General features: G+C 58.2%; 66 protein-coding genes (2 of these 66 only partly in view). 19 read left to right on the top strand and 47 right to left on the bottom strand.

The features are described from left to right. The 4 genes in view from phnC to GPM19_RS12115 are tightly spaced (at most 30 nt apart) and all read left to right on the top strand, a layout consistent with a single transcriptional unit that may run on beyond the window. A protein-coding gene (phnC, locus tag GPM19_RS12130) for a phosphonate ABC transporter ATP-binding protein (protein WP_160419286.1) crosses the window boundary here: on the top strand, positions 1-828 show its 3' portion. The gene continues 30 nt to the left of window position 1, outside the view; the window shows 828 of its 858 coding nt (coding positions 31-858); its start codon lies off the left edge, out of view; its stop codon occupies positions 826-828. Then, positions 825-1664: a phosphonate ABC transporter, permease protein PhnE gene (phnE, locus tag GPM19_RS12125; RefSeq protein ID WP_160419285.1), complete on the top strand. Its 840-nt coding sequence runs from the start codon at positions 825-827 to the stop codon at positions 1662-1664. The genes phnC and phnE (GPM19_RS12125) overlap by 4 nt, the downstream gene beginning before the upstream one ends. A gap of 30 nt (positions 1665-1694) precedes the next feature. Next, a complete protein-coding gene (gene phnE, locus GPM19_RS12120) occupies positions 1695-2510 on the top strand; it encodes a phosphonate ABC transporter, permease protein PhnE (protein ID WP_160419284.1) in 816 nt (271 codons plus the stop codon). Between the two features lie 25 nt (positions 2511-2535). Beyond that, positions 2536-3318, top strand: a complete 783-nt coding sequence (locus tag GPM19_RS12115) for an HAD family hydrolase (RefSeq protein WP_160419283.1) — start codon at positions 2536-2538, stop codon at positions 3316-3318. On the opposite strand, the gene GPM19_RS12110 is transcribed toward GPM19_RS12115, so the two are convergent. The 3 genes from GPM19_RS12110 to GPM19_RS12100 all read right to left on the bottom strand — a co-directional run bounded on the left by GPM19_RS12110 (position 3244) and on the right by GPM19_RS12100 (position 6966). Then, positions 3244-3903, bottom strand: coding sequence for a transglycosylase SLT domain-containing protein (locus tag GPM19_RS12110; RefSeq protein ID WP_160419282.1), 660 nt, complete (start codon positions 3901-3903; stop codon positions 3244-3246). The genes GPM19_RS12115 and GPM19_RS12110 overlap by 75 nt on opposite strands. A gap of 90 nt (positions 3904-3993) precedes the next feature. After that, positions 3994-5364: an RNA-guided endonuclease IscB gene (gene iscB / locus GPM19_RS12105; RefSeq protein WP_160419281.1), complete on the bottom strand. Its 1371-nt coding sequence runs from the start codon at positions 5362-5364 to the stop codon at positions 3994-3996. 342 nt (positions 5365-5706) lie between these two features. Further along, on the bottom strand, positions 5707-6966 hold the full coding sequence (locus GPM19_RS12100; protein ID WP_160419280.1) for a DUF3422 domain-containing protein: 1260 nt from the start codon (positions 6964-6966) through the stop codon (positions 5707-5709). A gap of 231 nt (positions 6967-7197) precedes the next feature. On the opposite strand from GPM19_RS12100, the gene GPM19_RS12095 reads away from it, so the two are divergent. Next, positions 7198-9678 carry an NAD-dependent epimerase/dehydratase family protein gene (locus GPM19_RS12095; protein WP_160419279.1) on the top strand — a complete coding sequence of 827 codons (2481 nt, stop codon included), beginning with the start codon at positions 7198-7200 and terminating at the stop codon, positions 9676-9678. 8 nt (positions 9679-9686) lie between these two features. Here GPM19_RS12095 and GPM19_RS12090 read toward each other — a convergent pair whose 3' ends face one another. Then, positions 9687-11105: an amidase gene (locus GPM19_RS12090; protein ID WP_160419278.1), complete on the bottom strand. Its 1419-nt coding sequence runs from the start codon at positions 11103-11105 to the stop codon at positions 9687-9689. Positions 11106-11323: 218 nt separating this feature from the next. Continuing rightward, the gene (locus tag GPM19_RS12085) at positions 11324-11467 is read right to left on the bottom strand and encodes a hypothetical protein (protein ID WP_160419277.1); all 144 of its coding nucleotides are present in this window, start codon (positions 11465-11467) and stop codon (positions 11324-11326) included. Between the two features lie 161 nt (positions 11468-11628). On the opposite strand from GPM19_RS12085, the gene GPM19_RS12080 reads away from it, so the two are divergent. The 4 genes from GPM19_RS12080 (at position 11629) to GPM19_RS12065 (ending at position 16477) form a co-directional block, all read left to right on the top strand. After that, complete coding sequence (locus GPM19_RS12080) at positions 11629-12294, top strand: ABC transporter ATP-binding protein (RefSeq protein WP_160419276.1); 666 nt, start codon at positions 11629-11631, stop codon at positions 12292-12294. Then, the gene (locus tag GPM19_RS12075) at positions 12291-14813 is read left to right on the top strand and encodes an ABC transporter permease (protein WP_160419275.1); all 2523 of its coding nucleotides are present in this window, start codon (positions 12291-12293) and stop codon (positions 14811-14813) included. The genes GPM19_RS12080 and GPM19_RS12075 overlap by 4 nt, the downstream gene beginning before the upstream one ends. 23 nt (positions 14814-14836) lie before the next feature. Then, entirely contained in the window at positions 14837-16027 is a 1191-nt protein-coding gene (locus tag GPM19_RS12070) for a lipocalin-like domain-containing protein (RefSeq protein ID WP_160419274.1), read from the top strand. Positions 16028-16165: 138 nt separating this feature from the next. After that, positions 16166-16477: a hypothetical protein gene (locus GPM19_RS12065; RefSeq protein ID WP_114485745.1), complete on the top strand. Its 312-nt coding sequence runs from the start codon at positions 16166-16168 to the stop codon at positions 16475-16477. 161 nt (positions 16478-16638) lie between these two features. Here GPM19_RS12065 and argE read toward each other — a convergent pair whose 3' ends face one another. Further along, complete coding sequence (argE, locus tag GPM19_RS12060; RefSeq protein WP_160419273.1) at positions 16639-17811, bottom strand: acetylornithine deacetylase; 1173 nt, start codon at positions 17809-17811, stop codon at positions 16639-16641. Between the two features lie 182 nt (positions 17812-17993). Between argE and GPM19_RS12055 the strand changes: the two genes are divergently transcribed. The 3 genes from GPM19_RS12055 (at position 17994) to GPM19_RS12045 (ending at position 19744) form a co-directional block, all read left to right on the top strand. Beyond that, positions 17994-18524, top strand: a complete 531-nt coding sequence (locus tag GPM19_RS12055) for an alpha/beta hydrolase (RefSeq protein WP_160419272.1) — start codon at positions 17994-17996, stop codon at positions 18522-18524. 85 nt (positions 18525-18609) lie between these two features. Further along, positions 18610-18780 carry a DUF6435 family protein gene (locus tag GPM19_RS12050; RefSeq protein ID WP_160419271.1) on the top strand — a complete coding sequence of 57 codons (171 nt, stop codon included), beginning with the start codon at positions 18610-18612 and terminating at the stop codon, positions 18778-18780. Between the two features lie 13 nt (positions 18781-18793). After that, complete coding sequence (locus GPM19_RS12045) at positions 18794-19744, top strand: ChaN family lipoprotein (protein WP_227842394.1); 951 nt, start codon at positions 18794-18796, stop codon at positions 19742-19744. Between the two features lie 51 nt (positions 19745-19795). Here GPM19_RS12045 and ntrC read toward each other — a convergent pair whose 3' ends face one another. The 3 genes from ntrC to glnA form a co-directional block, all read right to left on the bottom strand. Continuing rightward, positions 19796-21220 (bottom strand): nitrogen regulation protein NR(I), encoded by a 1425-nt coding sequence (gene ntrC, locus GPM19_RS12040; RefSeq protein WP_160419270.1) that lies wholly within the window; start codon positions 21218-21220, stop codon positions 19796-19798. Further along, positions 21213-22259, bottom strand: a complete 1047-nt coding sequence (glnL, locus tag GPM19_RS12035; protein ID WP_160419396.1) for a nitrogen regulation protein NR(II) — start codon at positions 22257-22259, stop codon at positions 21213-21215. Before glnL ends, ntrC begins: the two co-directional genes overlap by 8 nt. A gap of 367 nt (positions 22260-22626) precedes the next feature. After that, positions 22627-24033 carry a glutamate--ammonia ligase gene (gene glnA / locus GPM19_RS12030; RefSeq protein ID WP_160419269.1) on the bottom strand — a complete coding sequence of 469 codons (1407 nt, stop codon included), beginning with the start codon at positions 24031-24033 and terminating at the stop codon, positions 22627-22629. A gap of 496 nt (positions 24034-24529) precedes the next feature. Between glnA and GPM19_RS12025 the strand changes: the two genes are divergently transcribed. The 6 genes from GPM19_RS12025 to GPM19_RS12005 all read left to right on the top strand — a co-directional run bounded on the left by GPM19_RS12025 (position 24530) and on the right by GPM19_RS12005 (position 28939). Beyond that, positions 24530-25141, top strand: a complete 612-nt coding sequence (locus tag GPM19_RS12025) for a hypothetical protein (protein ID WP_160419268.1) — start codon at positions 24530-24532, stop codon at positions 25139-25141. Positions 25142-25344: 203 nt separating this feature from the next. After that, on the top strand, positions 25345-25494 hold the full coding sequence (locus GPM19_RS15290; RefSeq protein ID WP_181870691.1) for a hypothetical protein: 150 nt from the start codon (positions 25345-25347) through the stop codon (positions 25492-25494). After that, positions 25494-26240 (top strand): metal ABC transporter ATP-binding protein, encoded by a 747-nt coding sequence (locus GPM19_RS12020; protein ID WP_227842392.1) that lies wholly within the window; start codon positions 25494-25496, stop codon positions 26238-26240. The genes GPM19_RS15290 and GPM19_RS12020 overlap by 1 nt, the downstream gene beginning before the upstream one ends. Then, positions 26224-27114 carry a metal ABC transporter permease gene (locus GPM19_RS12015; RefSeq protein ID WP_160419266.1) on the top strand — a complete coding sequence of 297 codons (891 nt, stop codon included), beginning with the start codon at positions 26224-26226 and terminating at the stop codon, positions 27112-27114. Before GPM19_RS12020 ends, GPM19_RS12015 begins: the two co-directional genes overlap by 17 nt. A 24-nt stretch (positions 27115-27138) precedes the next feature. Then, positions 27139-28128 (top strand): metal ABC transporter solute-binding protein, Zn/Mn family, encoded by a 990-nt coding sequence (locus GPM19_RS12010; RefSeq protein WP_160419265.1) that lies wholly within the window; start codon positions 27139-27141, stop codon positions 28126-28128. A gap of 142 nt (positions 28129-28270) precedes the next feature. Further along, the gene (locus GPM19_RS12005) at positions 28271-28939 is read left to right on the top strand and encodes a cupin domain-containing protein (RefSeq protein WP_160419264.1); all 669 of its coding nucleotides are present in this window, start codon (positions 28271-28273) and stop codon (positions 28937-28939) included. Between the two features lie 18 nt (positions 28940-28957). On the opposite strand, the gene GPM19_RS12000 is transcribed toward GPM19_RS12005, so the two are convergent. Both GPM19_RS12000 and gloA read right to left on the bottom strand, forming a co-directional pair. Next, entirely contained in the window at positions 28958-29326 is a 369-nt protein-coding gene (locus tag GPM19_RS12000) for a DUF6164 family protein (RefSeq protein ID WP_160419263.1), read from the bottom strand. Positions 29327-29350: 24 nt separating this feature from the next. Then, complete coding sequence (gloA, locus tag GPM19_RS11995; RefSeq protein ID WP_160419262.1) at positions 29351-29884, bottom strand: lactoylglutathione lyase; 534 nt, start codon at positions 29882-29884, stop codon at positions 29351-29353. A gap of 105 nt (positions 29885-29989) precedes the next feature. Here gloA and thiE point away from each other — a divergent pair, with 105 nt between their 5' ends. Continuing rightward, positions 29990-30619, top strand: a complete 630-nt coding sequence (thiE, locus tag GPM19_RS11990) for a thiamine phosphate synthase (RefSeq protein ID WP_160419261.1) — start codon at positions 29990-29992, stop codon at positions 30617-30619. Here thiE and GPM19_RS11985 read toward each other — a convergent pair. From GPM19_RS11985 to rpoC, 36 genes are all read right to left on the bottom strand, one after another. Further along, complete coding sequence (locus GPM19_RS11985) at positions 30597-31475, bottom strand: DMT family transporter (protein WP_264766798.1); 879 nt, start codon at positions 31473-31475, stop codon at positions 30597-30599. The genes thiE and GPM19_RS11985 overlap by 23 nt on opposite strands. An 80-nt stretch (positions 31476-31555) precedes the next feature. Next, complete coding sequence (locus tag GPM19_RS11980; RefSeq protein WP_160419259.1) at positions 31556-32920, bottom strand: serine hydrolase; 1365 nt, start codon at positions 32918-32920, stop codon at positions 31556-31558. A 312-nt stretch (positions 32921-33232) separates the two neighbouring features. Continuing rightward, entirely contained in the window at positions 33233-33619 is a 387-nt protein-coding gene (gene rplQ / locus GPM19_RS11975) for a 50S ribosomal protein L17 (RefSeq protein WP_114485765.1), read from the bottom strand. A 39-nt stretch (positions 33620-33658) separates the two neighbouring features. Next, positions 33659-34654: a DNA-directed RNA polymerase subunit alpha gene (locus GPM19_RS11970; RefSeq protein WP_160419258.1), complete on the bottom strand. Its 996-nt coding sequence runs from the start codon at positions 34652-34654 to the stop codon at positions 33659-33661. 100 nt (positions 34655-34754) lie between these two features. Continuing rightward, complete coding sequence (gene rpsD, locus GPM19_RS11965; RefSeq protein WP_160419257.1) at positions 34755-35375, bottom strand: 30S ribosomal protein S4; 621 nt, start codon at positions 35373-35375, stop codon at positions 34755-34757. A gap of 12 nt (positions 35376-35387) precedes the next feature. Beyond that, positions 35388-35774, bottom strand: a complete 387-nt coding sequence (gene rpsK / locus GPM19_RS11960) for a 30S ribosomal protein S11 (protein ID WP_096276490.1) — start codon at positions 35772-35774, stop codon at positions 35388-35390. A gap of 39 nt (positions 35775-35813) precedes the next feature. Continuing rightward, a complete protein-coding gene (gene rpsM / locus GPM19_RS11955; RefSeq protein WP_160419256.1) occupies positions 35814-36170 on the bottom strand; it encodes a 30S ribosomal protein S13 in 357 nt (118 codons plus the stop codon). Between the two features lie 122 nt (positions 36171-36292). After that, positions 36293-36406 (bottom strand): 50S ribosomal protein L36, encoded by a 114-nt coding sequence (gene rpmJ / locus GPM19_RS11950; protein ID WP_009099023.1) that lies wholly within the window; start codon positions 36404-36406, stop codon positions 36293-36295. 28 nt (positions 36407-36434) lie between these two features. Further along, on the bottom strand, positions 36435-37766 hold the full coding sequence (secY, locus tag GPM19_RS11945) for a preprotein translocase subunit SecY (RefSeq protein ID WP_114485769.1): 1332 nt from the start codon (positions 37764-37766) through the stop codon (positions 36435-36437). Next, complete coding sequence (gene rplO, locus GPM19_RS11940; protein WP_114485770.1) at positions 37767-38201, bottom strand: 50S ribosomal protein L15; 435 nt, start codon at positions 38199-38201, stop codon at positions 37767-37769. A gap of 3 nt (positions 38202-38204) precedes the next feature. Then, positions 38205-38387, bottom strand: coding sequence for a 50S ribosomal protein L30 (gene rpmD / locus GPM19_RS11935; RefSeq protein ID WP_114485771.1), 183 nt, complete (start codon positions 38385-38387; stop codon positions 38205-38207). Between the two features lie 5 nt (positions 38388-38392). Then, positions 38393-38893 carry a 30S ribosomal protein S5 gene (gene rpsE, locus GPM19_RS11930; RefSeq protein ID WP_114485772.1) on the bottom strand — a complete coding sequence of 167 codons (501 nt, stop codon included), beginning with the start codon at positions 38891-38893 and terminating at the stop codon, positions 38393-38395. Positions 38894-38904: 11 nt separating this feature from the next. Then, positions 38905-39255: a 50S ribosomal protein L18 gene (gene rplR, locus GPM19_RS11925; RefSeq protein ID WP_160419255.1), complete on the bottom strand. Its 351-nt coding sequence runs from the start codon at positions 39253-39255 to the stop codon at positions 38905-38907. Positions 39256-39264: 9 nt separating this feature from the next. Then, complete coding sequence (rplF, locus tag GPM19_RS11920; RefSeq protein ID WP_160419254.1) at positions 39265-39795, bottom strand: 50S ribosomal protein L6; 531 nt, start codon at positions 39793-39795, stop codon at positions 39265-39267. 9 nt (positions 39796-39804) lie between these two features. After that, entirely contained in the window at positions 39805-40197 is a 393-nt protein-coding gene (gene rpsH, locus GPM19_RS11915) for a 30S ribosomal protein S8 (protein ID WP_160419253.1), read from the bottom strand. Positions 40198-40230: 33 nt separating this feature from the next. Beyond that, a complete protein-coding gene (rpsN, locus tag GPM19_RS11910; RefSeq protein WP_160419252.1) occupies positions 40231-40536 on the bottom strand; it encodes a 30S ribosomal protein S14 in 306 nt (101 codons plus the stop codon). Between the two features lie 10 nt (positions 40537-40546). Further along, positions 40547-41086, bottom strand: a complete 540-nt coding sequence (gene rplE / locus GPM19_RS11905) for a 50S ribosomal protein L5 (protein WP_160419251.1) — start codon at positions 41084-41086, stop codon at positions 40547-40549. 18 nt (positions 41087-41104) lie between these two features. After that, positions 41105-41419: a 50S ribosomal protein L24 gene (rplX, locus tag GPM19_RS11900; protein ID WP_160419250.1), complete on the bottom strand. Its 315-nt coding sequence runs from the start codon at positions 41417-41419 to the stop codon at positions 41105-41107. 14 nt (positions 41420-41433) lie between these two features. After that, positions 41434-41805 (bottom strand): 50S ribosomal protein L14, encoded by a 372-nt coding sequence (gene rplN / locus GPM19_RS11895; RefSeq protein ID WP_160419249.1) that lies wholly within the window; start codon positions 41803-41805, stop codon positions 41434-41436. Between the two features lie 50 nt (positions 41806-41855). Then, complete coding sequence (rpsQ, locus tag GPM19_RS11890) at positions 41856-42116, bottom strand: 30S ribosomal protein S17 (protein WP_114485779.1); 261 nt, start codon at positions 42114-42116, stop codon at positions 41856-41858. 1 nt (position 42117) lies between these two features. Continuing rightward, positions 42118-42309 (bottom strand): 50S ribosomal protein L29, encoded by a 192-nt coding sequence (gene rpmC, locus GPM19_RS11885; RefSeq protein ID WP_114485780.1) that lies wholly within the window; start codon positions 42307-42309, stop codon positions 42118-42120. After that, positions 42309-42722, bottom strand: coding sequence for a 50S ribosomal protein L16 (gene rplP / locus GPM19_RS11880; protein ID WP_114485781.1), 414 nt, complete (start codon positions 42720-42722; stop codon positions 42309-42311). The genes rpmC and rplP overlap by 1 nt, the downstream gene beginning before the upstream one ends. Positions 42723-42737: 15 nt before the next feature. Next, positions 42738-43436 carry a 30S ribosomal protein S3 gene (gene rpsC, locus GPM19_RS11875; protein ID WP_114485782.1) on the bottom strand — a complete coding sequence of 233 codons (699 nt, stop codon included), beginning with the start codon at positions 43434-43436 and terminating at the stop codon, positions 42738-42740. Positions 43437-43447: 11 nt separating this feature from the next. Then, positions 43448-43780 (bottom strand): 50S ribosomal protein L22, encoded by a 333-nt coding sequence (gene rplV, locus GPM19_RS11870; protein WP_160419248.1) that lies wholly within the window; start codon positions 43778-43780, stop codon positions 43448-43450. 18 nt (positions 43781-43798) lie between these two features. After that, positions 43799-44074: a 30S ribosomal protein S19 gene (rpsS, locus tag GPM19_RS11865; RefSeq protein ID WP_160419247.1), complete on the bottom strand. Its 276-nt coding sequence runs from the start codon at positions 44072-44074 to the stop codon at positions 43799-43801. 23 nt (positions 44075-44097) lie between these two features. After that, positions 44098-44925: a 50S ribosomal protein L2 gene (gene rplB, locus GPM19_RS11860; RefSeq protein WP_160419246.1), complete on the bottom strand. Its 828-nt coding sequence runs from the start codon at positions 44923-44925 to the stop codon at positions 44098-44100. A gap of 17 nt (positions 44926-44942) precedes the next feature. Continuing rightward, positions 44943-45239 carry a 50S ribosomal protein L23 gene (gene rplW / locus GPM19_RS11855; protein ID WP_160419245.1) on the bottom strand — a complete coding sequence of 99 codons (297 nt, stop codon included), beginning with the start codon at positions 45237-45239 and terminating at the stop codon, positions 44943-44945. Further along, entirely contained in the window at positions 45236-45841 is a 606-nt protein-coding gene (gene rplD / locus GPM19_RS11850) for a 50S ribosomal protein L4 (protein ID WP_160419244.1), read from the bottom strand. Before rplD ends, rplW begins: the two co-directional genes overlap by 4 nt. A 15-nt stretch (positions 45842-45856) precedes the next feature. After that, a complete protein-coding gene (gene rplC, locus GPM19_RS11845) occupies positions 45857-46495 on the bottom strand; it encodes a 50S ribosomal protein L3 (protein WP_160419243.1) in 639 nt (212 codons plus the stop codon). Positions 46496-46645: 150 nt separating this feature from the next. Beyond that, positions 46646-46957 (bottom strand): 30S ribosomal protein S10, encoded by a 312-nt coding sequence (gene rpsJ, locus GPM19_RS11840; protein ID WP_114485789.1) that lies wholly within the window; start codon positions 46955-46957, stop codon positions 46646-46648. A gap of 160 nt (positions 46958-47117) precedes the next feature. Continuing rightward, positions 47118-48311 (bottom strand): elongation factor Tu, encoded by a 1194-nt coding sequence (gene tuf / locus GPM19_RS11835; RefSeq protein WP_160419242.1) that lies wholly within the window; start codon positions 48309-48311, stop codon positions 47118-47120. Positions 48312-48340: 29 nt separating this feature from the next. Beyond that, positions 48341-50464: an elongation factor G gene (fusA, locus tag GPM19_RS11830; protein ID WP_160419241.1), complete on the bottom strand. Its 2124-nt coding sequence runs from the start codon at positions 50462-50464 to the stop codon at positions 48341-48343. Then, complete coding sequence (locus GPM19_RS11825) at positions 50442-50582, bottom strand: hypothetical protein (protein ID WP_160419240.1); 141 nt, start codon at positions 50580-50582, stop codon at positions 50442-50444. The genes fusA and GPM19_RS11825 overlap by 23 nt, the downstream gene beginning before the upstream one ends. 45 nt (positions 50583-50627) lie before the next feature. Continuing rightward, positions 50628-51098 carry a 30S ribosomal protein S7 gene (rpsG, locus tag GPM19_RS11820; RefSeq protein ID WP_114485792.1) on the bottom strand — a complete coding sequence of 157 codons (471 nt, stop codon included), beginning with the start codon at positions 51096-51098 and terminating at the stop codon, positions 50628-50630. Between the two features lie 157 nt (positions 51099-51255). Next, positions 51256-51630 carry a 30S ribosomal protein S12 gene (gene rpsL / locus GPM19_RS11815; RefSeq protein ID WP_114485793.1) on the bottom strand — a complete coding sequence of 125 codons (375 nt, stop codon included), beginning with the start codon at positions 51628-51630 and terminating at the stop codon, positions 51256-51258. A gap of 164 nt (positions 51631-51794) precedes the next feature. Further along, positions 51795-54070: the 3' portion of a DNA-directed RNA polymerase subunit beta' gene (rpoC, locus tag GPM19_RS11810; RefSeq protein WP_160419239.1), read on the bottom strand. 1942 nt of this gene lie beyond the right edge of the window; the window shows 2276 of its 4218 coding nt (coding positions 1943-4218); its start codon lies beyond the right edge, outside the window; the stop codon is at positions 51795-51797.

The raw sequence follows: 54070 nt of genomic DNA, 5'->3' as shown, positions 1-54070 counted from the left end.
TACCCCACGGGCGACCGGGCATTGAGCGACATTGAACTCAGTCTGCCGCGTGGCCAGATCACCGCCTTGATCGGGCCTTCCGGGGCTGGAAAAAGTACGCTGATTCGCTGCATCAACCGCCTGGTGGAGCCCACTTCCGGCAGCATTCGCCTGGACGATACCGAGCTGACACGGTTATCCGGTCGGGAACTGCGCCGGGCACGTCGCGCCATGGCCATGATCTTTCAGGAGTACGCTCTGGTGGACCGTCTGAGCGTCATGGAGAACGTGCTTTCCGGGCGGCTCGGGCATGTGGGTTTCTGGCGTAGCTTTCTGCGCCGCTACCCTGCCAAGGATGTGACCGAAGCCTTCCGATTGTTGGAGCGTGTGGGGCTTTCGCATGCCCTGGACAAGCGTGCCGACGCCCTTTCCGGTGGCCAGCGCCAGCGCGTGGGCATCGCCCGCGCCCTGGTGCAAAGCCCTCAATTGCTGCTGATCGATGAGCCCACGGCAAGCCTCGACCCCAAGACGTCCCGCCAGATCATGCGATTGATCCGCGAACTCTGCGCCGAACGCCGGCTTGCCGCCATCATCAACATCCATGACGTGGCCTTGGCCCGCCAGTTTGCCGACCGTGTCGTCGGGTTGCGCGCGGGTCGGATCGTTTTCGACGGCAAACCCGATGAGCTCAGCGCCGAGATACTCACTACCATCTACGGCGAAGAGGATTGGGATACCCAGGCTGATCATGAGCGCGATGCGCCTTCCAAAAGCAAGACAAAATCCCACCCTACCTTGATGTCTCCAATCTCGGCGCTTGCCGCCTTGAGCCCCGGGAGCACGAGATGAACCGCGAACAACTGGCCGACCAGGCGTTCACTCGCGAGGCGCTTGCCAGCACAGGGCGCTGGCGACGCCTGCCGTTTATCGCCGACCCCAAAGTGCGCTGGGCAATGGGCATCGGTGCTGTCGTTTACCTCGCATTGGCGCTGGCCTCCATCGAGGTGAATTGGGAGCGGGTCGCCGAAGGCATGAGCCGCGCGCTCAATTTTCTGGGCGCCTTCACCCAGCCGGATTTCCTCAGCCGCCGGGACGATATCATCGATGGCATTCTCGAAAGCCTGACCATGACGTTAACCTCCACGGTGATCGGCGTGGCGCTGGCGATTCCCGTCGGGCTGGGGGCCGCGCGCAACATCGCGCCACTGCCAATCTATCTGGTGTGTCGCAGCATCATCACGGTATCGCGCACCTTCCAGGAAATCATCATCGCCATTCTGTTCGTGGTGATGTTCGGTTTCGGCCCATTGGCGGGGGTGATCACTCTGGCCTTCGCCACCATCGGTTTCATGGCCAAGCTGCTGGCCGAGGATATCGAGGATCTGGACTGGCGCCAGGTGGAAGCGATTCGCGCTACCGGGGCGAGCTGGTGGCAGACCATGAACCACGCCGTTCAGCCGCAGGTCATGGCGCGCCTGATTGGGCTATCCATGTACCGCCTGGACATCAACTTCCGTGAGTCGGCAGTGATCGGCATTGTCGGGGCCGGCGGTATCGGCGCCACGCTCAATACCTCGATGAGCCGCTACGAATACGATACGTCGGCGGCGATCCTGTTGATCATCATCGCAGTCGTTTTGCTGTGCGAGTACGGTTCCAGCCATGTCCGCCGCTGGACCCAGTAACTAGCCTGGCTGGTTTAAAGGAATCCGTTTATGCCCGTTTCCATATCTCCGCAAGGTCAGCCACGCTGGCGCCTGCGTACCTCGCGTGCCCAGTGGCTCGGCTACCTAGCCTGGCTGATCGGTGCCTGCCTGTTCTTGTTGTGTTGGAAGATGATTTCCGACAACACCATGTGGGTCTTCGTGGCGGATGCCGGGCGCCAGGGGGACGATCTGATCAGTCGTATGCTGCCTCCCGACTGGCACTATGCCCACCGTCTGTGGAAACCCATGTGGGACACCCTCAACATCGCCACCCTGGGTACGTTGCTGGGCATCGTCATGGCGTTTCCGGTGGCCTTTCTTGCTGCTCGCAACACCACGCCCCATCCGCTGGTACGCAGCCTGGCCCTGATGCTCATCGTTTCATCACGCTCGATCAATTCCCTGATCTGGGCCATGCTGCTGGTGACCATTCTCGGCCCGGGTGTTTTGGCAGGCATCATCGCCATCGCCCTGCGCTCCATCGGTTTCATCGGCAAGCTGCTGTATGAAGCCATCGAGGAAATTCACCCCACTCCGGTGGAAGCCATCAGTGCCACCGGCGCCGGGCGCCTGCAGGTGATGAGCTACGGCGTGCTGCCCCAGGTATTGCCCGCTTTCGCTGGCATCAGTGTGTACCGCTGGGATATCAATATTCGCGAATCCACGGTGCTGGGGCTGGTAGGCGCCGGTGGCATCGGTTTGCAGCTCAACGCCGCCATCAACAGCCTGGCCTGGAGCCAGGTCAGCATCATTTTTCTGATGATCTTTGCCACCGTGCTGGCCTCGGAGTGGATTTCCGCCCGGGTGCGTCACGCGATTATCTAACGCCAGGCTCTGGAGTGTTACCCCCATGCATTTTGCACTGTTCGACCTCGATGACACCCTGCTGAATGGCGATTGCAGCGCGCTATGGAATACCTGGATGGTCAAGCAAGGCTGGGTTGAAGACGTGGGTTATTTCCTTTCTTCAACACGCGCCATGCAAGTCGCTTACCATGCCGGCCGACTGAAACTTGAAGAGTACCTCGCCTTGACGCTCTCCCCGCTCACCGGACGCAGCCTCGAAGAGGTGCAGGAGGAAGTGGACCGGTTCGTCATCAGTGACGTGGTGCCGCTGGTGTTTCGTCAGGCGAGGGAGCGCATCGAAAGCCACCGTCAAGAAGGCGACGAACTACTGTTGATTTCCGCTTCGGCGCGCCATCTGGTCGAGCCGGTGGCCAGGCACTTGGGCATCGCCCACGTCATCGCGGTAGAACTTGCGATCAGCGAAGGCCGCTATACCGGAGTGACCTCGGGCCAACTTTCCTATCGAGGGGGTAAAGTCTCCCGGCTCAAGGCGTGGCTCGCCGAGCGGCGATTACATCCCCGCTCTCTCACCTTTTATTCCGATTCACGCAATGACCTGCCGCTGCTCAACCATGTCGACCGACCTGTGGCGGTCAACCCGGACCCCGTGCTGGCCGAGGTAGCCCGTGTCGAAGGCTGGCCTCACCTGAACTGGCGCGCCCCGCCTGCACACGCCGATACGGAAGAGCTGAACGCTTATACCGAACAAGGGTTATCGACGTTTTCCTCGGCAGAAAGGCCATACCTGATAGAAGCGACGGCATTGAAACTCGGCTTCGCAGGCTGACAGCTGGGCCTGATAACGCCCTGCGCGGCTGCTTACTTGGCGTGCGGCACGCATCACCTGGGGTTTGCTTCGGTACGACCCCCGACGATAACCACCCTGGCCTTCATGGTAGGCCAAGTAGAGATGCTCGGGATTGTTCAGGGAAACGCCGGTTTGTTGCTGGGTGCGGCGGTTATACCAGCCGATGAAATCCGTGGCATGCTTCATGTGCGTTCGCCGGGCAAAAAGCCCTCCCGCATCCGCCTCGTATTCCCCCCAGACGGGGTCCTGGGCCTGGGCGTAACCGCGTGCGGAAGAAGGCCGCCGCCAGGGAATGAACCCCAGCAGGCGACTTCGGGGCGGGCGTACATGGCTGCGAAACGAAGACTCCTGCTGAATGAAGGCCATCTGGGTGGCTATCGGCGTGCCCCATGCCTTTTGGGAATCCCGTGCATAGTCATACCAGCTAGGCTGTTCGCGGAAGATTTCACAGACATTGCTCTGGTCATCGGGAGGCGCAGGCGCCAGCATCGCACAGCCGGTAGAGACGACGGCAAGGCTTGCGATAGCCAGACACCGCAGCGTAGTTTTGATTGTTTTATTCATCGTTTTGCGCGGGAAACCCGGTTGCTTTAGCGCCGGGAGGGATAGCGCGTCGTGCGCAGCACGACTCGGGGTTCCCTGTCCGCGCCTCCTTTAGTGTTGAGTCGTGGGTATCTGGTGGTAGCCGTAGCCATCACCGCGTTGCAACAGAGTGCAGTAGGGCCAGGAGATGCCCTGTACCGCGCCCTGTTCGGTTTGAATATTGAAACTGCCAGTCTTGCGGATTGCCACGCGACCCGTATGCGTGCCGGCCTTCTTGCCGGTCGGGACAATTGCCCTGACCCTATCGCCGGTCTGAAAACCTTGTACTTGCTTCTGGCGCATCAGGTAGCCACGCGGAAAGCCGTACTTGTCGAGCCGGGTGCGCTTGTAGCTGCCGCGCCCCATGGCCTTGATGACCTGGGTGGGTACCCGCCAGCCTTTCAGGGTATCGAACTTGCCGACACAGGCCGCATCCAGCGCATGGGTTTTGGGAATACCCAGGCGCTGACGGTTGTACTTGGTGCGACCGCCGCTGCCCACGGCGACGGGTAGACCAGTGGACTTCATTGCACCGAACAGTGCCCAGCGGGTGGCATTAACAGCGGTGGCATCCCGCAGCGGTAATTTGAGCTGGCGCTGCACCCGAGCCAAGCGCATTTCCGCCGACAGGCCATTGGCTTTCAGGCGGCGCTTCAACCCCTTGTCGGTGGCAAAGAAGTCGGCAAGCGACTGATTATCCTTAGCGATATTGCAGTCGTGACAGGCGACGGTCAGGTTGCTCACCCGGCTAGAGCCGTTCCGAGATTTCGCTACCACATGCTCGATCTCCAGGGGCGTATCACCGGTACCGCAGTAGGCGCACTCTCTACCCCATTTTTCGAGCAGGTATTCACGCACCTCATAGCCCAGGAGCGTGCCTTGCTGGTACTCGACCCCGGAAATCTCCGGGTTTTCCATCTTCTGTAGATCGAAGCGCACCAATTCCATGTTCAGATGAGTCACCGGCGCCCAACGGCACAGCTTGTCCACCCAAGCCATGGTTGTATCGACCCGGTGTTGCAAGCTGGGCGGCAGCCAGCCCTTCTTGCGCGTCCGGTTGTCGAAGCGTGGCTTGCGATGGCGCAGGTTCTTGCTGCGACGCCGACGCCGAAAACCGGCACGTTGCTCCAAGGCTTGGCGAATCTGGAAGCCCCGATGCACCAACTGAAACAGGCAAAGCACATGGCGGGTTGCCGGTGCCTTTTCTTCCGTTGCGTTGTTTCCCAGCCGCATCAGCGCCAGCCCGGTTTCCTTGCTGCCCGGATCGGCAGCCAGCAGGGTTGGCTGCAAGGTGCAGTCACTCAGGCAGCGATCCCGCAACCGGATCACGAAAGGCGTCAGGTTCACCACCGCTGCCCGTCCGCGCTCCAGCAGCAACCGTGCGCGTTTTTCCGAACACGGCATCAACGGCTGCTTGTTCTTTCCCAATACGAAAACCGCCATGCGATCTCCTCCTAAACATTGCCCTTACGGGCCTAGTGACGCAGGTCTTCCAACCTGTCTCCCCTCGGGAATGTCTGCAACCGGCTCCTACCTTGTGGTAGCGATCAGAACCTTCGGCGCTTTACCTTTCACCAGCGTGATCCTGACCTTCCAGAGCGCCGAACTGAGCGAAGCATTCGGCGGTGGGTCTTGACGACCTATTGCAAACGTAGCGGGTTGGCTACCGCTTTCCCTGGTCAACCGGGCTTGTTGTCACAAGCCTCGTCCTTTAGGGCGAGGTAGTTGACCACTTGCTTGTTCCATTCTTGGATTTTCAGCTCTTGGACGTAAAAGCCATTTTTCTCAGTGATTCTTGACGCGCCAGATTCGCCAGGCGAGAAAACCGATGATCAGCAATCCCAGCGGCCCCAACACCATGGCGGCCAGCATGGGCTGGATGACCACACCCAAGGCACCCAGACTTTTCAAGCCCAGCTGGAAAAGGCTGAAAATGTAGTAACTGATAACGATGATCGAGAGCCCCTCGACCGCCTTTTGAATCTTGAGCTGACTGCTGGTGCGTTCATTGAGACTTTGCAGAATCGCCGAATTCTGCTCTTCGATTTCCACCTGAGCACGGGTTCTCAGCAGGTCGTTGAGACGCGCGACGCTTTCCGCCAAGCTTTCCTGACGCCGATTGATCGCCGCGCAATAATGCACGGTGGGACGGAAACGGCGCAAAATAAAGGTACCCAACGCAGGATGGCCGTCAAGACGCTTCTCGCGCAGCTCTTCAATGCGCGTGTTCACGAGCAACGCATAGGCCTCTGTGGCACTGAAGCGTTGCCGCGAACGGGCACCGGAACGCTCGAGCCGGTCGGAAAGCCTGAAAATAGCCGCCAGTAGCGGTTTGGGGCTGGTGTTGCCAGCGTCGGTATTGCGATCCGACAGCTCCCCCAGTTCCAGTTCGTAATCATGCAGCTCGACGCTCAGTTCCTTGGCCAAGGGCAAGGCAAGCGAGGCCATCATGCGATAGGTCTCGATCTCCAGCAGCCTTCGGGTCATGCGTCCCAATCGAAAGTCGTTGAGCCCGCGGTTCACCAGCAGTAAATGATTGACCCCTTCCGCTGACAGCCGGAAATCACTCCATACGGTAGCGTCGCCACCTCCCACCAGGGAACCGGCAGGGTCACGAAAGCCATAGGCCTTTGGCTTGCCTTCCCATTGCTCTTCCGCTTCCACCAGAATCAGGCTGGCGTTTATCAATTCCGCCTGATGCATCTGGGCAATATCAGCCAGCAGCGGCGGCGGCGCAGGCCATTGCGGCGAACCGGTCCGGCGAGGCCATTGCGGCGAACCGGTCCGGCGAGGCACCAGCAACGTCAGGGTGAAGAACTCGGTATGCCGCTCCCATTTGAGCGTATTGCCTTCGAATTCGATGATTTCCTGGGCTGCCTCGACGTCCAGCGGAGTGCCGGTCAACTCCCCCAAATGGGCAAGAATAGCGTCACCCACCGCCTGGCTGTCGAGAAAAGCATAGTGATGCAAATGGGCCGGTGCTGAAAAGCGAACCGGGGGCCGGGCGTGCAGTTCGTTATGCAAACGTTCGCGTTGTGGGTGCATGCTGCGAGCTCGAAAAATTGTTTGGAATCCGAGCTTACGGCTTGCCGCCATGCCAGCCAAGAGGCTTGCAGAAAACATATCCGCTTCATTGCTGCGCCCTGCCGCAACATTCACGTGTGCAACGCTTGAATAGGTGTTTGCCGGATCGCTGTTTTCCCGACTAGATTGAAGGTCAGTTTGTCATGTGGTGTGGGACGTCTTCTCGCCTTACGACAGAAAGGATCTCTACTCATGCAGGACAAGAGAAAAGCGAATCAACACAGGCCCATCGTTATCATCACCGGTGCCGCCGGCGGTATCGGAACCGCCCTGACCCATAGCTTGAAGCGTGACTACTGGATCATCGGGTTGGACATGAAAGAGGCAAAAGACGCGGACGAAAGCCATGAATTCGACCTTACCTCGGTGGATTCCATCAAGGAAGCCATGGACAAGATAGCCGACCGTCATGGCAGGGACATTGCCGCGGTCGTGCATCTGGCGGCCTACTTCGACTTTACCGGTGAAGAATCGCCTCTCTACGACAAGGTCAATGTGCAGGGCACCAGCAACCTCTTGACGGCTCTGCAGGACATGAATGTGGAGCGGTTCATCTACTCCAGCACCATGCTGGTCCACAAGCCTCAGATACCCGGCAGAAAGATCACCGAGCACACCCCTATCGCGCCTACCTGGGCCTACCCGAAATCGAAAGCCAAAACCGAAGCAGTGATACGCGAACAGGCGGGCGACATGCCCTACACCCTGCTGCGACTGGCCGGGATGTACGATGAAAACAACTGCGTTCCCACTTTATCGCATCAGATTGCGCGCATTTATGAAGACTCCTTTAAAAGTCACCTCTACTCAGGCAATACCGGCGCCGGCCAGGCATGTATCCACAAGGAAGACATGATCGATGCCTTCCGCCGCACCATCGACAAGCGTCACGACCTGCCCCGGGAGAACGAGATTCTCGTCGGTGAGCCGCATTGCGTGAGTTACGAGGCGTTGCAGAACCGGATTGGCGAGTTGATTCACGGCAAGGAACACTGGAAGACCATTTCGATGCCCAAGCCGCTCGCCAAGACCGGCGCCTTGCTCGAGGAAAAAAGCGAGCCCTTGATACCCGATGATTTCGACAAGGGCGAGAAGCCGTTCATTCGGCCCTTCATGATCGATATGGCCGACGACCACTACGAGCTGAATATCAATCGGGCGCGCAAGCAGCTTGGCTGGGAGCCGCGCCATGAGTTATTCGACAAACTCGAGGATATCGTCGCCAACCTGTTGAAGGACCCGCGTGGCTGGTACAAGGCCAACGGCATCACGCCACCGGACTGGATGGAGGAAGCCAGCGAAAAGGGCCGCAACGCCGAAACCGTACTCGAACAGTATCAGCAACAGTACCAACGCGAGCATTTCCGCACGCTCTGGGCGCATTTTTTCAATGTGGGGCTGGGTGCCTGGCTGATTACCTCGCCTTCGATACTCGGCTACACCAGCAGCGCCATGAGCTTCAGCGACATGGCCGCAGGGCTTTTACTGGTGGTGTTCGGCTGCATTTCACTTTCATGGCGTAACAGCTGGGCTCGCTGGGTATGCGCGGCGGTGGGGATATGGCTGCTGTTCGCGCCGCTACTTTTCTGGACCGAAAGCGCGGCGGCTTATCTCAACGGCACCGTGACCGGGATGCTGGCGATCGGCTTTTCCGCCGTGGTGCGGCCCTCCCCTGGCATCTCACCGGCGGCGGCCACCACAGGGCCTACCATGCCACCCGGCTTCAACAACAACCCTTCCAGCTGGTTTCAGCGCATGCCGATCATCTTGCTGGCCTTGGTGGGGTTCTTCATCTCGCGTTACCTGGCGGCTTATCAGCTGGGGCATATCGACGCCGTCTGGGACCCGTTCTTTGCCGGCACCAGGGAAGGGCTCAACGGAACCGAAGACATCATTACCTCTTCGGCTTCAAAGGCCTGGCCGATTCCCGATGCTGGCCTGGGCGGCATCGTCTACATGCTGGAAATACTGATCGGGCTCATCGGTACCAGCCAGCGTTGGCGCACCATGCCCTGGGTCGTTGCCTCATTCGGTGTCTTGATCGTGCCCTTAGGTGTGGTCTCGGTGACCTTCATCATTATTCAGCCGATACTCATCGGTACCTGGTGCACCTTATGCCTGATTCAGGCGGGGGCGATGCTGTTGCAGATCGCCTATGCCTTCAATGAGTTCGTGGCTACCGGTGAATTTCTCAAGCGGCGTTATCGTGCCGGGGCGCCGATGCTCAAGATATTCTTTACCGGTGATACCGACGAAGGAGAGCGCGAACCCATGCAAGACGACTTTCACCGCAGCCCACAGGCTATCGCTCGGGATGCCCTGCAAACCGGGGTCACCCTGCCCTGGAACCTGGGGCTAGCCATTGCGATCGGTATCTGGCTGATGTTTACCCGGCTGACCTTCGGCAATGAAGGCAGCTTGGCCAACTGGGATCACTTGCTTGGGGCGCTGATCATTACCGTATCGATCATCGCCTTGGCGGAGTCGGCGCGCCCGGTACGTTGGGTGTTGATTGTGTTAGGTGCCATGCTGTGCCTGGTGCCCTTTCTGCATGACGCCGACACCGCGGCATTGATCAACAGCCTTGTCTGCGGGGTTGCGGTCATTGCGCTGAGCGTGCGTCGTGGGCCGATCCATGGCCGCTATGGCAGCTGGAGCAGGCTATTGGTATAGCCGTCCACTCAGCCTGACTGGTAGGGGTCGGGCACCGTGGGAAAACGTGCCGGATAGGCTTGCATGAACGCATGGCAGGCACGCAGGATGCGCACGTCGTCATGCTTGCCTCCGGCCAGCTGAAAGCCCACCGGAAGGCCGGTATCGGTGAAACCGCAAGGCACCGATGCCGCCGGTTGCTGGCTCAAATTGAAAGGATAGGAAAAAGGCGCCCACTCTTCCCAGCCCTGCATGCCACTGCCGGGCGGCACGTTATGATTGATCTCGAAAGGCTCGATCGCCACGGACGGCGTCATCAGAAGGTGATATTTCTGGTTGAAATGCTCGAGCTGCTCGGTCAACCGCGCCCGGGCGCGCAAGGCGCGAAACAGATCCACTGCGCCCCACTCCTGGGCTCGTTTTGCATCGGTGACCATGCCGGGGTCAAGCTGTTGGCGCGCCTTTTCGTCAAGCTCCTCCCATACGGCAAGTGAAGCGGTATACCAAAGCTTGCGGAAGGTCTCCAAGGGTGATGCCTCGAAATCGGGGTTGATCTCCACCACCTCGGCCCCGAGTGCCGCCAGTTTGTCGGCAGCCTCGCGGACGCGGGCGGCAACTTGCTTGTCCACCTGGGCGTAACCCAGGGTCGGCGAATAGGCGATACGCAGGCCACGCAGCCCCATGCCGACCTCTTCGCCCCAATCGTCGGGCTGCCCGCGTATCGCATAAGGGTCGCGGTAGTCGTAACGCCCGATCACATTGAGCATGCTTACCGCATCATCCACGGTGCGGGTCAAAGGGCCGATGTGCGAGAGGGTGGGCTCCTTGGCCGGCGGCCATTGCGGCGTCCAGCCATAGGTGGGCTTGAACCCGAATACCCCGGTAAAAGCGGCGGGAATTCGAATTGAGCCGCCCGAATCGCCCCCTTGATGCAGCACCCCCATATTGAGAGCCGCCGCCACGGCCGCCCCGCCGGAAGAGCCGCCTGCCGTCAACGCCGTATTCCAGGGATTGGCCGTGGCACCGAAGACCCGGTTGTCGGTCACCCCTTTCCAGCCGAATTCCGGGGTATTGGTCTTGCCCAGAATCACCGCCCCCGCTTCCCGCAACATCCTGGCGGGTGGTGCATCCCGTTCGCAGGGCGTGTCTGGCACGGTCAGTGACCCTTGGCGCGCCGGCATGCCGGCGACTTCGGTCAAATCCTTGAGCGATACCGGCACCCCATCGATAGGGCTCAGTGGCCGCCCTTGACCCCAGCGCCGGGCCGAGGCATGGGCGGCGGCCTCCGCGCCTTCATGGTCGACATGCACATAGGCATTGACCTTGGCGTTGTAGCGGTCGATACGCTCAAGTGCCGCCCGAGCGGCTTCGAGCGGAGAAGCCTCGCGGGCCTCAAAAAGCTCACGCAGGCGTGAAGCATTCATCATTCCCAGGTCGCTATCGCTCACATGACCTCCCTTCGTTCAATGAGACTGGCTGACACCTTGGTGAAACTTCAGGTTAGGCCAAACTCGCCCCGCTTCGCAAAAAGCGGAGGATGCCATGAGCGAGCAAGGTAATAGCGAGGTGGCACTGCACCAACATATCGTTGATTTCCCTGACAACTACCATCCAAAAAAACGGCCGGCAAAGTGCCGGCCGCTGATATTTCTCTTAATAAACCACTTTACTGGTTTTCGCACTTGCCTTGTCGGCCGTCGAAGTGGTGCTCTATGGCATCATGGGCTTCGCGCTGTATCCGTGCCTGGTTGGCCCAAACTTTCAATACATACGTATCGTGCGAATGGTATTGCAGTGGTGAATACGTCATGAAATGGCTCCTGATGAAACATACATAACCACCATAGGTGCATTATTGCTGCAAAGCAGCATAATTTTAATGAGGAAAAGCATATTTGCTAGCTTTCCCAACATAACTTATTGTTTTTAATTACAAACAAATAGCTGAAAATTATTTCCAAGGCGGGATCCATGTTGAAATTTCATCAAGTACATAAAGCCTATACCACGCCACAGGGGCCACTTAGGGTACTGGACGGCGTGGATATGGACTTGGAGAAGGGCCAAAGCCTGGCGCTGATGGGTGAGTCAGGCAGCGGCAAGTCGACATTGCTGCACCTCGCCGCCGGGCTGGACTTGCCGGATGCAGGAAAGATCACTTTCCAGGGAATATCCATCGCAACGCTGGATGAGCCGGGCCGCGCCCGCTTGCGCCGTCAGTCACTGGGCCTGGTATTCCAGCAGTTCCACCTGGTTCCGAGCTTGAATGCCTCGGACAATCTGCGTCTTCAGGCACGCCTGGCCGGTCGCGAGAACCCCTCCTGGACGCGCCATCTCGTCGAGCGACTGGGGCTGACCGGGCTTGAACGGCGTTATCCGGAACAGCTTTCCGGCGGCCAGCAGCAGCGTCTGGCGATCGGCCGCGCCCTGGCGCCACGCCCTGCGCTGTTGCTGGCCGACGAGCCCACCGGCAACCTGGATGAAACCAGCGCCAAAGACGTGCTGACGCTGATGCTCGAACTGGTGCAGGAAAGCGGCAGCGCCCTGCTTCTGGTCACTCATAGTCCCCAGGTCGCCGCCCCGCTGGATCGTTGCCTGAAGCTCACTCGAGGCCATCTGGCGGAGCCTACCGCATGATAGTCACTGCAATGAGAACGCTGCTTTCACATTATCGGCGACATCCCGGCCAGTTGCTGATGCTGTTGCTGGGGTTGTGGGTGGCAAGCGCGCTATGGAGCGGCGTTCAGGCGATCAATGCATCGGCCCGCGATAGTTATGCGCGTGCGGAATCGTTATTCACCCAAAACCTGGACAGCCTGACCCGCCGTGACGGCGCGCCGTTGAGCCGGGAGACTTACATCGAGCTGCGTCGCAGCGGACTAGAGGTCTCGCCGCTGCTGGAAGGCGAAGTCGAAAGTGCCGAGGGTGTGCGACTCAACATTCTGGGTATCGACCCCTTGACTCTGCCCGACGATAGCGGCTTTGCCAGCGCCGGAAGCGGGGAAGCGCTGGTCGCTTTCATGACGCCGCCCTATCAGACCCGACTGGCACCGGACACCTTGAAAGCGTTAGGACTGGCTCGGCAAGACGCAGCCAATGCGCGTCCGCAGCTGGAAAACGGCCGCCGATTGCCGCCGCTGGTCCTCACGCCCAACCTGCCACCCGACACCCTACTGATGGATATCGCCGCGGCGTCCAGGCTGCTTGAGACCCAGGGTACCTTTACTCGGCTAGTGGCTAGGCCGGGGGAGATCAGCGATGTGCCCGAAGCACTGCTATTGACCCCTGCCGCCACCCTGGTATCGCCGGGGCAACTCACCGAAAGCTTTCACCTCAACCTGACCGCCTTGGCGCTGCTGGCCCTGGTGGTGGGGCTGTTCATCGTTCAGGCCGCGCTGGGCCTGGCGCTGGAACAACGTCTGGGCATGCTGCGCACCTTGCGTGCCTTGGGGGTTCCGGGTCGCACGCTGGTGGGCCTTCTGGCGTTGGAGCTATTACTATTAGGCGGCGCCGGTGCCCTATTGGGCATCGTCAGCGGTGTGTGGCTGGCGCAGGCGCTGCTGCCCGATGTCGCGGCGACCCTGGGCAGTCTGTACGGGGCCGGGGTCGCTGCGGAACTGAGCCTGCCCTGGCACTACTGGCTGGGTGGGCTGGGCGTGACCTTGGGCGGGTTGTTTATCGCAGGAACAGGGGTGCTCTGGCGAGCAGGGCGGCTCAGTGTGCTCGGTTTGGGGCAGGCCCAGGCGTGGCGGGCGGGGTTTCATCGACAGCTGCGCACAATGAGTATCGCCGGCGCGCTGGGCGGTTTGATGGCACTGGGATTATGGCTGTGGCTCACTCGCCTGCCTGCCGGTGAAGGCTTGCTGGCAGGCTTCGGTCTGGTCACCATGCTGCTTCTCGCCAGCGCCCTATGCTTGCCGCCATTGCTGGCCTTGATGCTGGCAGGCCTCGCCCGGCTGGCTAAAAAGAGACCGCTTGCCCAATGGGCGTTGGCGGACCTGCAGCTGCAATTACCACGCCTGGCGCTGGCGATGATGGCATTGCTGATCGCGCTTTCCGCCAACCTGGGGGTCAGCAGCATGGTCGGGGGATTTCGTCTGACGTTTCTCGACTGGCTGGACCAACGCCTGGCGGCGGAACTGTACCTGCAACCGGCGCCTGAGTATTTCGAGGAAATCAACGATTGGCTGCTGGCGCGTCCCGAAGTCGCCGAGACGTTACCCACCAGCAGTGCCGAGGCCACTCTGCTCGAGGCCTTACCCGCCAACGGCTCGGCGCGGACTCTCACGCTTGCGGTGAGTGTTTTCGGCATTACGCCCGGCGAACGGCTAAGAGCGCATTGGCCGCTACTGAATACCCTGGTCGGACGTGACGCCGCCTGGGCCGCTATCACCGCCGGCCAAGCGTTGATCAACGAACAGCTGGCCATCGCCCAAGGCATCGCGCCGGGAGACCGGCTCAAGCTGAGTTCGCCGACCGGGCCTCAAACGCTTCAGGTGGTAGGCGTCTATCCGGATTACGGCAACCCCCGTGGCGAGGTAGCCTTGGCGACATCGCAGCTAACCAAGCGTTTTGCAGCTCCGCCAAGTTCCTTGGGTATTGTGCTGCACGCAGGCGCCAATACAATCAGCGTGCAAAATGCGCTTGTCGAGCACTTCGGGCGCCGGGAAGCAGCCACCGGCGTGGAAACCCTGACCGACCAACAAGAGGTCAAACGGATCGCCACGGACATCTTCGAGCGTACTTTCAGCATTACCCGGGCGCTGAATGCCCTCACCCTGGGCGTTGCCGCCTTGGCACTCTTGGCGACACTGCTGGCCCAGTCCCGGGAACGGCGCCGACAACTGGCCCCATTGTGGGCGCTGGGCGTGACGCGTTCGCGATTGGCAGGTCTCCAGTTATCCCAGCTGTGCGGGGCCGCCTTGGTAACGGCCTTGCTGGCCGTGCCGTTGGGTATCGCGCTGACCGCCTGTCTGGTCTCGGTGATCAATGTCGCGGCCTTCGGTTGGCGCCTGCCCTTGCATCTGTTTCCCGGGGAAATATTGCTGACGGTAGGCGTCGCGGTGGGCGTGGCGGCATTGGCAGCGCTGCTGCCTGTCTTGAGCCTATGGCGAACCCCACCCCGAGAACTGCTCAGCCAGTTCGAAGCCACCTGAGGTGATTCCATGAGGCGATACCCATGAACCCAGCCAACCGTCACCCTCGCCGCCTACTTCTCTGGTTAGGGCTGGGCAGCGTTGCGCTACTGCTGGGACTTACGCTATGGCTCTTCGAAGCCGAAAAGCCAACAGATTCACCCCCCAGCCAGGGGTTTGCCGGCCTGGGCGCAGACACCCAAGGTTATGAGCAAGCCAACCCCGGCGTAACGCTTTCCTTTCCCGAGGATCACGCGGCGCATCCCGACAGCCGCATCGAATGGTGGTACCTGACCGCCAATCTGCAAGACGCGAGCGGTACGCCGCTAGGCATTCAGTGGACACTTTTTCGCCAGGCACTGCTGCCCCCCGAAAAGCGCCCGGACGACCCCGGCCCCTGGGCCACCGATCAGCTGTGGATGGCCCATGCCGCCCTTTCTCAAGGCCAAGAGCATCGTGTCGCCGAGCGTTTCGCGCGGGGCAATAGCGCGGCACTTAAGCAAGGTCAGGCCGGTGCTCAAGCGATCCCCTTTCGCGTCTGGATGGATGATTGGCAGCTGGCAAGTTTGGTAGAAGCCTCCGAGGAGAATACCTTCGAGCGTCTGGAAGTCAGTGCCCAAGAAAGCACCCCCGAGGGCAGTTTCAGTTACCGGCTTCAGTTGACCGCTGAAGGCCCGCTGGTGCTTCACGGCGAGGAAGGCTTCAGTCGCAAGGCCGCCGATGGCCAAGGGTCTATGTACTACAGCCAGCCGTTCTGGCGTGTCGAAGGCGAAGTAACCTTGGACGGCACCACCCGAGCAGTGAGCGGGCAGGGCTGGCTCGACCGGGAATGGAGCAGCCAGTTACTCAGCCCCCAACAACGTGGCTGGGACTGGTTTTCCCTGCATCTGGAAGATGGCCACAAGCTGATGGCCTTTCAGCTACGCGGCGGCGGGGAAGACGGCGGGGATTATCGCGCCGGCACCTGGATCACCCCCGAAGGGACCTCCACGGCGCTCTCTTCCAGTGAACTTGTGATGGAGCCGCTGGTCAGCAGTAGAGTGGCTGGGCGTGATGTGCCCACCCAGTGGCGCCTTCAGGTGTCGGGGCGTGGGCTTGACCTGGCCATCAAAGCCCCCTTTACTGATCGCTGGATGGCCACCTCGGTGCCTTACTGGGAGGGCGAGGTAAATGTTACCGATTACGCAAGCGATGAGGTGTTGGGCGTAGGTTATCTGGAAATGACCGGGTATTGAGCAAGAAAGCGCGCCAAATGGACGCGAAAAGCCATCCCGGTTGTTGAAAGGTTGTTGTATAGTGGCAAAGCAGGACATTCAATTACGGAGCCAAAACCACGATCGATCATTCTTTCCAAGCAAGCACAGGAGGTTCTCATGAAGGTATATAAGCCTGAATGGCAGTGCACGTTTAGCGTAAACGAAGGCGCGGAAGAATCAGCCAGCTGGAAAGAGCGTATCGCCTGGCGCCTGCGGGAATTCGCAGACAAGCTGGACAGTGGCGGAAGAACGATCAAGATTGACTGTAATGTAAGCCCCTATGTGAGCCGCCAGGAAGTCGATACCTGCCTGGGTAAAGGGTTCGAAGTCACCCAGGGGCTGCTCACGCAACTTGCTCATCAAGCTGCCTGCGAAGATGTCATGCGTCATGCAAAAGCAGACCTTTTCGAGGAAGACTACCAGCATTGAGGAGTTGGGATTATCAGTGTTGGAGCCGTCAGTGGTGAAGCAGTAAGTAACACGTTCTTGGATAGACCGCCGTTCAATCGTCACTACACCCCATTCAGACTTTACTGAATGGGGTGTTTTCGTTCAGGCCGTTGCTTATTTTCAAGGACTTACTCAAGGGCTTACTCAAGAGGCTGTTCAAGATCCTTGCCCAAGCGCTGCAAGAACGCCACACAATGCTGCAACTGCTCGAGTTCGACATATTCATCCGGCTGATGCGCCTGAGCAATACTCCCCGGCCCCAGAATGATCGTCTGCATTCCGCCTGCCTGAAATTGCCCGGCTTCGGTGGCGTAGGCCACCGCATGGCGGCAGCCGGCTGAGTCTTCCGGCAGGTGCCGTCTGGCCAGCGCCATCACCCTGGCGTTATCCCGATCCACCAGCCCCGGCACGGTGGTATTGAGCAGTTCGGTGCTGATCTCGACCTGCTTGCCCTGGTCGCGCAAGCCGGCTTCGATGTCGCGGCAATAGGCTTGAAAGCGCTCGAAGACAGTTTCGAAGGTGTCGGTGGGCAGATGACGTATTTCCCACTCGAACTGACATTCCCGGGCCATGATATTGATCGCCGTACCCCCGGCAATCTTGCCCACATGCAAACTGGTATGCGGTACGTTGAACGCCGGGTCCACCCGCCCTTCTTCCACCAGCATGTGCATGATGTCTTCGATATAAGTGACCAGACGGGCAGCGACGTGAACCGCCGAGGTGCCCTGATTGATCTGGCTGCTGTGGGCTTCACGGCCCACTATCCGGGTACGCAGGTTAGTGGCGCCTTTCTGGGCCACCACCGGTTGCATATCGGTCGGTTCGCCGACGATCACCTGGGCACTGGTGGAGTAGTTCTGGCAGAAATGTCGAATCAAGTCCGGCGCGCCCAGGCAGCCGACTTCCTCGTCATAGGAAAACCCCAGATAAATCGGTTGCTTGAGCGCAGCTTGCGACCATGTCGGGACCATCGCCAGCACACAGGCAATGAAGCCTTTCATGTCGCAGGTACCCCGCCCGTACAGCCGCCCGTCATTGTCGTCATGCAGGCGAAAGGGGTCGGTCGACCAGGGCTGCCCTTTCACCGGCACCACATCCGTATGGCCGGAAAGCATCACGCCGCCCGGCGCCCGGGGGCCGATACGCGCCACCAGGTTGGCTTTGTTGCCGCAGGGGCTCATTACCCGGTCCGCCTGAATGCCATACTCAGCCAGATATTGCTCAACGAAATTCACCAGCGCCAGGTTGGATTCGCTGGAAGTAGTGTCGAATGCCACCAGCCGGTCAAGAAGGTCGAGGGTCTGTTTCATGAAAATTCCTTATGAAAGCGAACGTCCGCTTTCGGCACCCTACCACTGAAACCACGCCCAGCCCACGGCTATGGGCTCAAGGCTGTCATTGGTTCAAGACTGTTGCCAGCGCGAAAAAGTAGCTAGGATCGAATATTCTCGAAACAACGAATACGCTCGCAACAACCAACCTGGAGCGCGACATGACCACGGTATATCTCTCGCACGGCCTGGAAAGCGGCCCGGGCGCCATGAAAATGCAAGCCATGAAGGAAGTGGTGGAAGCCCTGGACGGTTGCGAGGCGGTAGTGATGGACTATCGCGGCATGTCCTCTCCAAGCGAACGGCTGCAACATCTGCTGGCTACCCTGGAGCAGCGTCACGCCGACCCCATGCAATGCATCATGGCCGGCTCCAGCCTGGGCGGTTGGGTGAGTGCCGCGGCTAGCGCCAGGCATCCACTGTTGGGTTGCTTTCTGCTGGCCCCGGCATTGGGGCTGGATCGCTACCCGGAATCCTCGCCGGTCATCCAGGCGCAGCATACCCGGATCATTCATGGCTGGAATGACGACATCGTGCCTCCCGGGCCGATCATTGACTATGCTCAGGCCTATTGCTTTCCCTTGCGCCTGCTAAATGATGATCATCGCCTGCATGCCAGTCTGGACACGATACTCGATGATTTCCGGCGCTTTTTGGAAACCTGCCTGGAACCGGCCGCAAGCGAAAAATAAAAAATATGAACCACCATTAGACAGCGGTCCCAAAATCCTCTACAAGGGGTGTACGTTTCACGATCTCCATTGAGAGGAATAGTTTATGTTGAGTATCTTCAAACGTGACCCGAAGAAAAAGCTTCAGCAAGCCTACGAACGCAAACTGCAGGCCGCCATGGAAGCCTCGCGCAACGGCGACATGCGTGCCAATGCGACCCTCACTGAAGAGGCCAACGCTCTGTTGAGCGAGATTCAGTCGTTGGAGAAATCCTGAGTCAGGAGCCTTCATGCCCCATCGCTTACGCATACCGGGGCGAGCCACCGCGGTATTGATGCTCGCCATACTCGCGGCATTACCCGGCACTGCCATGGCAGAGGATGACGCCTGCCTGGCACCGGGCCAGTGGTTCATGGAGGGTGCCCTGACGACACCCGAAACATTGCTGGCCACTGCCGCTCGGCAAGAAGTGGTGATGCTCGGGGAACGCCACGATGAGAAAGCCCATCACCGCTGGCAGCTGCATACCCTGGCCGGGCTATATGCGCACCGTTCCGATATGGTGATCGGTCTGGAAATGCTTCCCCGCGACGTACAACCGGTATTGGATGCCTGGGTAGCGGGCGAGCTTAGCGAAGAAGCATTTATTCGCGAAAGCAACTGGAAAGAGGTGTGGGGAATCGATGCTGAGCTTTATCTGCCTATCTTGCATTTCGCCCGTATGCAGCAAGTCCCGCTGGTCGCGCTGAATATCCAACCGGCGCTGCGCCAACGCCTGGCCCGGGAAGGATGGCAGGCCGTGCCGTCATCCGAGCGCCACGCAATAACGGCGCCTGAGGCCGCAACCCCTGCCTACCGCGAACGACTGACGCAAATCTTTCAACACCATCCTGCTGCGGAAAACCCTGCTGCGGAAAACGAAGAAGAAAAACAGGAAGGGCAAGCGCAAGACAAGAACGAGGGTGCCGCCCTGGAGAGCTTCATCCAGGCTCAGCTGGCCTGGGACAGGGCCATGGCCGATGGCTTGGCAACGGCGGCACAGAATGGTTCTCTGGCGGTAGGCCTGATGGGTTACGGTCATGTCATCCACGGCGACGGCGTTCCCCATCAACTGCAAGACTTGGGCATCAGCCGGCAAATGGCGCTTTTACCCTTGGCCATCAACGACTGTCAGCCGCCCGATGCAAGCCTCGCCGATGGCGTTTACGTCCTGGACGAGGCAGTCGAGAGTAGCGACTAGATATAGGGTTCCGGACGATCAAGTGTCCTTCACTCATTGAGCCATTCACTCTCATTCATCCGCCAAGGCGGGCAATAATGTCTTGAGCTTACGGGTCAGCGTATTGCGCCCCCAGCCCAGAAGCTCAGCCGCCTCCCCTTTGCGCCCCCCGGTATGCTTGAGCGCGGTTTCGATCAGAATGCGCTCGAAATCCGGCACCGCTTCTTCCAATAGGTGCGTATGGCCTTCGGCCAGGGCATGGTCGGCCCATTCTCGAAAAGCGTTGCGCCAGTCACCTTGCTCCCCTTCGCTATGGTTTGAGGCGCGCAGCTCCGGTGGCAGGTCTTCCACCAGCACTTCGCGCCCGGAGGCCATTACCGTGAGCCAACGGCAGGTGTTTTCCAGCTGGCGTACGTTCCCCGGCCAGGGCAGGTGGGTGAGATGCGCCTCGGCGTCCGCGGTCAGCACCTTGACCTCGGTGGAAAGTTCGGTGGCGGCTTCGGCCAGAAAATGCCGCATGAGACGCGGAATGTCCTCGCGGCGCTCCGCCAGCTTGGGCAGATGGATACGGATCACGTTAAGCCGATGGAACAGGTCTTCACGAAAGCGGCCTTCATTGACCAGGGTTTCCAGGTTCTGGTGAGTGGCGGCAATGATGCGCACGTCCACCTTGACCGAGAGATGCCCGCCCACCCGATAGAACTCGCCGTCAGCCAGCACACGCAGCAAGCGGGTCTGCGTCTCTGCCGGCATGTCCCCGATCTCATCCAGAAACAAGGTGCCGCCATTGGCCTGCTCGAAGCGCCCCTGGCGCTGGGCGGTGGCACCGGTGAAGGCCCCCTTTTCGTGCCCGAACAGCTCGGATTCGATCAGGTCACGCGGAATCGCCGCCATGTTCAGGGCAATGAACGGCTTGCCGGCACGCGGGCTATGCTGGTGCAGCGCCTGAGCCACGCGCTCCTTGCCGGTCCCCGATTCACCGTTGATCAGTACGGTAATATGCGAATGCGACAGCCGCCCGATGGCACGAAAGACTTCCTGCATGGCCGGTGCTTCGCCAATGATTTCGGTGTTCAAGCCTTCCGGCACCGTAATCGGACGCCGGCGTTCGCGGGCATGAGCCACCGCCCGGCGTACCAGCGCCAAGGCTTCGTCGACATCGAACGGCTTGGGCAGGTACTCAAAGGCGCCGCCCTGATAGGAGGCCACGGCGCTGTCCAGGTCCGAGTGAGCCGTCATCACGATGACCGGCAGATCCGGATGCGCCTGGTGCAGGCGGGCCAGCAAGTCCAGGCCGTCGATGCCCGGCATGCGAATGTCAGTGACCAACACATCCGGTGGATCCTCGATCAACCGCGTCAGGGAGGTGTCCGCCCGTGCAATGCATTCCACCTCAAGGTCCGGTTGCGCCAAGGCGCGCTCCAGCACCCAGCGAATAGCACGATCATCGTCCACGATCACTACCCGGGCCACATCAGTGCCTGCCACCTCAGTCATGGTGCTTCTCCAACGGAATCAATAAACGAAATTCGGTATGCCCGGGACTAGACTCGCATTCGATCAACCCTTGGTGTTGATGCAGAATCGATTGAGCGATGGAAAGTCCCAGCCCGCTGCCTTCGGCACGCCCTGAGACCATGGGATAGAAAAGCGTCTCACGCAGGCTTTCCGGCACCCCGGGGCCGTTATCGACCACCCCCACTTCACAGACTAGCCGATGGCGTTCGGCCCCCAGGGTGAACTGGCGTCGAGCACGGGTACGCAGCGTCAGTTCGGGGGCGGTCATTTCGGCATCGGTCATCGCTTGAACGGCGTTACGTGCCACATTCAGCAAGGCCTGGATCATCTGCGATTCATCGCCGGAAAGGTCCGGCAAGCTGGGGTCATAGTCGCGGCGGATCTCCACGTCCGGGTACTCGGCGTGCAATAACGACCGCACCCGCTCAAGTACCTTATGAATATTGAGAGGGCTGTGCTTGATGACGTGAGTAGGCCCGAGCATTGAATCCACCAGATCACGCAGCCGGTCGACTTCCTCCACGATGATATGGGTGAATTCACGCAATCCCGGCTCGTGCAGGTCGCGCTCGAGCAGTTGCGCAGCCCCTCGAATTCCCCCCAGGGGGTTCTTGACCTCGTGCGCCAGGCCTCGCGCCAGCACCTTGATCGTTTCCTGGCGGGTCATCAGCGCTTCTTCACGGGAAATCTGCATCAAGCGATCGCGTGGCTCGAGTTCAAGCAGTAATTCATCTTCCGATAAGGGCGTCACCGTGTAATCGACGGTCAATGGCTCGCCATTGAGCGGCCGCAGGCGTGCTTCACGCTGGGTGAAGGGGTGGAAGGCGTCGCGTGCCTTAGCCAGTATCGCATCGATGCTGTCGTCATTGCCCAGCAACGTATCCAGGCTGAACCCCGAGATACGGCTCAAGCTCACCGCCAGCAAGGCTTCAGCTGCCGGGTTCATCCAGCGCACCCGGAGTTCGCTGTCGAGCAGCAACACCGCCGTGGTCAGATGATCCAGCAAGCGTTTGTACATATCACTCGCGCCAAGCAGTGTCGGCTGAGACGTGCCGGGGGAAGCGTCCCCATGGTGAGTCATGGCAATACCGTTCGGTTAACGAGAAATAAGCCGATGCCAAACCGGCAGCGGATGTCCTGATAATAGAGATCCTGACAATAAGAATGCAAAAAATACGCCAGCTATGTCGTAGGCCACGGGCTAAGCACTATTTTGTTTAAACAACAGACCCGTTTGTTTAAACGACCGACCTATTTATTTAAACGACGGGGCCATATTAGTCACTGACGCAATCCTGTCGCCTAAGCCTTCGCACCATAACAGTGCATCCTAACGCAAAGACCCTGCCGAAGCAGGGTCTCGTAACAGCAACGATGAAGATGAATCAGCAGCTGTAGTACATGTCGAACTCGAGCGGGTGTGTCGCCATGCGCAGACGTTCCACATCTTCGCTCAGAAGCTCGATGTAGGCATCGATCATGTCATCGGTGAACACACCGCCTTCGGTCAAGAAGGCACGGTCGGCGTCCAGCGCTTCCAGCGCCTGATCGAGGCTCGAGGCCACGGTCGGCACCTTCTTGCCTTCTTCCGGGGGCAGGTCATAAAGATTCTTGTCCATGGCATCGCCAGGATGAATCTTGTTCTTGATGCCGTCGATACCCGCCATCAGCAGGGCCGCAAACGCCAGGTAAGGGTTGGCGGTCGGGTCAGGGAAGCGCGTTTCGACGCGCTTGCCCTTGGGGCTTGCCGTGTACGGAATACGAATTGACGCAGAGCGATTACGCGCGCTGTAGGCCAGCATGACCGGTGCTTCAAAACCCGCTACCAGGCGCTTGTAGGAGTTGGTGGAGGCGTTGGTGAAGGCATTCAAGGCACGGGCGTGCTTGATGACACCCCCAATATAGTACAGCGCCATTTCGGAGAGTCCCGCGTACTCCTCACCGGCGAACTGGTTGACACCCTCTTTCCAGAACGACTGGTGGATGTGCATACCGGAACCATTGTCACCCACCAGCGGCTTGGGCATGAAGGTTGCGGTCTTGCCGTAGGCGTGTGCCACGTTGTGGATCACATACTTCATTTCCTGAACTTCGTCGGCCTTCTTCACCAAGGTGTTGAACCTGACGCCGATTTCATTCTGGCCGGCGTTGGACACCTCGTGGTGATGCACTTCCACCGTCTGACCAATGGCTTCCAGGGTGTTACACATGGCGCCGCGCAGGTCATGGAAGCTATCTACCGGCGGAACCGGGAAGTAACCACCTTTAAGGCGCGGACGGTGGCCGAGGTTGCCGCCTTCGATAGTGCGATCCGTCGACCAGGCCCCTTCTTCGGAGGTGATCTTGTACATGGAGCCTTCGATATCGGACTTCCAATGCACCTCGTCGAAGATGAAGAACTCAGGTTCCGGACCGAAAAAGGCCGTGTCGCCCATGCCGGTAGACTGCAGGTAGGCTTCAGCACGCTTGGCGATGGAACGCGGGTCGCGCTCGTAGCCCTGCATGGTGGTCGGCTCGATGATGTCGCAGCGCAGCACCAGGGTCGCATCTTCGGTGAAGGGGTCGAGGAAGGCGGTGCCATCTTCCGGACGCAGAATCATGTCCGACTCATTGATACCCTTCCAGCCGGAGATGGAAGACCCGTCGAACATCTGGCCGTTCTCGAAAAACTCTTCATCCACATCGCGAGCGGGGATCGTAACGTGCTGTTCTTTACCGCGCGTGTCGGTAAAGCGCAGATCCACCCACCTGATCTCATTTTCTTCAATTAGCGCGAGGGTCTTGGCTGACATAGTGTTCTCCGGTATGAGCGTGGCTTTCAGCAAATCAACTCGTTGATATCGTTCAATCTCACCGCAGCTTCTGCGTAATGGTGCCAGGAAGCCATCGGGCAGTTAGAAATCGGCTCTTGTTTTAGCACGCCATACGTCATGTGACTATGCGTGCTGAGCGCCTGCCTTTATTAATGCACGGTTCGTGCCAAAAATGCACCAATAGCGACTAAAAAATAATAAATAACTGATTTTAAGATATTTAAAGAAATAAACTCATCCATTTCAGTGCTTTTCTCGCTCTCTTTTAGCGCATTTAAACCCTCATCCTTTCCTATCAATGCACCAAAAAAACTCAGCAACAACTCATACTGCACCAAAATAGTGCAAAATTAAAAATTTCCATGGCGACAATTTCGGGAAAACTTTAACTTGATACTCAAATAAACCAAATACTACAATCGATTACGCTAGAGCGTATTTACGCCCAAGCTTTCCCCCTACGGAGTCAGCCACAATGGGTTCTCTATGTTTTATCGCAGATGCCCTAGTGACTGGCGCCATGCTTCCTCGTCATCTGGGGGCATTGCACTCAGTAGCGCTGGAGAGTTCTCACGTGCAGCTTTTGATGACGACCTCCCAGCCCGACCCGCGTCTTTCGCAACTGGAAAGCCGCTACCAGGCGCGATGCCTGCTGACGCCCGAACTCACCCTGGGCGAACGCCTGAACCATGCCGCCCTGAGCAGCCAGGCTGACTGGTTTGTATTTGCCTGCCAGCCAAGCTGCCCCACCTCGGCTGCCTGGCCGAAAATCATTTCCCGGTTGAACGCTCATAAGCTGGATGTGTTGATGATCGGCATGTCTCGCCCGGGCCTGTTCGAACGATTACTGCAACGTTTTTTCAACAAGCCCCCTTTGCTACCCCCCTACTTTGCCGTCACGCGTAGCTGGCTGGAGAAGATCGGCGGCTTTGATCCGGAACTGGACCGCGACACTCTCCACGATTTACTTCAACGTCTACAAACCTGCCCCACCCGCATTCAGTGCATTAAAGTCCCGCTCAAAGCACCCTTGCACTTTCATCCCCCCACCGATGACCCCACGCCTTCTTTGCGACGACCGCCCTGACCGGCGGTCTTTTTTTGTGCTGTTTAGGGTGGTGGCGAACACGAATCATCCCCACGGCTGTGGGGATGAACAGTTTGCTACTGACGCACATCAACCAATCCCTTGCACTCTATGCCCTTTCAGCGTGGCGCGATAAAATAGCGGAGCTTGGCTCGCACTAAATGTTATGTTATAACTTAATCCCTTTAGCGAGGATGCTTCTCATGGCGCACCGTGCCCACCGACACCGGGAGGAAGGCCCTTGCCATTTTTCCTTGATGTCGTTGTCTGCCACGCGCCGCCTGATGTTAGCGCTGATCCCTCTGGCCATGCTGTGGTTGCTGGTGGGCTGGGCTAACGGATGGTGGCCGTGATGCACGCAAACAACTCACGTCTACGGCTGCACGACCTTCAGCTGGCGCAGAGCGGGCGGATGGTGGTGGAACATCTCGACGGTCGCTTTCTGGATGGCGCCATCACCGCCTTGATCGGCGCCAACGGGGCGGGCAAGAGCACCTTGATTCAAGCCATCATGGGGGAGCTTCGCCCGATGGGGGGCAAGATCATATGCGACGTTCCCAAGGAACGGCGCGCCTGGCTGCCGCAGCAACTGGCGCTGGACCTGACCTTCCCCATGAGCGTGGAAGAGCTGATCATGACCGGCACCTGGCCCAGCCACGGCGCCTTGAAGGGTTACTGCGCGGCGCATTACCGCCAGGGTCGCAAGATCATGGCGCGGCTGGGCATTTCCCACCTGGCTCACCGGCCGTTGGGCGAGCTTTCCGGCGGCCAGCGCCAGCGGGCGCTGATCGGCCGTACCTTGATGCAAGGCGCCGAGCTTCTGTTGCTGGATGAGCCCTTCGCCAACGTGGATATCGAAACCGTGGATGTGTTGATCGATGTCTTCCACGACATGGCCAAGGACGGTGCCACCCTGGTGGTGGTGTTGCACGACATGGAGCAGCTTTCGCGCCTGGCCGATGAAGTGCTGATGCTGGCGGGCGGGCACGGTCGCTGGGCGTCACCCAAGGAAATTCTTGGCCGCTATGCCGGCCAACCCGCCAAGGCACCGCGCCTGCCTCTCACCTTTCCGGATAGCATTCATGTTGGCTCTGCTTGATAGCTGGTTTATCAGCCCTTTCGAATACGGTTTCATGCGCCGGGCATTGGTGGCCAGCCTTGCGCTTTCCCTGGCGGCTCCGCCGTTGGGTGTCTTTCTGGTATTGCGCGGCATGAGCCTGATCGGCGATGCCATGGCTCACGCGATATTGCCCGGCATCGCGCTGGGTTTCTTGCTGGCGGGGTTTTCGCTGCCGGTAATGAGCCTGGGTGGGGTCATGTTCGGCCTGTTGGTGGCGCTGCTGGCCGGCAGTGTGTCGCAGATGACCGGCCATCGCGAAGATTCCGCGATGGCCAGTTTTTTCATCATGTCGTTGGCGGCCGGGGTGATGCTGATCTCGCTCGGCGGCAGCAGTGTGGATCTGACGCATGTGCTGTTTGGTTCGATCCTGGCGGTCAATACCACCGCGCTGATTCTGATCGTGGGCATCAGTAGCTTGATCGTGGTGCTGATAGCCACCTTGTTTCGCGCCATGGTGGTGGAGTGCCTCGACCCCTTGTTTCTGCGCGGCCAGGGGATACGCGGCGGCGTGATCCAGGGGGTATTTCTTGGTTTGGTGGTACTCAACCTGACCGCCGGCTTCCAGACGCTGGGCACCTTGATGGCGGTAGGCCTCATGATGCTGCCCGCCACCACCGCCCGCTTCTGGAGCAAGCGCCTGGAAGGGCTGATCGGCATTGCCGTGGTCTGGGCGATGCTCGCCAGCACCGGCGGGCTGTTGGTGTCGTATCACTTCAACCTGCCGTCCGGGCCGAGCATTATTCTGCTGGCGGGGGTCGGCTATCTCGTTTCGGCCTTGGTGGGGCGTCATCACAGCTTGGCCGCCAAGTTTCGTCGTCGTGTCATTCCGCTTGGTGCGGAAGACCCTCATTAAGCTCATCCCTTTCAGGAGAAACACATGCGTTCCTTTTGCTCTTCACGTTGGTTGGTCGGTGTTTCCGCCATGCTTGCCCTGCCGGCGGCCATCGCCGCTGAACGCGTTCAGGTAACCACCAGCTTCAGCATTCTTGCCGACATGGTGGAGAACGTAGGCGGCGAGCATGTCGAGGTGACATCGCTGGTCGGCCCGGATAGCGATACCCATGCGTACTCGCCCAGCCCCGGCGATGCCCGTGCGCTCTCGGAAGCGGACTTGGTGGTCTTCAACGGCCTGCAATTCGAAGGTTGGATGGAGCGGTTGATCGAAGCCAGCGATTACAGCGGCCCAGTGGTGACCGCGACGGCAGGTATCGATACAGCGGATGCGGATGCGGATGCTCACGATGACCATGCTCATGGTGACGACGACCCTCACGCCTGGCAGGATCTGACCTTGGGCAAGGTCTACGTCAATAATATTCGTGACGGACTGATCGAAGCCAACCCTGAAAATGCCGCTACTTATCACGAGAATGCCGAGCGTTACATCAATGAGCTGGAAGCCACCGATGAGGAAATTCACCAGTTGATCGGTGAGATACCCGACTCGACCAGTGTGATTACCGGGCACGACTCCTTCAGCTACTTTTCCTCTGCCTACGGCGTACGTTTTTTGTCACCGGCCGGCCTTTCCAGTGCCTCGGAGGCCAGCGCCACCAACATGGCGCAACTGATCGATGTGATTCGTGAGCAGAATGTTCAGGCATTGTTTCATGAAAACATGACCAATCCTGCCGTGCTCAATCAGCTGGCCGAGGAAACCGGCCTGCCGGTTGCCGGTACGCTCTACACCGATGCCTTGGCCAGTGAAGGAGAAGCCAGCACTTATCTGGGCATGATGCGCCATAATGCCCAAACACTTAATACAGCGCTGGCTAACCCGAATCACGACGATCACGACGATCACGACGATCACGACGATCACGACGATCACGACGATCACGACGATCAGCATGGTCACAGCCACTGAGCCAGTGACAAGCGTTAACGCCGCCTTCGGGCGGCATTTTTGTCGGCAAGGTATCGATGTCGCGCTATATCAGGGGGTTGCATCGAGGATGCCGCTTGAAGGAAACTGACGCTCCCGCCGTGGTCACGGAGACTCTGCCACCATGCGTCTAAACGCCGATTTTTCTCATTTTGCCAGCGTGACGCCCGCTGAGTATCACTGGGTAGACTCCCCTTCACCCGGAGTGGAACGCATGCGGCTTGACCGCATAGGCGAAGAAGTCGCCCGCGCTACTTCCTTGGTGCGCTACCCTCCCAATAGCCATTTTTCGCCCCATACGCATCCAGGCGGTGAAGAAATCCTGGTTCTGGAAGGCGAGTTTGCCGACGAACACGGCCGTTATCCTGCCGGCAGTTACCTGCGCAACCCGATTGGCACCTCGCACACGCCGGCGGTAGGCGACAGTGGTGCCTTGATTTTCGTCAAGCTGCATCAATTCGACCCCAGTGACACACTGCATTTTGCCCGCAATTGCGCGCTTTCCCCTTGGCAGCCCGATCGGCAACCCGGGGTAGCCTATAAGGTGCTGCATACTCACAAGAATGAAAGTGTCAGCCTGGAACGCTGGGCAGCCGGTACCGAAGTCAGCTTTTCCCCGCTCAAGGGAGGTCAGGAGATTCTGGTATTGGAAGGCGAGCTGAAGACGCATGCCCCCGCCGCCCTCACTCATTACCCCAGCGGCAGCTGGCTACGCTGGCCCGATGGTGCTGCCCCCACGCTCAGTGCCGGCGATGAGGGTGCGGTGTTTTATGTCAAGCGCGGCCATTTATGATCCATCGCGATTGAGCCTTCAGTCACTGAGCATGGTCATGAAGGGCAGCAATGAAATTGCGCCGATCAATGCCACGGCAATCAACACCAGCAGGACCTGAACAGGGTGAGCCGCCAACCGACGCCACAGGGTCGGTGCCTCACCCCGGGCCAGAGCCTCCTGGTGTTCGGCTCGCACTCGCGTGCCGCGTGCCCGCTGGTAGTCATCGAGCACTGCACGCGCCCGGTCGAGTTGGCCTTCATCTCGCAGCCAGATCGCCTCAACCCCCATGCGAAAAAACCCGGCATGGGTTTCGTAGGTATCAAAGCCATGGGACACCAGCAGATCGCGCACCTCGCCGGCTTCTTCATCCGTGACGTTATGCAGGCGAAACAAAAGCTTAGCCATTAGTACTCCCCGTTCACGCCTAGGCTAGTCGCCCATGGCACCCATTCGCGCCGCTTCGACAACCTCGATCCAGTAACCGTCGACATCCTTGATGAAGATGACATCCTTCATCTTGCCTTGGTCGGCACGCTTGATGAATTCCACTTCGTTCTCATCGAACCACGCCTGAGCGGCCTCCAGGTCCGGCACCGAGAAACAAATATGCCCAAAGCCTTGGGGCTCGGTATTGCCATCGTGGTAGGAAAAATCTTCCTGCGTCTCGGTGCCCCAGTTGTGGGTCAGCTCGAGCAGGCCTTTCTGATTGAACGTCCAGACAGTACGCTGCGCCGTGTCTTCGGGAACCTGGTCAGCATTTTCCAGGTTCGCCAGGAAATACAACGAGAATTGCATTTCCTCGAAATCCAGCCGCCGCAAGACCCGCATGCCCAGGATTTTCGAATAGAATGCCAAGGCCTTTTGCGGGTTCTTGACTCGCAACATGCTGTGATTCAAGCGAAACCCTTTTGCTTGTGGCGCAGGTGTTTCGACGCCGGGATACTGCTCACCAGCAAAGCTCATGCGTATCTCCTTTAACTAATTCGAGCCTCATCTTATCCTACCGTTCAATGCTCGCGTCCAATACTATCGACACCCAGCCCAACCCTGACTCGGAGAATCATCCCCATGAGGCGACCTGACCTAACGCTTTATCTGGTCACTGATACGGAGCTCTGCCAGGCCTACGGCTTGGAACACACAGTGATGGCCGCCGTGAAAGGTGGCGTAACGGTGGTGCAGCTACGCAACAAGCAGGCCGGCGATGAAAAGATGATAGACCAGGCCAAGCGTTTGAAAGCTGCCCTTTCCGGTACCGGCGTGCCCTTGATCATCAACGATCGTTTGAACGTGGCGTTAGCCAGTGGCGCGGATGGCCTGCATGTGGGACAAAGCGACACCGCAGCCCTTGAGGCCCGGGCGGCACTGGGTCCAGAGGCGATCATCGGGCTTTCCATCAATACGCCGGAGCAACTTGCCAAGGCGCCCATCGAGCTGCTGGATTACTTGGGCCTGGGGCCGGTGTTCGCAACGCCGAGCAAGCGCGATCATGCTCAACCGCTGGGGTTTGCAGGGCTCGCCACATTGGCTGAAGCAAGCCCGTTACCCTGTGTGGCTATCGGGGGATTGAAAACCCAGCATATGCGAGACGTACGTCAGACGGGTGTGAACGGCGCTGCACTGGTAAGCGCCATCTGTGGTCAGCCCGACCCTGAAGCTTCAGCGAGACAGCTGCTCAAGCACTGGGGCGCCGTTTAAGTGTGGTGCGGCGGTCATGGTAGGCAATCGCCAGGCCGCTGCCGATAATCAGGATGCTGCCCAGCAATACCCATATATCTGGAATTTCTCCCCAGAACCACCATCCCAGGCCAACCGCCCAAAGCATGGCGGTGTAATCAAACGGCGCCGCAATAGCCGCCGGGGCGAAGCGAAACGCCAAGGTGATGAAGGCGGTGGCTCCGACCCCGAATATTCCCGCCCCGAGAAACCCCAGCCAATGCCAGGGTAACGGCGTTTGCCATACCCATGGCAATATGGCTGCCGTAATCATCAGCGGCACCAGGGACATGTAGAACACCATGGCCCAGAGGTGTTCACGGGCGCCATACCGCCGGGCGGTAATCATCATGAGCGCGTAGAAGACAGCGGCACCAATCATCACCAATGCCCCCAGGCCAAAGGCGTCGCCACCCGGACGTACCACGATCAGCACACCGAGAAATCCGACCAGCGAGGCCGCCAATACCGGGGGCGCGATGCGCTCACCCAGCAAGGGTACCGAAAGCAGCGTCACAAACAATGGCGCCACGAAGGCTATCGCCGTGGCTTCGGCAAGCGGCAATAACGTCAGGCCGAGCACGAAACAGCCCATGGTGCCGGTATAGATAAGCCCGCGGATCAGATGGACACCCGGTCTCCGGGTACGCAGCTTGCGCAAACCGCCCCCGAAATGGGCCAGCAAGGCAATCAGCGGTAACGAGACCAGCGTACGAAAAAAGATAATCTGCACCGGCGAATGGGTTTCTCCCAGCCACTTGGATACCGCATCGCCCAAGGCCAGAAACAATACGCCCAGACACATGCAGCCGATTCCCTTAAGCGACGACGACTCCATTTTTTTCCTCACGGCTTTTGGCAAAAACGCGCACCCCGCCGATCTTGCAACCGGCGGGGTGCGCGAAAAACAAGCGATTGTTAAAGGCTGGCGTTAACCACCATGCAGTCCATGCCTCCCGCTTGAAGCTGCATGCACGCCTGGCGCGCCTGATCTTCCTGGAAATCGACGAGACGTGCCCGGAACATCGGCGGGCCACCTTGCAATGTTTCCACAGTGACTCGCGCCTGGTGGAATTCCTGAGTCAAACGTCGTGCCGCTTGCTGGGCCAATTGCCGTGCATGAGCGGCTTGGCTGAAAGCGCCCACCTGAATACCCCATTGGCCGGAGGCGGTGTTGGCTACCATCTCACGCTCACGTTGAAGGAAACGAGCTACTGGATCATCCGCAGAGCCCATCTCCTGCACCGGCGCATCCTGGGTTGCTGTCGCGGCAGACACGGAGGCTATCGCTCTGGCAGCAGCGTTGTTCTCCACGGGGGAAGGGGAAGCAACAGGGGTTGAAGTAGCTGCCACCGCGGCCATCAGCGGTTGTGTGGCAGGACTGTTGTCGGCCGGCTGGTAAGCAGGAAAGCTCATGTACTCGGTAGAAATACTGGCACTGGCCAGCCAGGTACGCTGATCACGCAACGAGGCGCGTAGAAAACCCCGATCAAGAAGGTCCGCCATGTGAGCATCGCGTGATTGGGCGGTAAGGCCGCCCATCACGATGGCCATCAACCGACGGCTTCCACGTTGGGCGGTGGTCGCCACATTGAACCCCGAGGCCCGAATGAAACCGGTTTTCATGCCATCCGCTCCCGGGTAATTACGCACCAGTCGATTGTGGCTGGTATGCCGGGTGCCGCGATAAGTGAACTCCTGAAGGGCAAAATAATGGAAATACTCAGGAAAATCCTGCCTTACCCGAACCGCAAGCGTCAGCATATCGCGCGCGCTGGAGACCTGAGCAGCGTCGGGCAACCCAGAGGCATTGCGAAACGTTGTGGCCTGCATACCCAGCTCACGGGCTTTCTGGGTCATGAGACGGGCAAACTGGCGCTCACTGCCCGCCAATGCCTCAGCTACCACCGCCGCTACATCGTTGGCGGAGCGCACCGTCAAGGCTCGAATCGCATCATCCACTTCGATCGAGCTTCCTGCCGCCAGCCATAACTTGACTGCTGGCATGGCCGCCGCCTGGCTGGAGACCGGCAAGGGCTGATGCAGCTTCAGACTGCCCCGTTCGAGAGCTTCAAATAAGAGGTACAGGGTCATCATCTTACTCAGCGAAGCCGGATAGCGCCGTGCATCAGCATTTTCGGCGTACAGCACTTCGCCGTTATCCAGGTCCACCACGATACCGGCATAACGCGGATTAGCCTCCGCCAAGGAGCCAAACAAAAAAACCAACATGAGTAGCAGAGCGGTACAGCCAGGCTGGGAGCGTGCAAGAAAAGGTTTCATGAGTTTCCCTTGGATCGCGATGGCGCTGGTAGCGCCTTGTTTTTGATCAAGCATATTTTTGAATAAGCATGGTTTTGAAAGCATAGCAAACAGAACAACGCTCTACACAAGCGAATAGCCATAGCAAGTCAATAGGCGACCATTATGAGGATATTCGGCTGTGCGTACAGTCCTGCGGATAAACGTTACTGCCTTACCTTGCCATATTACCCATCCAGCACAAGCCTTATGTTAGAAAAGCAGCTTTCTCAGATATAAAAAAACCGACCCCGGAGGATCGGTTTTCGATAGGTGCCGATGAGGCCTGCAAAGTTACTCTTCTGCAGCAGCTTCTTCGACGACCGGACGGTCAACCAGCTCGACGTATGCCATGGGGGCATTGTCGCCGGTGCGGAAGCCGCACTTGAGAATACGGATGTAACCACCCGGACGCTCTGCATAACGCGGTCCCAATTCGTTGAACAATTTACCCACCGCTTCCTTGGAACGCGTGCGAGCAAATGCCAAACGACGGTTGGCGATGCTATCCTGCTTGGCCAGGGTGATCAGCGGCTCGAGGTGACGACGCAGTTCCTTGGCCTTGGGCAGGGTTGTTCTGATTACTTCATGCTCGACCAGAGACACGGACATGTTCTTGAACATGGCCTTGCGGTGCGAGCTGGTGCGATTCAGATGACGACCACTCTTACGATGACGCATGGTTGTGATTCCTTACCAAACTGGGACTCAAGTCGACGCTCACGCGGAGGCCTTGTCGTCCTTCAGGCTAGCCGGCGGCCAGTTTTCCAGCCGCATGCCTAGGGACAGACCACGCGCTGCCAACACATCCTTGATTTCATTCAAGGACTTCTTGCCGAGGTTCGGCGTCTTCAACAGCTCTACTTCTGTACGCTGGATCAGATCGCCGATGTAATAAATATTCTCGGCCTTCAGACAGTTGGCACTGCGAACGGTCAACTCGAGATCGTCTACGGGGCGCAGCAGGATGGGATCGACGTGATCCTCTTCCTCTTCGACTTCCTGTTCCTTGTCGGCTTCCAGATCGACGAATGCGGCCAGCTGCTCTTGCAGGATGGTCGCACTCCGACGGATCGCCTCTTCCGGATCCAAGGTTCCATCGGTTTCCAGATCAATGATCAGCTTGTCCAGGTCGGTACGTTGCTCGACACGGGCAGCTTCCACGGAATAGGAAACACGACGGACAGGACTGAAGGTGGCATCCAGCTGCAGGCGACCAATAGTGCGGGTTTCCTCATCGGAACCGCGAGTATCAGCCGGCTCGTAACCACGACCCAAAGCGACCTTGAGCTGAATCTTAAGCTCGGCACCTTCGTTGACGTGGGCAATGACGTGATCCGGATTAACGATTTCGACGCTATGATCAAGCGTGATATCACCCGCAGTCACGACGGCCGGGCCCTGCTTGTTCAGCGAGAGCACCGCCTCGTCGCGGCTGTGCATCTTGATCGCGACATCTTTCAAGTTCAGGAGGATTTCAATAACATCTTCCTGCACCCCTTCAATCGCACTGTACTCGTGCTCGACACCCGCAATCTCGGCTTCCACCACGGCACAGCCGGGCATGGACGAGAGCAGAATGCGACGCAGTGCATTCCCCAGGGTGTGGCCAAAGCCACGCTCGAACGGCTCGAGCACGATTTTGGCGTGATGTGCGCTGATTTCTTCGACCTTGATGTCGCGCGGACGGAGAAACTCTGTCACTGAACGCTGCATATGAACACCTTTCAGGCTGCCAAACGGATACTTGGTACTCGGAGATGACCCGACGGATACACATCATGTACCGCCAAGTCAACAAGAAGCAGAAAACTGCTTACTTGGAGTACAGTTCGACGATCAGGTTTTCGTTGATGTCGGCAGACAGGTCACCGCGTTCAGGCAGAGCCTTGAAAGTGCCTTCCATCTTCTTGGCGTCGATTTCGATCCAGACCACATCACCACGATTGGCCGAGATGGACAATGCGCTTTGAATGCGGACCTGGTTCTTCGCCTTCTCACGAACGGAAACCACATCGCCGGGCTTAACCTGATAGGAAGCCACATTGACGGTGCGTCCGTTGACGGAGATCGCCTTGTGACTGACCAGCTGACGCGCTTCAGAGCGAGTCGAGCCGAAGCCCATGCGGTAGACGACGTTGTCCAGTCGGGATTCTAGCAACTGCAACAACACTTCACCGGTGGCGCCTTTCAGGCGTGCGGCTTCTTTGTAGTAGTTGCGGAACTGCTTTTCGAGTACGCCATACATACGACGTACTTTCTGCTTCTCGCGAAGCTGCAAGCCGTAGTCGGAAAGACGCTGACGACGCTGGCCGTGCACACCCGGAATCTGCTCGGATTTGCACTTCTTCTCGAAGGGAGTCACACCACTCTTCAGAAAGAGATCGGTACCTTCCCGACGAGACAGTTTGCACTTGGGTCCAATATAACGAGCCATGAATCTGTCTCCTTAAACGCGGCGTTTCTTCGGCGGACGGCAGCCATTATGGGGAATGGGCGTCGCGTCGGTGATGCTTTGCACGCGGAAGCCGGCGGCATTCAGTGCGCGCACGGCGGATTCACGGCCGGGACCTGGGCCTTTGACCAGCACGTCGACGTTTTTCACACCATACTCGGCTGCAGCGGTAGCTGCACGTTCACTTGCTACTTGAGCAGCGAACGGGGTGCTCTTGCGAGAACCACGAAAACCCGAACCACCGGCAGTTGCCCAAGAAAGAGCATTGCCCTGGCGGTCTGTGATCGTCACGATCGTGTTGTTAAAAGAGGCATGGATATGCGCAATGGCATCCACTACCTGCTTTTTAACCTTTTTACGGTTACTGCGCGGGTTAGCCATGTTGATGTCTATTCCTGTCTTTACGCCAGAACGTGCGTGTTATTTGCGGATCGGCTTACGCGGGCCCTTACGGGTACGCGCGTTAGTCTTGGTCCGCTGACCACGCAGCGGAAGACTACGACGATGACGCAGACCACGGTAGCAACCCAAGTCCATGAGACGCTTGATATTAAGCGTCACATCACGACGAAGGTCACCTTCAACGGTATACTTGCCGACTTCAGAACGCAGGGCGTCCAGCTCTTCGCTGGAAAGTGCCTGGATCTTGGTGGTCGGCGTGATGCCGGTCGCAACACAAAGTGCCTGTGCGCGAGTACGGCCAATCCCGAAGATATAGGTCAGCGAGATCGCCGCATGCTTGTTGTCCGGGATATTGACGCCTGCAATACGGGCCATCAGCTTACTCCGAAATTTGAGCGGCTTGCTCGATTGTTCATCTACAAAAGGCGCAACAGCATACCCCTTAACTCACCTTGAGGCAAGAGGCATGCCGGCGCCCGCTTAAAACAGTGTAGGGCTCAGCCCTGACGCTGCTTGTGCCGCGGTTCGATGCAGATGACGCGGACAGCGCCATTGCGACGAATGATCTTACAGTTACGGCACATTTTCTTTACGGAAGCTCGAACTTTCATCGTTCTCTCCAATCGGCCTGCGGCGCTTTCAGCGCATGATACCGCCGCTACCGTAGCCTTTCAGGTTGGACTTCTTCATCACCGAGTCATATTGATTCGACATGAGATGCGATTGCACCTGGGCCATGAAGTCCATGATGACCACCACCACGATCAGAAGTGACGTACCACCGAAAAAGAACGGTACGTTCCACGCCACGATCAAAAACTGGGGCATCAGGGAAACCGCAGTGATATACAAGGCACCGAACAGGGTCAGACGAGTCATGACCTTGTCGATATAACGAGCGGTCTGCTCGCCGGGGCGAATACCTGGCAGGAAGGCGCCTGACTTTTTGAGATTGTCAGCCACATCCTTGGGGTTGAAGACCAGCGCTGTGTAAAAGAAGCAGAAGAATACCACTGCCGCCGCGAAAAGCAAGATGTAAAGCGGCTGCCCGGGCCCAAGAGCCTGAGAGGCACGCTGCAACCACTCCATGCCTTCACCAGCACCTACCCACTGACCGATAGAGGCCGGAAACAGCAGAATACTGGAAGCAAAGATGGCAGGAATAACGCCGGCCATATTAACTTTCAGAGGAAGATAACTGCTTTGTCCCGCATACATCTTGTTGCCAACCTGGCGCCGTGGATAGTTCACTTTCAGGCGGCGTTGACCGCGCTCAATGAATACCACGAAGGCCACGGTGGCGACACCTAGCACAGTCAATGCCAACAGTGGGAGCACGTTCCAGGCGCCCTCGTTGCGGGCAAGCTCGAAAGCCTGGCCCACGGCGCTGGGCAACCCGGCGACGATACCGGCGAAGATCAACAACGAAATACCGTTGCCGATCCCCTTTTCGGTAATCTGCTCCCCTAGCCACATCATGAACACCGCACCCGAGACAAACGTCACGACTGCGGTGAAGAAGAAGCTGAAGTCAGCACTGTAAGCAATGCCTTGGCTCGCCAGCCCGACCGACATGCCGGTGGCTTGCACGAACGCCAGCAATACTGTGCCGTAGCGTGTGTACTGGCTGATCTTGCGGCGGCCAGCCTCACCTTCCTTCTTGAGCTGCTCAAGATGGGGTGAAACCGCAGTCAATAGCTGCATGATGATCGACGCCGAGATATAGGGCATTATGCCCAGGGCGAGAACACTCATGCGCTCCAGCGCACCACCCGAGAACATGTTGAACATGCCCAGGATGGTGCCCTGTTGCTCCCTGAACAAGGCAGCAAGCTGGTCAGGATTGATACCGGGCACGGGGATGTGGGCACCGATACGGTACACCACGATGGCGAGGAGCACGAAGCGCAGACGCGCCCACAGTTCACTCAGACCGCTGCCTGTCGCCGGCATGTTTCCTGACTTGGCCATTTAGTCCTCTACCTTGCCACCGGCGGCTTCGATTGCGGTACGGGCACCCTGGGTGACCTTGATACCGCGCACTGTAACCGCCTTGTTCAGTTCGCCGGAAAGGATGATTTTCGCATGCAGCGTGGCATCCTTCAGCACATTTGCCTGCTTCAAGGTTTCCAGAGTGACGTCGTCACCGGCAACCTTGGCAAGCTCATCCAGACGGACTTCTTCAGATACACGCGATTTCGCAGACGAGAAGCCGAATTTCGGCAAACGACGCTGCAAAGGCATCTGACCGCCTTCAAAACCAGGTTTGACGCTACCGCCACTCCGGGCTTTTTGCCCTTTGTGACCACGGCCGCCGGTCTTACCCAGACCGGAGCCGATACCACGACCAACCCGCTTTGCGGCGTGTTTGGAGCCCGGTGCCGGGCTCAAAGTATTGAGTTTCATGGATTACTCTCCCTCAACGCGCACAAGGTAAGTTACCTTGTGGACCATGCCGCGCACGGCAGGGGTGTCTTCCAGCTCAACCGTGTGACCGATGCGACGCAGACCCAGGCCTTTCATTGTGGCCTTGTGCTTGGGCAAGATGCCGATGGTACTGCGGATCTGGGTAACCTTGATCGTTGCTGCCATGGTGTTTACCCCGTGATCGCTTCGACTGACAGACCGCGCTTGGCGGCCACGTCTTCCGGCCCTTGCATGGACGCGAGACCTTTAACGGTCGCCCGTACCACGTTCACCGGGTTGGTGGAACCGTAGCATTTGGCCAGGACGTCATGGACGCCGGCCAGTTCAAGCACGGAGCGCATGGCGCCACCGGCAATGATCCCGGTACCTTCAGAAGCCGGCTGCATGTACACCTTGGAGGCGCCGTGACGGGCCTTTACCGGGTACTGCAGCGTATGGCCGCTGAGGTTGACCTTGACCATGTTGCGACGGGCCTGATCCATCGCTTTCTGAATCGCGATAGGCACTTCACGCGCCTTGCCACGACCGAAACCGACACGACCTTTACCATCACCAACGACAGTCAAAGCGGTGAAGCCGAAAATACGACCACCCTTGACCACCTTGGCGACACGGTTAACCTGCACTAATTTTTCTTGCAGATCGCCGTTGTTCTGTTCGTTCTTCGCCATCGTAAAACCCTTTAGAATTCCAGGCCGCCTTCACGAGCGGCGTCGGCCAGAGCCTTGACGCGACCGTGATATTGGAAACCAGCACGGTCGAAGGCCACCTGGGTGATGCCTGCTTCTTTAGCGCGTTCGGCAATCAGGGCGCCCACTTTCGTGGCTGCCTCTGAATTACCGGTCGCACCTTCACGCAGCGCCTTGTCCAGCGTAGAAGCGCTGGCCAGCACCTTGCCACCATCCGGCGAGATAATCTGCGCATAGATGTGACGCGGGGTACGGTTGACGCACAGGCGATACACGCCCAGCTCGCGGATCTTGGCGCGAGCGCGGCGGGCACGACGGAGACGAGATTCTTTCTTCGCGTTCATAACCCTGCCTTACTTCTTCTTGGCTTCTTTGCGACGCACCTGCTCGTCGACGTACCGAACACCCTTGCCCTTATAGGGTTCAGGCGGACGGAATGCGCGGATTTCCGCGGCGCACTGACCGAGTGCCTGCTTATCAGCGCTTTTCAGCACGATAATGGTGTTTTTCGGCGTTTCCGCTGTAACACCTTCAGGCAGTTCGTAGTCGACCGGGTGCGAGAAGCCCAGTGAAAGGTTGAGCGTCTGGCCCTTGGCCTGGGCACGATAACCGACGCCGATAATTTCGAGCGACTTGGTAAAGCCCTCGGATACGCCCGTGACCAGGTTCTGAACCAAGGCGCGGGTAGTACCGGCCATCGCCCAGCTCTTGGCGCTTTCGCTTGGGGCGAAGGTCAGTTTGCCATCTTCCTGGCCAATCACCACATCCTGGTGAATGGACATGGACAGCGTGCCCTGGCCGCCTTTGACGGTCAGCTTGTCGCCATCAATCTTGATGTCGACACCGGTAGGCACTTTAACCGGATATTTGGCTATACGGGACATATCAGCCTCCTAGAATACGGTGCAGATGACTTCGCCACCGACACCCGCCTGACGTGCGGCGCGATCGGTCATTACCCCGTTGGAGGTAGTGACAATCGCGATACCCAGACCATCGGCGACCTTGGGCAAATCATCTTTGCCCTTATAGCGGCGCAAAGAAGGCTTGGAAACCCGTTGCAGATGTTCGATTACCGGCTTGCCCTCAAAGTACTTGAGGGTCACGGTCAGCTCGGGCTTGACGCCTTCGCTTACCGTGAGGTCGGTGATGTAGCCCTCGTCTTTCAGCACTTGGGCCACCTCGACCTTCAGCTTGGAGGACGGCATGGTGACCGTCTCCTTGGTGGCCATCTGCGCATTGCGGATACGAGTCAACATATCCGCCAGAGTATCTTGCATGCTCATTTAATGTGCGCTCCTGATAATGCTACGTGACGGTTACCAGCTGGACTTCTTGAGTCCAGGGACATCGCCACGCATGGCGGCTTCACGCAACTTGTTACGGCCGAGGCCGAACTTGGTGTAAAAGCCGTGCGGACGACCGGTGATACGGCAGCGGTTACGCTGGCGTACCGGGCTCGAGTCGCGCGGTAGCTGCTGTAGCTTCAGCGTCGCCTCGAAGCGGTCTTCCTCAGAAGCATTCACATCGTGGATGATCGCCTTGAGTCCAGTGCGCTTGGCCGCATACTTCTCGACCAGCTTGGTGCGCTTGAGCTCACGCTCTACCATGCTTTTCTTTGCCATGATCCCAACCTTATTTCTTGAACGGGAAGTTCAGCGCGGTAAGTAACGCGCGACCTTCCTCGTCGGTGTTGGCTGTAGTGGTGATGGTGACGTCCAGCCCCCGAATACGATCGATTTTATCATACTCGATCTCCGGGAAGATGATCTGCTCACGCACCCCCATGGAGTAGTTGCCGCGACCGTCGAAGGACTTCGGGTTGAGACCACGGAAGTCACGCACGCGGGGTATCGCGATGTTTACCAAGCGGTCCAGGAAGTCCCACATGCGCTCAGCGCGCAGGGTTACCTTGATGCCGATTGGCCAACCTTCACGCACCTTGAAGCCCGCGATGGACTTGCGTGCCTTCGTCACCAGCGGCTTTTGACCGGAAAGCTTTTCCAAGTCACCGCTGGCATTGTCGATCAGCTTTTTATCGCTGACCGCGTCGCCGATACCCATGTTCAGTGTCACTTTCGTGACCCGGGGTACCTGCATCACGTTGGCGTAGCTAAACTGCTCACGGAGTTGAGCTACTACCTCGTTTTGATAACGTTCTTTCAAGTTCGCCATTTTGCTACCCGACTCGCGTTAGGCGTCGATCTGCGTCTGCGTCGACTTGTAGATACGTACCTTGGTACCGTCTTCCTTCACTTGGAAGCCGACGCGATCCGCCTTACCGGTCTCCGAATTGAAGATGGCCACGTTGGACGCGTGAATCGGAGCCTCGCGCTCGACGATACCGCCCTGATTTCCCGCCGTGGGATTCGGCTTGGTGTGACGCTTGATCATGTTCACACCGGACACGACAAAGCGGTTTTCCAACACCCGCTTAATCGTACCACGCTTGCCTTTATCCTTCCCGGCGATGACGATGACTTCATCGTCACGTTTGATTTTTTGCATATCCGCCTCGCTCCTTACAGCACTTCAGGCGCCAAGGAAATGATCTTCATGAACCTTTCGTTGCGCAGTTCACGAGTTACCGGCCCGAAGATACGGGTACCGATCGGTTGTTCGTTAGTGTTGTTCAACAAAACAGCCGCATTTCCATCGAAACGGATCAGCGAACCGTCTGGACGACGGACGCCACTACGGGTCCGAACCACTACCGCTTTCAGCACCTGGCCTTTTTTGACCTTGCCGCGCGGAATAGCTTCCTTCACCGTTACTTTGATGACATCACCAATACGAGCGTAGCGACGGTGTGAACCGCCTAACACCTTGATGCATTGCACCCGGCGCGCTCCGCTGTTGTCGGCGACATCCAGCATTGTCTGAGTCTGAATCATCGGTTTTCTCCAAACCTAATCTGACTGCACTGGTTTGACAGACCTGGGCGTTAGCCTTTCGCCTGCTCAACCACCTCGACGAGCGACCAAGCTTTCTTCTTGGAAAGCGGACGGCATTCCTGAATGGAAACCGTATCGCCTGCCTTTGCCTGGTTCGTTTCATCATGGGCGTGCAGCTTGGTGGAGCGCTTTACGTATTTTCCGTAGATCGGGTGACGCTCACGACGCTCGATCATTACAACGATGGACTTGTCCATCTTGTCGCTCACCACTTTACCGGTGAGCGTCCGGGTTTTTTTCTCTTCGGCCATCTCAGTCCCCTGCCTTCTCGTTAAGCACAGTCTTCACGCGGGCGATATCCCGACGGACCTGCTTGAGCAGATGAGTCTGGCTGAGTTGGCCGGTGGCCTTCTGCATGCGCAGGTTGAACTGCTCGCGGAGGAGTTCGAGGAGCTGCTCACGCAGTTCACCGACTGACTTTTCACGAATTTCGTTGGCTATCATCACATCACCGTCCGTTTTGCAAAGGTGGTGGATATGGGCATCTTCTGTGCAGCGAGAGTGAACGCTTCACGCGCCAACTCTTCCGAAACACCTTCGATCTCATACAGGACCCGACCCGGCTGGATCTGGGCTACCCAGTACTCGACCGAGCCCTTCCCTTTACCCATACGAACTTCGAGCGGCTTCTTGGAAATCGGCTTATCAGGGAAGACGCGGATCCAGATCTTGCCGCCACGCTTGACGTGACGGGTGATCGCACGACGGCCGGCTTCGATCTGGCGCGCAGTAACGCGGCCGCGACCGGTAGCCTTGAGGCCGTATTCCCCGAAGCTGATCTTGCTTCCGCGATGCGCCAGGCCACGGTTGCGGCCTTTCATCATCTTGCGGAATTTCATGCGCTTGGGCTGTAACATCGACTCGCTCTCCCCTTACCTGGAACCTTTCTTCTTGGGCGCGTTGCCGGCAGGCTGTTTGGCCTTGGCACGTACTTCCTCGATACCGCCGAGGATTTCACCCTTGAAGATCCACACTTTGACGCCGATAACGCCATAGGTGGTGTGAGCTTCGTAAGTGGCGTAGTCGATATCCGCACGCAGGGTATGCAGCGGAACACGACCTTCGCGGTACCATTCGGTACGTGCGATTTCAGCACCACCAAGACGACCAGACAGCTGAATCTTGATGCCACCGGCACCCAGACGCATGGCGTTCTGTACCGCGCGCTTCATCGCACGACGGAACATGACGCGACGCTCAAGCTGACCCGCTACGTTAGCAGCGACTAGCTTGGCATCCAGCTCCGGCTTGCGAACTTCTTCAATGTTCACATGCACCGGCACACCCATCATCTGGGTAAGGTCACGGCGCAGACGATCAACATCTTCGCCCTTCTTGCCGATCACGATACCCGGACGGGCAGTGTGAATGGTGATGCGAGCATTGTTCGCCGGACGCTCGATGTGAATACGGCTCACGGAGGCGTTTTTTAGACGCTCCTCCAGAAAGCTGCGCACTACGAGATCGTTATTGAGCTTATCGGCGTAAGCGCCGCGCTCAGCATACCAGACAGAAGCATGGTCTTTGACGATGCCTAGTCGGATGCCTGTTGGATTGACTTTTTGACCCATCTGGTCGACTCCTACTTCTCGGCTACCTTGACGGTGATGTGGCAAGTGCGCTTCAGAATGCGATCCGCACGGCCCTTGGCGCGCGGACGGATGCGCTTGAGCGTCATACCCTCATCGACGCAGATGGTCGAGACACGCAGCTCATCGATATCCATGCCGTCGTTTTCTTCCGCGTTTGCAATGGCGGACTGAAGCACTTTCTTGACCAGCTTGGCAGCCTTCTTCGGTGAGAAGGTCAGCAGGTCGAGTGCTTGGTCGACCGGTTTACCGCGCACCTGGTCAGCCACCAAACGGGCCTTCTGGGCGGATAAACGAGCGCCACGCAGCTTAGCTGTGACTTCCATCTCTCAATCCTCTTTGGCTTACCGTTTGGCTTTCTTGTCCGCCACATGCCCACGGTAAGTGCGGGTGGCAGCGAATTCGCCCAGCTTGTGGCCAACCATTTCCTCGGAGACGTGCACCGGGACGTGTTGGCGACCGTTATGGACTGCAATGGTGAGTCCTACCATATTTGGTAGAATCATGGAGCGACGCGACCAGGTCTTGATCGGTTTGCGATCGCTCTTCTCCACTGCAACCTCAACCTTCTTTAAAAGATGAAGGTCGATGAAAGGACCTTTCTTTAGTGAACGTGGCACAGCCGTTACCCCTTAAATGTCTGTTACTTGGACTTGCGGCGACGAATGATAAGCTTGTCGGTGCGCTTGTTCTTGCGAGTCTTGTGACCCTTGGTCGGGACACCCCAGGGTGATACCGGGTGACGGCCACCGCTTGAACGGCCTTCACCACCACCGTGCGGGTGATCCACCGGGTTCATCGCAACACCGCGAACTGTCGGACGCACACCTCTCCAACGCTTCGCACCGGCCTTGCCAAGTTGACGCAGGCTGTGCTCGGAATTGCCCACTTCACCCAAAGTCGCGCGGCATTCAGCCAGGATCTTGCGCATTTCGCCGGAGCGTAACCGCAAGGTGGCGTAATTACCTTCACGCGCTACGAGCTGCGCGCTGGTGCCGGCACTGCGAGCGATTTGCGCGCCCTTGCCCGGCTTGAGCTCGATGCAATGCACCGTGGAACCCAGCGGGATGTTACGCAGCGGCAAAGCATTGCCTTTCTTGATGGCGGCGTTGACGCCGGATTCCAGCTTGTCGCCTACCGCTACGCCCTTGGGCGCAATGATGTAGCGACGCTCGCCATCGGCATACTTGAGCAGCGCAATGTTGGCACTACGGTTCGGGTCGTATTCCAGACGTTCAACGGTGGCAGGAACACCATCCTTGATACGCTTGAAATCAACAATCCGATAGTGCTGACGGTGACCACCGCCCACGTGGCGGGTGGTGATGCGACCGTTATTATTACGGCCACCGGACTTGGACTGTTTTTCGAGCAACGGCGCATAAGCGCGGCCCTTATACAGCCCATCGCCAACGATCTTGACGACGTGACGACGACCGGCGGATGTGGGTTTGGTCTTGACGATTGCCATTATCCGTACTCCTGCCCTTATTCGGCGCCAGAGAAGTCTTCGAGCGTTTCGCCCGCGGCCAGGGTCACATATGCCTTGCGGTAACCCTTGCGTTGGCCGATGCCGTTTGCAGTACGCTTGGTTTTACCCTTGACGTTCAATACCTGAACGCCATTGACCTTCTTGCCGAACAGAATCTCAACGGCTTTCTTGATCTCGGGCTTGGTGGCATCACTCGCCACCTTGAAAACGTACTGGTTACGCTCGGCGGCCATCGCGGCCTTTTCGGTCACGTGTGGTCCAAGCAGAACCTTGAATACGCGTTCCTGGTTCATGCCAGCTTCTCCTCGAATTTACGTAGGGCGGAGACGGTGACCAGCACCTTGTCGAAGGCAACCAGACTCACCGGGTCAGCTGCCGCAACATCCACCACATCTACATGGGGAAGGTTACGGGCGGCCAGATAGAGCGTCTCGTTGACGTCTTCAGTGACGATCAACACCTTTTCAAGGTTCAACTCTTTCAGCTTGGCAGCAACCTGCTTGGTCTTGGGCGCATCGACTGTGAACTCTTCGATGACGACCAAACGCTCTTGACGTATCAGCTCAGACAGGATCGAACGCATTGCCGCACGGTACATCTTGCGGTTGACCTTCTGGCTGTGATCTTGCGGGCGTGCCGCGAAGGTCACGCCGCCGCTGCGCCACAGCGGAGAACGGATAGTGCCGGCACGTGCACGGCCGGTACCCTTCTGACGCCACGGCTTCTTACCACCACCGCGCACATCGGAACGGTTTTTCTGGGCGCGAGTTCCCTGACGGCCACCAGCCAAATAGGCAGTGACGACCTGGTGAACCAGCGCCTCGTTGAATTCTTTGCCAAAAGTGGCGTCGGCTACTTCAACGGTACCCGCGCCTGCAGCAAGATTCAGATTCATTGGTAATTATCCCCTTCAGCCTGCTTTCACGGCGCTGCGCACGATGACGTCACTACCGGTTGCTCCCGGTACGGCGCCTTTGATCAGCAGCAGATTACGCTCGGCGTCAACACGGACGATTTCGAGGCTCTGAACGGTACAGCGGACGTTGCCCATCTGACCGGCCATTTTCTTGCCCTTGAAAACGCGACCTGGTGTTTGACACATGCCGATGGAACCCGGCGCGCGATGCGACAGAGAGTTACCGTGGGTCATGTCCTGGGTACGGAAGTTCCAGCGCTTAACAGCACCCTGGAAACCTTTACCCTTGGAGGTGCCGGTCACGTCGACCATCTGACCAGCTTCGAAGAGGGATACGGTGAATTCGCCGCCCACTTGGGGAGTCTTATCACCTTCTGTCAGGCGGAACTCCTTCAGCGAACGACCAGCCTCCACACCTGCCTTGGCAAATAGACCTGCCCGGGCTTTGGTAAGGTGCTTGGCTTTGCGGGAGCCAGCTGTCACCTGAACCGCAGCGTAACCATCGGATTCGACCGATTTCACGCAAGTGATGCGGTTAGGCTCAACTTCAATAACGGTTACAGGCACGGAAGCGCCATCTTCGGTGAAGACACGAGTCATGCCCGCCTTCTTACCGACTAAACCGATAGTCATGTTCAGTCTCCTATAGTGTACGGGGCTGTCACCCGCTATGGCTGCCCTTTCCAGAGCATTCCACTAGCACATTGTATGGCGCCATCTCGGCGTGGCGGCTGCTGCTTGGCGTTCTGATGCCAAGCGCTGGGCCGCGAGTGTCTAGTGTGGTTAGTCGAGCTTGATTTGAACGTCTACGCCAGCGGCGAGATCGAGCTTCATCAATGCATCGACAGTCTTTTCAGTGGGTTCGACAATGTCGAGCACACGCTTGTGCGTACGAATCTCATACTGATCACGCGCATCTTTGTTGACGTGCGGTGAAATCAGAATGGTAAAACGCTCGCGATTGGTCGGCAGCGGTATCGGACCACGAACCTGAGCACCAGTACGCTTGGCGGTTTCTACGATCTCCGCCGTGGACTGATCGATCAGGCGATGGTCGAATGCTTTCAACCGAATGCGAATCTTCTGGTTCTGCATTTGCCCTAAACTCCCATGGATGTTGACGGCGCGAGCCGTCTACCCACGCATTCAAAGGATGCGCATTATAGGCACGCCAGAAGTGAGTGTCAAACACTTCACTGCCGGTGCGCAGAAAAGGGGGCTCAGCTGAGCCCCCTTGATCATTCAAGTAACAGTCTTACTTGATGATCTTGGCTACAACGCCCGCACCGACGGTACGACCGCCTTCACGAATAGCGAAGCGCAGACCATCATCCATAGCAATCGGAGCGATCAAGGTAACAACCATCTGAACGTTGTCACCCGGCATGACCATTTCCACACCTTCCGGCAGTTCACAAGTACCCGTCACGTCGGTGGTACGGAAGTAGAACTGCGGACGGTAGCCCTTGAAGAAAGGCGTATGACGACCACCTTCTTCTTTGGACAACACATAGACTTCAGCTTCGAAGACAGTGTGCGGATTGATGCTGCCCGGCTTGGCCAGGACCTGGCCACGCTCGACGTCATCACGCTTGGTGCCACGCAACAGGGCGCCGACGTTCTCACCCGCACGACCTTCGTCGAGCAACTTGCGGAACATTTCGACACCGGTCACGACGGTTTTGGTGGTATCGCGAATACCCACGATTTCCACTTCTTCACCCGCCTTGACCACACCGCGCTCAACACGACCGGTTACCACGGTACCGCGGCCGGAGATGGAGAACACGTCTTCGATCGGCATCAGGAACGGCTGATCGATGGCACGCTCCGGCTCCGGAATGTACTCATCCAGCGCCTTGATCAAATTGGCAACAGCGGTAGTACCCATGCCGTTCTCATCTTCACCGTTCAGCGCCATCAGCGCGGAACCAGTGATGATCGGCGTGTCGTCACCCGGGAAGTCGTACTGGTCGAGCAGTTCACGCACTTCCATTTCGACCAGCTCGAGCAGCTCTTCGTCGTCGACCATGTCCGCCTTGTTCAGGAACACGACGATGTACGGAACGCCGACCTGACGAGACAGCAGGATGTGCTCACGAGTCTGCGGCATCGGGCCGTCAGCAGCGGAACAGACCAGGATAGCGCCGTCCATCTGGGCAGCACCGGTGATCATGTTCTTGACGTAGTCGGCGTGCCCCGGGCAGTCGACGTGCGCATAGTGACGCGACTCGGACTGATACTCGACGTGAGAAGTGGCGATGGTGATACCGCGCTCACGCTCTTCCGGTGCATTGTCGATGGCATCGAACTCGCTCCATTTACCACCGAAAACCTCGGCAGAAACACGAGTCAGGGCTGCTGTCAGAGTCGTTTTACCGTGGTCAACGTGACCGATGGTACCGACGTTGACGTGCGGTTTGGAACGTTCAAATTTTTCCTTAGCCACTGCTATAACCTCTTTACGTTAGCTAACGGTTAACCGTTTTGGTTGATGACGGCTTCTACGACGCTGGAGGGCGCCTCGTCGTACTTCGCGAACTCCATAGAGTAGCTCGCACGGCCCTGGGACTGAGAACGCAGATCGGTTGCATAACCGAACATCTCACCCAGCGGCACCGTTGCACGGATGACCTTACCCATTGAGGAGTCATCCATGCCCTGCACCAGACCGCGACGACGGTTCAGGTCGCCCATGACGTCACCCATAAATTCCTCGGGGGTCACGACCTCGACCTTCATCACCGGTTCCAGCAGCACGGCCTTGGCTTTCCTGGCACCTTCTTTGACCGCCATGGAAGAAGCAATCTTGAACGCGGTCTCGTTGGAGTCCACGTCGTGGAAGGAACCATCGTACAGCGTGACTTTCACGTCAATCATCGGGTAACCCGCGATGACCCCGTTCTTCAGCTGCTCGTAAGCCCCTTTTTCGACAGCCGGGATGTATTCCTTAGGAACTACACCACCGACGATTTCATTGACGAACTTGAAGAAGATTTCGTCCTCTCCCTCGCCTTTCTCGTCATAGGTAAGCGGTTCGATGCGCAGGTGCACGTGACCATACTGGCCGCGACCACCGGACTGACGAACGAACTTACCTTCCTGCTCGATGCTACCGCGAATGGTTTCACGGTAAGCAACCTGCGGCTTACCAATGTTCGCTTCAACCTTGAATTCACGCCGCATGCGATCGACGAGAATGTCCAGGTGCAGCTCACCCATACCGGAGATGATGGTCTGGCCGGTTTCTTCGTCGGTCTTGACCTGGAAGGAGGGGTCTTCCTGGGCGAGCTTGCCCAGTGCCACACCCATCTTTTCTTGGTCAGCCTTGGACTTCGGCTCGACGGCAACCGAGATCACCGGATCAGGGAATTCCATCCGCTCAAGGACGATCTTGTGATTGATATCACACAGCGTATCGCCGGTGGTGACATCTTTCATGCCGATACAGGCGGCGATATCGCCGGCACGCACTTCCTTGATCTCTTCACGCGAGTTGGCATGCATCTGAACGATACGACCGACACGCTCTTTCTTGCTCTTGACCGAATTGAAGACGCCGTCACCCGAGTTAAGCACCCCGGAATAGACGCGAATAAAGGTCAGAGTACCCACGAAGGGATCCGTGGCGATCTTGAACGCCAGGGCAGCAAAGGGCGCTTCGTCGTTCGCTTCACGGGTCTCGATGGTGCCGTCCTTATCGTCCAGCTCACCTTCGATGGGCTTGACTTCGGTCGGCGACGGCATGTATTCGATCACGCCATCCAGAACGGCTTGCACGCCCTTGTTCTTGAAGGCGCTACCACAGGTCACCAGAACGACGTCATTGGCCAGAGTCCGCGCACGTAGGCCGGCCTTGATTTCCTCGATGGTCAGCTCTACACCTTCGAGATACTTGTCCATCAGTTCATCAGTGCCTTCCGCAGCGGCTTCGACCATCTCCTCGCGGTACTTTTCAGCGGTTTCCTGAAGTTCGGCAGGAATATCGACCAGATCGTAGGTCATACCCTTGTCGTCTTCATTCCAGAGAACACCCTTCATCTGGATCAGGTCGATGACGCCCTTGAAGTCTTCTTCGGTGCCCCAGTTGATCTGGATCGGCACGGCCTTGGCACCGAGACGCTCCTTGAGCTGCTCGACAACCATGAAGAAGTCAGCACCGGTACGGTCCATCTTGTTGACGAACACCATGCGCGGAACTTCATACTTGTTGGCCTGGCGCCATACCGTTTCGGTCTGCGGCTGTACGCCGGAGGAGCCACACAGCACCACCACGGCACCATCGAGAACGCGCAAGGAACGCTCGACTTCGATAGTGAAGTCAACGTGTCCTGGGGTGTCGATAATATTGATGCGGTGCTCGGGGAACTGCTTGTTCATACCCTGCCAGAAACAGGTCGTTGCCGCAGAAGTGATAGTGATACCACGCTCCTGCTCCTGCTCCATCCAGTCCATGGTGGCAGCGCCATCATGAACTTCACCAACCTTGTGGGATAGGCCGGTGTAAAACAGGACGCGCTCGGTCGTGGTGGTTTTACCCGCGTCGACGTGAGCAACGATCCCGATATTGCGATAACGGTTAAGTGGTGTCTTGCGTGCCACGGTGAAACTCCCGTTGGTTGGCGATGCGTTGTGAAGCGATGCGTTTCTGATGGGCCGCCATCGCCTGGCGATGGCGGCAGAAGCTGATTCTCGACATCTGCAGCTGGAAACGCTGCATTTGGAAAATTGCTTTTAGAAACGCTGCCCTTGGAAAACGCTGCTCTTAGAAACGATAGTGAGAGAAGGCCTTGTTGGCTTCCGCCATACGATGCACGTCTTCACGCTTCTTCACCGCAGAACCTTTACCTTCGGCGGCGTCGAGCATTTCACCCGCCAGACGCTGCACCATGGTTTTTTCACCGCGACGACGCGCCGCATCCACCAGCCAACGCATGGCCAGGGCCTGACGGCGAGACGGACGAACTTCAACCGGCACCTGGTAAGTCGCACCACCAACGCGGCGCGATTTCACTTCGACCATGGGCTGAATGGTTTCCAGCGCCTTGTCAAAGATTTCCAGCGGCTCTTCTTTGCTGCGCTCGGCAACCTTGTCAAGCGCACCATAGACGATGCTTTCCGCGACTGATTTCTTGCCACTCACCATCAAGTGGTTCATGAACTTTGCCAGACGCTCACTTCCGAACTTGGGATCCGGGAGGATTTCGCGTTTGGCTACAATTCTTCTTCTAGGCATGATAAGCCCTCAATTAAGGATCCTTCAGGTAAACCCGGAACTTAGCGATAGCGCTTGTGCTATGCCGCCCGACCTTACTCTTATCAGACCGTCATGTACGTAACGACGAGTTGCCGGCATCAAGTGACGTTAACCACCTGCTGCTGGCCGTATATCATCAGGATTTCGGGCGTTTGGTACCGTACTTGGAACGGCCCTGCTTACGGCCCTGCACGCCAGAGGTATCCAAGGCGCCGCGCACGGTGTGATAGCGCACACCGGGCAAATCCTTGACCCTACCGCCGCGAATCAGGACCACGGAGTGCTCCTGAAGATTGTGCCCTTCACCACCGATGTAGGAAGACACCTCGAAACCGTTGGTCAGGCGCACACGGCAAACCTTACGCAACGCCGAGTTCGGCTTCTTAGGGGTGGTGGTGTAAACGCGGGTGCAAACGCCGCGTTTCTGCGGACAGGCCTGAAGCGCCGGAACGTCACTCTTGGTGACAGGGCGCTTGCGCGGCTTGCGCACTAGCTGATTGATTGTTGCCATGGTGTGTAGCTGACTCCAATGGTTGCCTTGCCTTCCAGCAGATGCGGGCGTACCCACCCCACTGTTAAAGGCTGCGCATTCTAATGGCTGACGATGCTGGTCGTCAAGCGTTGCCGGCAGGTTATATGCCGGCAACCAACGACCATCAGGTCAGGGTTTTATGCTTAAAGCGCTTCGTCGTCGGAGTCCAGCGCGGTCAACTGCGCTCCCAACTCCTGCTCCACCTCGGTGGCCGAGGGACGAAGCTCCTGCTCGACGCCTTCGCGTCTGCGGCGACGTTCGGCGTGGTGAGTCAAGCCGGTACCGGCCGGGATCAAGCGTCCCACCACCACGTTTTCTTTCAGGCCACGCAAGTAATCGCGCTTGCCGGTGACTGCAGCTTCGGTCAATACCCGCGTGGTTTCCTGGAACGAAGCCGCTGAAATAAACGATTCCGTGGCCAGGCTGGCCTTGGTGATACCCAACAGCATACGCTGATACTTGGCCGGGAATTTGTCTTCCTTTTCCAGGCGGGCATTCTGTTCCAGCACGCGCACCAGTTCGGCTTGATCGCCGGTAATAAAGTCGGAGTCACCGGAATCGGTAATTTCGACCTTGCGCAGCATCTGACGCACAATAACTTCGATGTGCTTGTCATTAATGCCTACGCCCTGGAGGCGATAAACTTCCTGAACTTCGGCGGTGATGTACTTGGCCAGTTCCGCAACCCCCAGCAGACGCAGAATATCGTGCGGACTGTTGGGACCGTGAGAAATCACTTCGCCTTTCTCTACCGCTTCCCCTTCGAAGACCGCAATCTGACGCCACTTGGGAATCAACAGCTCGAACGGATCACCGGATTCCGGGGTAATCGTCAAGCGACGCTTACCCTTGGTTTCCTTGCCGAAACTGATCACGCCGTCGATCTCGGCCAGGATGGCCGGTTCCTTGGGCTTGCGTGCTTCGAACAGATCCGCCACGCGCGGCAGACCACCGGTGATGTCCTTGTTGGCCGATGCTTCTACCGGGATACGTGCCACGACTTCACCCACACCGATGGTCGCGCCATTTTCGGTGGAGATGATGGAGCGACCCGGCAGCAGATACTGAACCGGCGTGTTGGAGCCGGACACCGAGACGTATTCGCCGGCGCTGTCCTGCAGCATGATCATCGGGCGCTTGTCACGCCCGGCCATCGGGCGTGCCGCGGACTCGATCACTTCGATGGATGACAGACCGGTCATCTCATCGACGGTCCGGTGCATGGTCACACCTTCGTCGAGATCAATGTACTGCGCTCTGCCTTCGACTTCGGCAATGATTGGGTGAGTGTGCGGGTCCCACTTGGCCACGGTCTGGCCGGCTTCGATGTAATCGCCTTCCTTCGCCGAAAGCTCGGCACCGTAGGGCAGCTTGTAATATTCCCGCTCGCGGCCGTGGTCATCGGCAACTGCCAGGGCACTCGAACGAGAGACCACCACCAGCTTGCCGTCGCCACGCTCCACGTGCTTGATGTTGTGCAGACGCACCGTACCACCGTGCTTGACCTGAACGCTGTCCACTGCAGAGGAGCGCGAGGCCGCGCCGCCGATATGGAAGGTACGCATGGTCAGCTGGGTGCCCGGCTCACCGATGGACTGTGCCGCAATGACACCCACCGCTTCGCCGATATTGACCTGATGGCCACGTGCCAGATCACGCCCATAACAGGACGCGCAGACGCCGTGAGCGGTCTCACAGGTGATGGTGCTGCGCATGATGATCTCGTCGACACCCATGGTATCGAGTTCGGCACACCACTTTTCGTCGAGCAAGGTGCCCCGGGCGATCAGAACGTCCTGTGAAACCGGGTCGATGACGTCCTGAGCGACCACACGTCCCAGTACGCGCTGAGACAACGGCACGATGATGTCACCACCTTCGATGATCGGGTGCAAGGTCAAACCCTGATCGGTACCGCAATCGACTTCGGTGATCACCAGATCCTGGGCCACATCCACCAGACGACGCGTCAGGTAACCCGAGTTGGCCGTCTTGAGGGCGGTATCCGCCAGACCTTTACGTGCCCCGTGGGTCGAAATGAAGTACTGAAGTACGTTCAAGCCTTCACGGAAGTTGGCCACGATCGGCGTTTCGATGATCGAGCCATCCGGCTTGGCCATCAAGCCGCGCATACCCGCCAGCTGACGGATCTGAGCAGCAGAGCCACGCGCGCCGGAGTCGGCCATGATAAACACGCTGTTGAACGAGTCCTGCTCGACTTCGTTGCCGTCGCGGTCGATCACGGTCTCCTTGGAAATACCCGCCATCATCGCCTTGGCCACTTTATCGTTGGCCTTGGACCAGATATCGATGACCTTGTTGTATTTCTCGCCCGCGGTCACTAGACCCGAGGAGAACTGGTCTTCGATTTCCTTGACCTCGGCTTCGGCCGCGTCGACGATTTCCGTCTTGGCATCCG

It is taken from the genome of Vreelandella zhuhanensis (assembly GCF_009793355.1).
Taxonomy (GTDB): domain Bacteria; phylum Pseudomonadota; class Gammaproteobacteria; order Pseudomonadales; family Halomonadaceae; genus Vreelandella; species Vreelandella zhuhanensis.
The sequence above is the reverse complement of the archived record's forward strand: the minus strand, read 5'-3'. Positions and strand labels throughout refer to the sequence as shown.

What these genes read in the sequence shown, in the direction of transcription:
- GPM19_RS12045 (WP_227842394.1), top strand. Translation starts at nt 18,794, where the DNA reads ATGCCCCATCGCTTACGCATACCGGGGCGAGCCACCGCGGTATTGATG.
- argE (WP_160419273.1), bottom strand. Translation starts at nt 17,811, where the DNA reads ATGAAACAGACCCTCGACCTTCTTGACCGGCTGGTGGCATTCGACACT.
- rpsN (WP_160419252.1), bottom strand. Translation starts at nt 40,536, where the DNA reads ATGGCAAAGAAAAGCATGGTAGAGCGTGAGCTCAAGCGCACCAAGCTG.
- GPM19_RS12020 (WP_227842392.1), top strand. Translation starts at nt 25,494, where the DNA reads ATGCACGCAAACAACTCACGTCTACGGCTGCACGACCTTCAGCTGGCG.
- GPM19_RS12100 (WP_160419280.1), bottom strand. Translation starts at nt 6,966, where the DNA reads ATGCACCCACAACGCGAACGTTTGCATAACGAACTGCACGCCCGGCCC.
- rpsG (WP_114485792.1), bottom strand. Translation starts at nt 51,098, where the DNA reads ATGCCTAGAAGAAGAATTGTAGCCAAACGCGAAATCCTCCCGGATCCC.
- secY (WP_114485769.1), bottom strand. Translation starts at nt 37,766, where the DNA reads ATGGCCAAGTCAGGAAACATGCCGGCGACAGGCAGCGGTCTGAGTGAA.
- rpsM (WP_160419256.1), bottom strand. Translation starts at nt 36,170, where the DNA reads ATGGCCCGTATTGCAGGCGTCAATATCCCGGACAACAAGCATGCGGCG.
- rpmJ (WP_009099023.1), bottom strand. Translation starts at nt 36,406, where the DNA reads ATGAAAGTTCGAGCTTCCGTAAAGAAAATGTGCCGTAACTGTAAGATC.
- rplC (WP_160419243.1), bottom strand. Translation starts at nt 46,495, where the DNA reads ATGACTATCGGTTTAGTCGGTAAGAAGGCGGGCATGACTCGTGTCTTC.
- GPM19_RS12005 (WP_160419264.1), top strand. Translation starts at nt 28,271, where the DNA reads ATGCGTCTAAACGCCGATTTTTCTCATTTTGCCAGCGTGACGCCCGCT.
- rpmC (WP_114485780.1), bottom strand. Translation starts at nt 42,309, where the DNA reads ATGATAGCCAACGAAATTCGTGAAAAGTCAGTCGGTGAACTGCGTGAG.
- GPM19_RS15290 (WP_181870691.1), top strand. Translation starts at nt 25,345, where the DNA reads ATGGCGCACCGTGCCCACCGACACCGGGAGGAAGGCCCTTGCCATTTT.
- GPM19_RS11980 (WP_160419259.1), bottom strand. Translation starts at nt 32,920, where the DNA reads ATGAAACCTTTTCTTGCACGCTCCCAGCCTGGCTGTACCGCTCTGCTA.
- thiE (WP_160419261.1), top strand. Translation starts at nt 29,990, where the DNA reads ATGAGGCGACCTGACCTAACGCTTTATCTGGTCACTGATACGGAGCTC.
- GPM19_RS12080 (WP_160419276.1), top strand. Translation starts at nt 11,629, where the DNA reads ATGTTGAAATTTCATCAAGTACATAAAGCCTATACCACGCCACAGGGG.
- rplX (WP_160419250.1), bottom strand. Translation starts at nt 41,419, where the DNA reads ATGCAAAAAATCAAACGTGACGATGAAGTCATCGTCATCGCCGGGAAG.
- GPM19_RS11970 (WP_160419258.1), bottom strand. Translation starts at nt 34,654, where the DNA reads ATGCAGCGTTCAGTGACAGAGTTTCTCCGTCCGCGCGACATCAAGGTC.
- rplP (WP_114485781.1), bottom strand. Translation starts at nt 42,722, where the DNA reads ATGTTACAGCCCAAGCGCATGAAATTCCGCAAGATGATGAAAGGCCGC.
- rplW (WP_160419245.1), bottom strand. Translation starts at nt 45,239, where the DNA reads ATGAACCAGGAACGCGTATTCAAGGTTCTGCTTGGACCACACGTGACC.
- rpsL (WP_114485793.1), bottom strand. Translation starts at nt 51,630, where the DNA reads ATGGCAACAATCAATCAGCTAGTGCGCAAGCCGCGCAAGCGCCCTGTC.
- phnE (WP_160419285.1), top strand. Translation starts at nt 825, where the DNA reads ATGAACCGCGAACAACTGGCCGACCAGGCGTTCACTCGCGAGGCGCTT.
- rplO (WP_114485770.1), bottom strand. Translation starts at nt 38,201, where the DNA reads ATGAAACTCAATACTTTGAGCCCGGCACCGGGCTCCAAACACGCCGCA.
- rplF (WP_160419254.1), bottom strand. Translation starts at nt 39,795, where the DNA reads ATGTCCCGTATAGCCAAATATCCGGTTAAAGTGCCTACCGGTGTCGAC.
- GPM19_RS12025 (WP_160419268.1), top strand. Translation starts at nt 24,530, where the DNA reads ATGGGTTCTCTATGTTTTATCGCAGATGCCCTAGTGACTGGCGCCATG.
- rplB (WP_160419246.1), bottom strand. Translation starts at nt 44,925, where the DNA reads ATGGCAATCGTCAAGACCAAACCCACATCCGCCGGTCGTCGTCACGTC.
- rplQ (WP_114485765.1), bottom strand. Translation starts at nt 33,619, where the DNA reads ATGCGTCATCGTAAGAGTGGTCGTCATCTGAATCGCACCAGCTCGCAC.
- phnE (WP_160419284.1), top strand. Translation starts at nt 1,695, where the DNA reads ATGCCCGTTTCCATATCTCCGCAAGGTCAGCCACGCTGGCGCCTGCGT.
- rpsH (WP_160419253.1), bottom strand. Translation starts at nt 40,197, where the DNA reads ATGAGCATGCAAGATACTCTGGCGGATATGTTGACTCGTATCCGCAAT.
- rpsQ (WP_114485779.1), bottom strand. Translation starts at nt 42,116, where the DNA reads ATGGCCGAAGAGAAAAAAACCCGGACGCTCACCGGTAAAGTGGTGAGC.
- GPM19_RS12115 (WP_160419283.1), top strand. Translation starts at nt 2,536, where the DNA reads ATGCATTTTGCACTGTTCGACCTCGATGACACCCTGCTGAATGGCGAT.
- GPM19_RS12095 (WP_160419279.1), top strand. Translation starts at nt 7,198, where the DNA reads ATGCAGGACAAGAGAAAAGCGAATCAACACAGGCCCATCGTTATCATC.
- glnL (WP_160419396.1), bottom strand. Translation starts at nt 22,259, where the DNA reads ATGTACAAACGCTTGCTGGATCATCTGACCACGGCGGTGTTGCTGCTC.
- ntrC (WP_160419270.1), bottom strand. Translation starts at nt 21,220, where the DNA reads ATGACTGAGGTGGCAGGCACTGATGTGGCCCGGGTAGTGATCGTGGAC.
- GPM19_RS12000 (WP_160419263.1), bottom strand. Translation starts at nt 29,326, where the DNA reads ATGGCTAAGCTTTTGTTTCGCCTGCATAACGTCACGGATGAAGAAGCC.
- GPM19_RS12010 (WP_160419265.1), top strand. Translation starts at nt 27,139, where the DNA reads ATGCGTTCCTTTTGCTCTTCACGTTGGTTGGTCGGTGTTTCCGCCATG.
- GPM19_RS12015 (WP_160419266.1), top strand. Translation starts at nt 26,224, where the DNA reads ATGTTGGCTCTGCTTGATAGCTGGTTTATCAGCCCTTTCGAATACGGT.
- rplN (WP_160419249.1), bottom strand. Translation starts at nt 41,805, where the DNA reads ATGATTCAGACTCAGACAATGCTGGATGTCGCCGACAACAGCGGAGCG.
- GPM19_RS12050 (WP_160419271.1), top strand. Translation starts at nt 18,610, where the DNA reads ATGTTGAGTATCTTCAAACGTGACCCGAAGAAAAAGCTTCAGCAAGCC.
- rplR (WP_160419255.1), bottom strand. Translation starts at nt 39,255, where the DNA reads ATGAACGCGAAGAAAGAATCTCGTCTCCGTCGTGCCCGCCGCGCTCGC.
- rpsD (WP_160419257.1), bottom strand. Translation starts at nt 35,375, where the DNA reads ATGGCTCGTTATATTGGACCCAAGTGCAAACTGTCTCGTCGGGAAGGT.
- rpsC (WP_114485782.1), bottom strand. Translation starts at nt 43,436, where the DNA reads ATGGGTCAAAAAGTCAATCCAACAGGCATCCGACTAGGCATCGTCAAA.
- GPM19_RS12070 (WP_160419274.1), top strand. Translation starts at nt 14,837, where the DNA reads ATGAACCCAGCCAACCGTCACCCTCGCCGCCTACTTCTCTGGTTAGGG.
- rpsK (WP_096276490.1), bottom strand. Translation starts at nt 35,774, where the DNA reads ATGGCTAACCCGCGCAGTAACCGTAAAAAGGTTAAAAAGCAGGTAGTG.
- GPM19_RS12055 (WP_160419272.1), top strand. Translation starts at nt 17,994, where the DNA reads ATGACCACGGTATATCTCTCGCACGGCCTGGAAAGCGGCCCGGGCGCC.
- iscB (WP_160419281.1), bottom strand. Translation starts at nt 5,364, where the DNA reads ATGGCGGTTTTCGTATTGGGAAAGAACAAGCAGCCGTTGATGCCGTGT.
- GPM19_RS11985 (WP_264766798.1), bottom strand. Translation starts at nt 31,475, where the DNA reads ATGGAGTCGTCGTCGCTTAAGGGAATCGGCTGCATGTGTCTGGGCGTA.
- rplD (WP_160419244.1), bottom strand. Translation starts at nt 45,841, where the DNA reads ATGAATCTGAATCTTGCTGCAGGCGCGGGTACCGTTGAAGTAGCCGAC.
- rpsJ (WP_114485789.1), bottom strand. Translation starts at nt 46,957, where the DNA reads ATGCAGAACCAGAAGATTCGCATTCGGTTGAAAGCATTCGACCATCGC.
- GPM19_RS11825 (WP_160419240.1), bottom strand. Translation starts at nt 50,582, where the DNA reads ATGCAGCGTTTCCAGCTGCAGATGTCGAGAATCAGCTTCTGCCGCCAT.
- rpsE (WP_114485772.1), bottom strand. Translation starts at nt 38,893, where the DNA reads ATGGCGAAGAACGAACAGAACAACGGCGATCTGCAAGAAAAATTAGTG.
- rplE (WP_160419251.1), bottom strand. Translation starts at nt 41,086, where the DNA reads ATGGCGAACTTGAAAGAACGTTATCAAAACGAGGTAGTAGCTCAACTC.
- rpmD (WP_114485771.1), bottom strand. Translation starts at nt 38,387, where the DNA reads ATGGCAGCAACGATCAAGGTTACCCAGATCCGCAGTACCATCGGCATC.
- GPM19_RS12085 (WP_160419277.1), bottom strand. Translation starts at nt 11,467, where the DNA reads ATGACGTATTCACCACTGCAATACCATTCGCACGATACGTATGTATTG.
- GPM19_RS12075 (WP_160419275.1), top strand. Translation starts at nt 12,291, where the DNA reads ATGATAGTCACTGCAATGAGAACGCTGCTTTCACATTATCGGCGACAT.
- glnA (WP_160419269.1), bottom strand. Translation starts at nt 24,033, where the DNA reads ATGTCAGCCAAGACCCTCGCGCTAATTGAAGAAAATGAGATCAGGTGG.
- GPM19_RS12065 (WP_114485745.1), top strand. Translation starts at nt 16,166, where the DNA reads ATGAAGGTATATAAGCCTGAATGGCAGTGCACGTTTAGCGTAAACGAA.
- rplV (WP_160419248.1), bottom strand. Translation starts at nt 43,780, where the DNA reads ATGGAAGTCACAGCTAAGCTGCGTGGCGCTCGTTTATCCGCCCAGAAG.
- gloA (WP_160419262.1), bottom strand. Translation starts at nt 29,884, where the DNA reads ATGAGCTTTGCTGGTGAGCAGTATCCCGGCGTCGAAACACCTGCGCCA.
- GPM19_RS12110 (WP_160419282.1), bottom strand. Translation starts at nt 3,903, where the DNA reads ATGAATAAAACAATCAAAACTACGCTGCGGTGTCTGGCTATCGCAAGC.